Annotated in this window: 58 protein-coding genes and 1 pseudogene (1 of these 59 cut by a window edge); 6 read left to right on the top strand and 53 right to left on the bottom strand. The window is 69.3% G+C overall.

Translation table 11 applies throughout. The features are described 5' to 3' along the window. Nucleotides 1-123: 123 nt before the first annotated feature. The 30 genes from rpmJ to OG455_RS23645 all read right to left on the bottom strand — a co-directional run bounded on the left by rpmJ (nucleotide 124) and on the right by OG455_RS23645 (nucleotide 19,478). On the bottom strand, nucleotides 124-237 hold the full coding sequence (gene rpmJ, locus OG455_RS23790) for a 50S ribosomal protein L36 (RefSeq protein ID WP_003956441.1): 114 nt from the start codon (nucleotides 235-237) through the stop codon (nucleotides 124-126). 39 nt (nucleotides 238-276) lie between these two features. Continuing rightward, entirely contained in the window at nucleotides 277-498 is a 222-nt protein-coding gene (gene infA, locus OG455_RS23785; RefSeq protein WP_003956442.1) for a translation initiation factor IF-1, read from the bottom strand. Between the two features lie 157 nt (nucleotides 499-655). Next, entirely contained in the window at nucleotides 656-1,090 is a 435-nt protein-coding gene (gene mscL, locus OG455_RS23780) for a large conductance mechanosensitive channel protein MscL (protein WP_266296852.1), read from the bottom strand. A 58-nt stretch (nucleotides 1,091-1,148) separates the two neighbouring features. Next, nucleotides 1,149-1,988, bottom strand: a complete 840-nt coding sequence (gene map / locus OG455_RS23775; RefSeq protein WP_266296851.1) for a type I methionyl aminopeptidase — start codon at nucleotides 1,986-1,988, stop codon at nucleotides 1,149-1,151. A 204-nt stretch (nucleotides 1,989-2,192) separates the two neighbouring features. Continuing rightward, nucleotides 2,193-2,852 carry an adenylate kinase gene (locus OG455_RS23770; RefSeq protein ID WP_266296850.1) on the bottom strand — a complete coding sequence of 220 codons (660 nt, stop codon included), beginning with the start codon at nucleotides 2,850-2,852 and terminating at the stop codon, nucleotides 2,193-2,195. Further along, nucleotides 2,852-4,159 (bottom strand): preprotein translocase subunit SecY, encoded by a 1,308-nt coding sequence (secY, locus tag OG455_RS23765; RefSeq protein WP_266296849.1) that lies wholly within the window; start codon nucleotides 4,157-4,159, stop codon nucleotides 2,852-2,854. Before secY ends, OG455_RS23770 begins: the two co-directional genes overlap by 1 nt. Nucleotides 4,160-4,488: 329 nt before the next feature. Further along, a complete protein-coding gene (gene rplO / locus OG455_RS23760; protein WP_266296848.1) occupies nucleotides 4,489-4,941 on the bottom strand; it encodes a 50S ribosomal protein L15 in 453 nt (150 codons plus the stop codon). A 1-nt stretch (nucleotide 4,942) separates the two neighbouring features. Further along, nucleotides 4,943-5,125 (bottom strand): 50S ribosomal protein L30, encoded by a 183-nt coding sequence (gene rpmD, locus OG455_RS23755; protein ID WP_030300409.1) that lies wholly within the window; start codon nucleotides 5,123-5,125, stop codon nucleotides 4,943-4,945. Next, nucleotides 5,125-5,766: a 30S ribosomal protein S5 gene (rpsE, locus tag OG455_RS23750; protein ID WP_266296845.1), complete on the bottom strand. Its 642-nt coding sequence runs from the start codon at nucleotides 5,764-5,766 to the stop codon at nucleotides 5,125-5,127. The genes rpmD and rpsE overlap by 1 nt, the downstream gene beginning before the upstream one ends. Before the next feature lie 48 nt (nucleotides 5,767-5,814). After that, nucleotides 5,815-6,198, bottom strand: a complete 384-nt coding sequence (gene rplR, locus OG455_RS23745) for a 50S ribosomal protein L18 (protein WP_266296844.1) — start codon at nucleotides 6,196-6,198, stop codon at nucleotides 5,815-5,817. A gap of 3 nt (nucleotides 6,199-6,201) precedes the next feature. Then, nucleotides 6,202-6,741, bottom strand: a complete 540-nt coding sequence (gene rplF, locus OG455_RS23740) for a 50S ribosomal protein L6 (RefSeq protein WP_266296843.1) — start codon at nucleotides 6,739-6,741, stop codon at nucleotides 6,202-6,204. A 22-nt stretch (nucleotides 6,742-6,763) separates the two neighbouring features. Beyond that, nucleotides 6,764-7,171, bottom strand: a complete 408-nt coding sequence (gene rpsH / locus OG455_RS23735) for a 30S ribosomal protein S8 (RefSeq protein ID WP_266296842.1) — start codon at nucleotides 7,169-7,171, stop codon at nucleotides 6,764-6,766. Between the two features lie 276 nt (nucleotides 7,172-7,447). Continuing rightward, entirely contained in the window at nucleotides 7,448-7,633 is a 186-nt protein-coding gene (locus tag OG455_RS23730; protein WP_030393303.1) for a type Z 30S ribosomal protein S14, read from the bottom strand. A 4-nt stretch (nucleotides 7,634-7,637) separates the two neighbouring features. Further along, a complete protein-coding gene (gene rplE / locus OG455_RS23725; RefSeq protein WP_266296841.1) occupies nucleotides 7,638-8,207 on the bottom strand; it encodes a 50S ribosomal protein L5 in 570 nt (189 codons plus the stop codon). Next, entirely contained in the window at nucleotides 8,207-8,518 is a 312-nt protein-coding gene (gene rplX, locus OG455_RS23720; protein WP_266300927.1) for a 50S ribosomal protein L24, read from the bottom strand. Before rplX ends, rplE begins: the two co-directional genes overlap by 1 nt. Nucleotides 8,519-8,533: 15 nt before the next feature. After that, nucleotides 8,534-8,905 (bottom strand): 50S ribosomal protein L14, encoded by a 372-nt coding sequence (gene rplN / locus OG455_RS23715; protein WP_030263487.1) that lies wholly within the window; start codon nucleotides 8,903-8,905, stop codon nucleotides 8,534-8,536. A gap of 114 nt (nucleotides 8,906-9,019) precedes the next feature. Then, the gene (gene rpsQ, locus OG455_RS23710; protein ID WP_266296838.1) at nucleotides 9,020-9,301 is read right to left on the bottom strand and encodes a 30S ribosomal protein S17; all 282 of its coding nucleotides are present in this window, start codon (nucleotides 9,299-9,301) and stop codon (nucleotides 9,020-9,022) included. Further along, nucleotides 9,301-9,525 carry a 50S ribosomal protein L29 gene (gene rpmC, locus OG455_RS23705; RefSeq protein WP_110670525.1) on the bottom strand — a complete coding sequence of 75 codons (225 nt, stop codon included), beginning with the start codon at nucleotides 9,523-9,525 and terminating at the stop codon, nucleotides 9,301-9,303. The genes rpsQ and rpmC overlap by 1 nt, the downstream gene beginning before the upstream one ends. Beyond that, nucleotides 9,525-9,944 (bottom strand): 50S ribosomal protein L16, encoded by a 420-nt coding sequence (gene rplP, locus OG455_RS23700; RefSeq protein ID WP_266296834.1) that lies wholly within the window; start codon nucleotides 9,942-9,944, stop codon nucleotides 9,525-9,527. The genes rpmC and rplP overlap by 1 nt, the downstream gene beginning before the upstream one ends. Nucleotides 9,945-9,949: 5 nt before the next feature. Beyond that, complete coding sequence (rpsC, locus tag OG455_RS23695; protein WP_266296832.1) at nucleotides 9,950-10,783, bottom strand: 30S ribosomal protein S3; 834 nt, start codon at nucleotides 10,781-10,783, stop codon at nucleotides 9,950-9,952. Next, on the bottom strand, nucleotides 10,783-11,130 hold the full coding sequence (rplV, locus tag OG455_RS23690; RefSeq protein WP_266296830.1) for a 50S ribosomal protein L22: 348 nt from the start codon (nucleotides 11,128-11,130) through the stop codon (nucleotides 10,783-10,785). The genes rpsC and rplV overlap by 1 nt, the downstream gene beginning before the upstream one ends. A gap of 49 nt (nucleotides 11,131-11,179) precedes the next feature. Continuing rightward, complete coding sequence (gene rpsS, locus OG455_RS23685; protein ID WP_030232469.1) at nucleotides 11,180-11,461, bottom strand: 30S ribosomal protein S19; 282 nt, start codon at nucleotides 11,459-11,461, stop codon at nucleotides 11,180-11,182. A gap of 11 nt (nucleotides 11,462-11,472) precedes the next feature. Further along, nucleotides 11,473-12,309 carry a 50S ribosomal protein L2 gene (gene rplB / locus OG455_RS23680; protein WP_266296827.1) on the bottom strand — a complete coding sequence of 279 codons (837 nt, stop codon included), beginning with the start codon at nucleotides 12,307-12,309 and terminating at the stop codon, nucleotides 11,473-11,475. A gap of 43 nt (nucleotides 12,310-12,352) precedes the next feature. Continuing rightward, complete coding sequence (gene rplW, locus OG455_RS23675; protein ID WP_101381383.1) at nucleotides 12,353-12,670, bottom strand: 50S ribosomal protein L23; 318 nt, start codon at nucleotides 12,668-12,670, stop codon at nucleotides 12,353-12,355. Continuing rightward, nucleotides 12,670-13,347, bottom strand: coding sequence for a 50S ribosomal protein L4 (gene rplD / locus OG455_RS23670; protein WP_266296822.1), 678 nt, complete (start codon nucleotides 13,345-13,347; stop codon nucleotides 12,670-12,672). Before rplD ends, rplW begins: the two co-directional genes overlap by 1 nt. Nucleotides 13,348-13,351: 4 nt before the next feature. Continuing rightward, nucleotides 13,352-13,999: a 50S ribosomal protein L3 gene (rplC, locus tag OG455_RS23665; protein WP_266296820.1), complete on the bottom strand. Its 648-nt coding sequence runs from the start codon at nucleotides 13,997-13,999 to the stop codon at nucleotides 13,352-13,354. Between the two features lie 14 nt (nucleotides 14,000-14,013). Then, complete coding sequence (gene rpsJ, locus OG455_RS23660; protein ID WP_012785157.1) at nucleotides 14,014-14,322, bottom strand: 30S ribosomal protein S10; 309 nt, start codon at nucleotides 14,320-14,322, stop codon at nucleotides 14,014-14,016. A 486-nt stretch (nucleotides 14,323-14,808) separates the two neighbouring features. Beyond that, the gene (locus tag OG455_RS23655) at nucleotides 14,809-16,641 is read right to left on the bottom strand and encodes a hypothetical protein (protein ID WP_266296818.1); all 1,833 of its coding nucleotides are present in this window, start codon (nucleotides 16,639-16,641) and stop codon (nucleotides 14,809-14,811) included. Continuing rightward, nucleotides 16,638-17,531 (bottom strand): glycosyltransferase, encoded by an 894-nt coding sequence (locus OG455_RS23650; protein WP_266296816.1) that lies wholly within the window; start codon nucleotides 17,529-17,531, stop codon nucleotides 16,638-16,640. Before OG455_RS23650 ends, OG455_RS23655 begins: the two co-directional genes overlap by 4 nt. A 105-nt stretch (nucleotides 17,532-17,636) precedes the next feature. Then, on the bottom strand, nucleotides 17,637-19,478 hold the full coding sequence (locus OG455_RS23645; RefSeq protein WP_266296814.1) for a hypothetical protein: 1,842 nt from the start codon (nucleotides 19,476-19,478) through the stop codon (nucleotides 17,637-17,639). 282 nt (nucleotides 19,479-19,760) lie between these two features. On the opposite strand from OG455_RS23645, the gene OG455_RS23640 reads away from it, so the two are divergent. After that, nucleotides 19,761-21,422 carry a hypothetical protein gene (locus OG455_RS23640; RefSeq protein WP_266296812.1) on the top strand — a complete coding sequence of 554 codons (1,662 nt, stop codon included), beginning with the start codon at nucleotides 19,761-19,763 and terminating at the stop codon, nucleotides 21,420-21,422. A gap of 264 nt (nucleotides 21,423-21,686) precedes the next feature. On the opposite strand, the gene OG455_RS23635 is transcribed toward OG455_RS23640, so the two are convergent. From OG455_RS23635 to OG455_RS23600, 8 genes are all read right to left on the bottom strand, one after another. Beyond that, a complete protein-coding gene (locus tag OG455_RS23635) occupies nucleotides 21,687-22,085 on the bottom strand; it encodes a DUF2304 domain-containing protein (RefSeq protein WP_266296810.1) in 399 nt (132 codons plus the stop codon). Next, nucleotides 22,082-22,771 (bottom strand): glycosyltransferase family 2 protein, encoded by a 690-nt coding sequence (locus OG455_RS23630; RefSeq protein ID WP_266296808.1) that lies wholly within the window; start codon nucleotides 22,769-22,771, stop codon nucleotides 22,082-22,084. Before OG455_RS23630 ends, OG455_RS23635 begins: the two co-directional genes overlap by 4 nt. A gap of 99 nt (nucleotides 22,772-22,870) precedes the next feature. Further along, nucleotides 22,871-24,208: a hypothetical protein gene (locus OG455_RS23625; RefSeq protein WP_266296806.1), complete on the bottom strand. Its 1,338-nt coding sequence runs from the start codon at nucleotides 24,206-24,208 to the stop codon at nucleotides 22,871-22,873. Nucleotides 24,209-25,132: 924 nt separating this feature from the next. Beyond that, nucleotides 25,133-26,326: an elongation factor Tu gene (gene tuf / locus OG455_RS23620; protein WP_266296804.1), complete on the bottom strand. Its 1,194-nt coding sequence runs from the start codon at nucleotides 26,324-26,326 to the stop codon at nucleotides 25,133-25,135. Nucleotides 26,327-26,521: 195 nt separating this feature from the next. Beyond that, nucleotides 26,522-28,627, bottom strand: a complete 2,106-nt coding sequence (gene fusA, locus OG455_RS23615; RefSeq protein WP_266296802.1) for an elongation factor G — start codon at nucleotides 28,625-28,627, stop codon at nucleotides 26,522-26,524. A gap of 39 nt (nucleotides 28,628-28,666) precedes the next feature. After that, nucleotides 28,667-29,137, bottom strand: a complete 471-nt coding sequence (gene rpsG / locus OG455_RS23610) for a 30S ribosomal protein S7 (RefSeq protein WP_035848142.1) — start codon at nucleotides 29,135-29,137, stop codon at nucleotides 28,667-28,669. A gap of 2 nt (nucleotides 29,138-29,139) precedes the next feature. Next, nucleotides 29,140-29,511 (bottom strand): 30S ribosomal protein S12, encoded by a 372-nt coding sequence (gene rpsL / locus OG455_RS23605; protein ID WP_014144289.1) that lies wholly within the window; start codon nucleotides 29,509-29,511, stop codon nucleotides 29,140-29,142. Nucleotides 29,512-29,893: 382 nt separating this feature from the next. Then, complete coding sequence (locus OG455_RS23600) at nucleotides 29,894-30,487, bottom strand: DUF1707 and DUF4190 domain-containing protein (RefSeq protein WP_323185558.1); 594 nt, start codon at nucleotides 30,485-30,487, stop codon at nucleotides 29,894-29,896. Between the two features lie 164 nt (nucleotides 30,488-30,651). Here OG455_RS23600 and OG455_RS23595 point away from each other — a divergent pair, with 164 nt between their 5' ends. Continuing rightward, a complete protein-coding gene (locus OG455_RS23595; protein WP_266296798.1) occupies nucleotides 30,652-31,950 on the top strand; it encodes a DUF2786 domain-containing protein in 1,299 nt (432 codons plus the stop codon). 142 nt (nucleotides 31,951-32,092) lie between these two features. On the opposite strand, the gene galE is transcribed toward OG455_RS23595, so the two are convergent. From galE to OG455_RS23575, 4 genes and pseudogenes are all read right to left on the bottom strand, one after another. Then, nucleotides 32,093-33,112 (bottom strand): UDP-glucose 4-epimerase GalE, encoded by a 1,020-nt coding sequence (gene galE / locus OG455_RS23590; protein WP_266296796.1) that lies wholly within the window; start codon nucleotides 33,110-33,112, stop codon nucleotides 32,093-32,095. Nucleotides 33,113-33,280: 168 nt separating this feature from the next. Next, a complete protein-coding gene (locus OG455_RS23585) occupies nucleotides 33,281-34,273 on the bottom strand; it encodes an ADP-ribosylglycohydrolase family protein (RefSeq protein WP_266296795.1) in 993 nt (330 codons plus the stop codon). Beyond that, nucleotides 34,270-35,475: a cytochrome P450 gene (locus OG455_RS23580; RefSeq protein WP_266296793.1), complete on the bottom strand. Its 1,206-nt coding sequence runs from the start codon at nucleotides 35,473-35,475 to the stop codon at nucleotides 34,270-34,272. The genes OG455_RS23585 and OG455_RS23580 overlap by 4 nt, the downstream gene beginning before the upstream one ends. Next, nucleotides 35,472-36,193 (bottom strand): annotated as a pseudogene (locus OG455_RS23575) (NAD-dependent deacetylase). Before OG455_RS23575 ends, OG455_RS23580 begins: the two are co-directional and overlap by 4 nt. 125 nt (nucleotides 36,194-36,318) lie before the next feature. Between OG455_RS23575 and OG455_RS23570 the strand changes: the two are divergent. Continuing rightward, complete coding sequence (locus OG455_RS23570; protein WP_266296792.1) at nucleotides 36,319-37,383, top strand: ATP-binding protein; 1,065 nt, start codon at nucleotides 36,319-36,321, stop codon at nucleotides 37,381-37,383. Then, a complete protein-coding gene (locus tag OG455_RS23565) occupies nucleotides 37,380-39,140 on the top strand; it encodes a hypothetical protein (protein ID WP_266296790.1) in 1,761 nt (586 codons plus the stop codon). Before OG455_RS23570 ends, OG455_RS23565 begins: the two co-directional genes overlap by 4 nt. 13 nt (nucleotides 39,141-39,153) lie before the next feature. Here the strand turns inward: OG455_RS23565 and OG455_RS23560 are convergent, their stop codons facing one another. The 4 genes from OG455_RS23560 to OG455_RS23545 form a co-directional block, all read right to left on the bottom strand. Beyond that, nucleotides 39,154-39,834: a response regulator transcription factor gene (locus OG455_RS23560; protein ID WP_266296788.1), complete on the bottom strand. Its 681-nt coding sequence runs from the start codon at nucleotides 39,832-39,834 to the stop codon at nucleotides 39,154-39,156. A 28-nt stretch (nucleotides 39,835-39,862) separates the two neighbouring features. Further along, nucleotides 39,863-41,068, bottom strand: a complete 1,206-nt coding sequence (locus OG455_RS23555) for a sensor histidine kinase (RefSeq protein WP_266300925.1) — start codon at nucleotides 41,066-41,068, stop codon at nucleotides 39,863-39,865. Nucleotides 41,069-41,153: 85 nt separating this feature from the next. Then, a complete protein-coding gene (locus OG455_RS23550) occupies nucleotides 41,154-41,837 on the bottom strand; it encodes a DUF4097 family beta strand repeat-containing protein (protein ID WP_266296787.1) in 684 nt (227 codons plus the stop codon). 79 nt (nucleotides 41,838-41,916) lie between these two features. After that, nucleotides 41,917-42,429, bottom strand: coding sequence for a DUF3995 domain-containing protein (locus OG455_RS23545; RefSeq protein ID WP_266296785.1), 513 nt, complete (start codon nucleotides 42,427-42,429; stop codon nucleotides 41,917-41,919). Between the two features lie 173 nt (nucleotides 42,430-42,602). Here OG455_RS23545 and OG455_RS23540 point away from each other — a divergent pair, with 173 nt between their 5' ends. Next, nucleotides 42,603-43,175 carry an RNA polymerase sigma factor gene (locus OG455_RS23540; protein WP_266296783.1) on the top strand — a complete coding sequence of 191 codons (573 nt, stop codon included), beginning with the start codon at nucleotides 42,603-42,605 and terminating at the stop codon, nucleotides 43,173-43,175. Then, entirely contained in the window at nucleotides 43,172-43,654 is a 483-nt protein-coding gene (locus OG455_RS23535) for a hypothetical protein (protein WP_266296781.1), read from the top strand. The genes OG455_RS23540 and OG455_RS23535 overlap by 4 nt, the downstream gene beginning before the upstream one ends. Nucleotides 43,655-43,732: 78 nt before the next feature. Here OG455_RS23535 and OG455_RS23530 read toward each other — a convergent pair whose 3' ends face one another. The 7 genes from OG455_RS23530 to OG455_RS23500 form a co-directional block, all read right to left on the bottom strand. Beyond that, entirely contained in the window at nucleotides 43,733-47,638 is a 3,906-nt protein-coding gene (locus OG455_RS23530) for a DNA-directed RNA polymerase subunit beta' (protein ID WP_266296780.1), read from the bottom strand. Nucleotides 47,639-47,740: 102 nt separating this feature from the next. Further along, nucleotides 47,741-51,217, bottom strand: coding sequence for a DNA-directed RNA polymerase subunit beta (gene rpoB, locus OG455_RS23525; protein ID WP_266296779.1), 3,477 nt, complete (start codon nucleotides 51,215-51,217; stop codon nucleotides 47,741-47,743). 663 nt (nucleotides 51,218-51,880) lie between these two features. Beyond that, entirely contained in the window at nucleotides 51,881-52,261 is a 381-nt protein-coding gene (rplL, locus tag OG455_RS23520; RefSeq protein WP_266296778.1) for a 50S ribosomal protein L7/L12, read from the bottom strand. 92 nt (nucleotides 52,262-52,353) lie between these two features. Beyond that, nucleotides 52,354-52,917, bottom strand: a complete 564-nt coding sequence (gene rplJ / locus OG455_RS23515; RefSeq protein ID WP_266296777.1) for a 50S ribosomal protein L10 — start codon at nucleotides 52,915-52,917, stop codon at nucleotides 52,354-52,356. Between the two features lie 375 nt (nucleotides 52,918-53,292). Next, nucleotides 53,293-54,144 (bottom strand): hypothetical protein, encoded by an 852-nt coding sequence (locus OG455_RS23510; RefSeq protein ID WP_266296776.1) that lies wholly within the window; start codon nucleotides 54,142-54,144, stop codon nucleotides 53,293-53,295. Nucleotides 54,145-54,219: 75 nt separating this feature from the next. After that, a complete protein-coding gene (locus OG455_RS23505; protein WP_266296775.1) occupies nucleotides 54,220-55,149 on the bottom strand; it encodes a hypothetical protein in 930 nt (309 codons plus the stop codon). Nucleotides 55,150-55,169: 20 nt separating this feature from the next. Continuing rightward, nucleotides 55,170-55,258 carry the final stretch of a hypothetical protein gene (locus tag OG455_RS23500; RefSeq protein ID WP_266296773.1) on the bottom strand. 772 nt of this gene lie beyond the right edge of the window, so the window shows 89 of its 861 coding nt (coding positions 773-861); its start codon lies off the right edge, out of view — the gene reads right to left on this strand; its stop codon occupies nucleotides 55,170-55,172.

Raw genomic sequence — 55,258 nt, 5'->3', positions numbered from 1 at the left:
CAGAGAGAGCCCCGGCCTCTGACCGGGGGTGGCAGTCCGTCCCCACTGACTGGGGGCGGATCGGGCGGCCCGTGTATGACGTTGTGCGCGTCGCGCGAAGGTACTACGAGAAATGCGGAAGGATCAGCCCTGGCGCTGCTTGTGGCGCAGGTTGTCGCAGATCACCATGACCCGGCCGTGGCGGCGGATCACCTTGCACTTGTCGCAGATCTTCTTGACGCTCGGCTTGACCTTCATGATTCAGGTTCTCCGGGTCTAGATCTTGCGGGGAGCTGTTTACTTGTAGCGGTAGACGATGCGTCCGCGAGTCAGGTCGTAGGGGCTCAGCTCCACGACGACGCGGTCATCCGGCAGGATTCGGATGTAGTGCATCCGCATCTTGCCGCTGATGTGCGCGAGGACCTTGTGACCGTTCTGCAGCTCTACCTTGAACATCGCGTTCGGGAGAGACTCGATCACGGTGCCCTCGATCTCAATGGCGCCTTGCTTCTTTGCCATGAACTACGAGATCCACCTTCCGGGACCGGCTACCGTATGCGGCACGCTCGTGCGAACCTGGGTTCACCCCGCCCCTGTGAGGGAAGAGGGCGTGCTGAAGCACGCTACGAGTGAGCCGACGATCCATCCTACAGTACCTGACAGGTGACCCCGGACCTCAGCGCTGCGGGCCGATACCGGCCGCGACCAGCGGCTGGACCGGCGCGGTGCAGGCCGAGCAGCGGCTGGCCGCCTCAGGTATCTCGGTCAGGCACTCGGGGCACGGGCGCTTGGCGGCCTTCGGCTTCTTCGGCAGGTAGCGGGCGGAGGCCCTGGCCACCGGCAGCACCACGAAGAAGTAGAGCACCGCGGCGGTCAGCACGAACGTGATCAGCACGTTGAGGAACTGCCCGTAGGGGAACTCGACGTTCAGCACCTTGAAGGTGTACGAGCTGAAGTCACCGGTCGCGCCGACCACCACACCCACCAGCGGGGTGAGGAAGGCCTTCACGAAGCCGCCGACCACCGCGGTGAAGGCGGAGCCGATCACGATACCGACGCCCATGTCGACGACGTTGCCGCGCATCATGAAGTCGCGGAAGCCCTTGAGCACTGTCTTGTTCCCCTTATGTCCGGTTTCGCCTGGCGGATCGATCCCAGACGATACCGGCTCAGGCCAGCGGATCGGGAGCCGCGGTCACCCCGAGGGCCGCGAGCTGGGCCTTTCCACCGTCGAAGGCGGTGAGCACCAGGGGGCCCTGCTCGGTGATGGCCACCGAGTGCTCCCAGTGCGAGGCCCAGGTGCCGTCGTTGGTGACGACCGTCCAGTCGTCCTCCAGCACCGAGGTGTGCGGCGTGCCGAGCGAGACCATCGGCTCGATCGCCAGCACGGTGCCGGGGACCAGCTTGGGGCCCTTGCCGCGGCCGCGCTCGACGTAGTTCAGCACGTGCGGCTCCATGTGCATCGCGGTGCCGATGCCGTGGCCGCCGTAGCCCTCGGTGATGCCCCACTTGCCCTTGGGCGGCAGCGGCTGGCGGCGGATGAAGCCCTCGATCGCCTTGGAGACGTCGACCAGGCGGTTGCTCTTCTTCATCTGCGCGATGCCGGCCCACATCGAGCCCTCGGTCACCCGGCTGAGCATCTCGACCTCGGGCCTGACCTCGCCGACCGCCACGGTGATGGCGGCGTCGCCGTGCCAGCCGTCCACGATGGCGCCGCAGTCGATGGAGATCAGGTCGCCCTCGGCCAGCACCCGCTCACCGGGGATGCCGTGCACCACCTCGTTGTTCACCGAGGCGCAGATCACCCCGGGGAACCAGAGGCTGCCGTGGTGCGCGCGGAAGTTGGAGGTGGCTCCGTGGTCGGCGATCACCTTGGCCGCGATGTCGTTGAGCTCCTGGGTGCTCACCCCGGGGGCGACCGCCTCGCGGCAGGCCTTGAGCGCCTCCGCGACGACCAGCCCGGCCGCTCGCATCTTCGCGATCTGCTCGGGGGTCTTGATCTCCACCATCTTGGCCAGTGCCTTTCGTCGGTATCTCTGCGGTGCCGCGGGCCTGCGGTACTCGGTGCTGCTGCGGTACTGGGGGCTTCGGCTGCCGCGGGCCGGCCCGGGCGCTCGCCGGACGGCCGCTCCTCTCCCCCACCGTACGACGCCGGACGGCCGCGGCACCCCGGGAAGGGGGTGCCGCGGCCGCGGGATGTGCGAGGGGCTTGCTCAGCCCTGCTTGCCGGCCTCCAGCGCGTCCACCGCGCGCTGGGTGACCTCGTCCACCTTGCCGAGCGCCGAGATCGTGGTGACCAGGCCCTGCTGGCGGTAGTAGTCGATGATCGGCTCGGTCTTGGAGTGGTACTCCTCCAGGCGGACCCGCACCGACTCCTCGGTGTCGTCCGAGCGCTGGTAGAGCTCGCCACCGCACTCGTCGCAGACGCCCTCGGCGACCGGCGGGTTGTAGACCACGTGGAAGACGTGGGCTCCGTTGTTGCGGCACAGGCGGCGGCCGGCGATGCGCTTGACCACCTCGTCCTCGGGGACCTCCAGGTCGAGCACCCCGTCCAGGGCGATGCCCTGCTCGGTGAGGAACTCGTCCAGGGCCTTGGCCTGCTCCAGGTTGCGCGGGAAGCCGTCCAGCAGGAAGCCCTGGGCGGTGTCCTGGTGCTGGAGCCGGTCCTTGGCCATCCCGATGGTGACCTCGTCCGGTACCAGCCGACCCTGGTCCATGTAGCTCTTCGCCTCGACACCCAGCGGGGTGCCCTGGCTGATGTTGGCCCGGAAGAGGTCACCGGTCGAGATGTGGGGAATGGACAGGGTCTTGGCGAGCACGTGCGCCTGAGTACCCTTCCCGGCCCCGGGAGGTCCGACGAGGACGATACGCATCAGCGGAGGAACCCTTCGTAATTACGCTGCTGGAGCTGGCTCTCGATCTGCTTCACAGTTTCGAGTCCGACACCGACGATGATGAGGATGCTGGTGCCACCGAACGGGATCGTGGTGCTCGCGTTGAGGGCGACCAGGCCGATCATCGGGATCAACGCGATGAGGCCCAGGTAGAGCGAACCCGGCCAGGTGATGCGGGTCAGCACGTAGTTCAGGTATTCGGCGGTCGGCCGACCGGCCCGGATGCCGGGGATGAAGCCACCATACTTCTTCATATTGTCGGCAACTTCTTCGGGGTTGAAGGAGATCGCGACGTAGAAGAAGGCGAAGAACACGATCAGCACGAAGTACGTGACCATGTAGGCGGGGTGGTCGCCCTTGGTGAAGTTGTTCTGGATCCAGGTCGCCCAGCCGGCCTTGCTGTTCGTCAGCTGCGCGACCAGCGCCGGGATGTACAGCAGCGAGGAGGCGAAGATGACCGGGATGACACCGGCCTGGTTCACCTTGAGCGGGATGTAGGTCGAGGTCCCGCCGAAGGCCCGCCGACCGATCATGCGCTTGGCGTACTGCACCGGAATCCGGCGTTGCGCCTGCTCCACGAAGATGACCAGGACCACCACCACGATGCCGACCGCGATCACCGCGAAGAAGTCGACCCAGCCGCCGCCGATCTTGCCGAGCTTCTTGATCGTCCAGAGGTTGCCGGGGAAACCGGAGGCGATCGAGGTGAAGATCAGGATCGACATGCCGTTGCCGATGCCGCGGTCGGTGATCAGCTCGCCGAGCCACATGATCATCGTGGTGCCCGCGGTCATGCAGATGACCATGGTGGCGATGCGGAAGACCGAGGTGTCCGGTACGACCTCGTTGCCGACCGGGCAGGTGGAGAAGAGCGCGCCGTTGGAGGCGGTCGCCACGATGCCGGTGCCCTGCAGGATGGCCAGGGCGATGGTCAGGTAGCGGGTGTACTGGGTGATCTTGGCGGTGCCGGCCTGCCCCTCCTTCTTCAGCGCTTCCAGTCGCGGGATCACGACGGTGAGCAGCTGGAGGATGATGCTGGCGGTGATGTACGGCATGATGCCGAGCGCGAAGATCGTCAACTGCAGCAGCGCACCGCCGCTGAACAGGTTGACGAGGCCGAAGAGGCCGTTGCTGCTCTGCTTCACGCACTCGTTCACGGCTTTGAAGTTGACGCCGGGGACGGGGATGTGCGCACCCATCCGGAACAGCACCATGATGCCCAGCGTGAACAGCAGCTTCTTGCGCAGGTCGGGCGTCTTGAACGCCCGCGCGAACGCACTGAGCACGGTGCCTCCTGCGCCTCCCGCACGTCGTCGGCGGGAGGGTCGGTCCTGAATGGGGAGTTGGGGTCGGTCCTGCTCCACGGCAGCCCGGGGGAGGCTACAAGGGAACTCCACGGACTCTAACAGTGCGCGGCAACGAAGAAGAAGCGCGCGAAGCGCGGGGTTGCCCATGGCACGCCCAGATGCCCGGTTTTGGCCTGGGTTGAACGCCAAAGTCATGCTGATGAACACACGAATGACCAGAGCCCCGCCCCTCGAAAGAGGGACGGGGCTCTGGTTCTGACCTGACGTCAGCGCGGGATCAGCACGATCTCAGCGGTTTGTCAGCGAGCTCAGATGAGCTCGATGACGGTGCCGCCGGCGGCCTTGATCTTCTCGGCGGCGGAGCCGGAGACGGCGTCCACCGAGACCTGCAGCGCGACGGAGATCTCGCCGGTGCCGAGCACCTTGACGAGCGAGTTCTTGCGAACCGCGCCCTTCTCGACGAGACCTTCGACCGTGACCTCGCCACCCTGCGGGTAGAGCTCGGCCAGCTTGTCGAGGTTGACCACCTGGAAGGTGATCTTGAAGGGGTTCTTGAAGCCCTTCAGCTTCGGCAGGCGCATGTGGAGGGGCATCTGGCCACCCTCGAAGCGCTGCGGAACCTGGTAGCGGGCCTTGGTGCCCTTGGTACCACGACCGGCGGTCTTACCCTTGGACGCCTCACCACGACCGACACGGATCTTGTCGGTCTTGGCGCCCGGGGCGGGACGCAGGTTGTGGATCTTGATCGGCGAGTCAGCCATCTCAGTCCACCTCCTCGACCGTGACGAGGTGACGCACGGTCTGGGCCATCCCGCGGATCTCGGGACGGTCCTCCTTGACGACCACATCGTGCATGCGCTTCAGACCCAGCGAGCGCAGCGTCTCGCGGTGGTTCTGCTTGCTGCCGATGTAGGACTTGGTCTGCGTGATCTTCAGGCGAGCCATCAGACACCCGCCCCAGCGGTCGCGGCGGCGGTGCCCGCGGCGCGAGCGCGCAGCAGGGCGGCCGGGGCCACGTCCTCGAGCGGCAGACCGCGGCGGGCCGCGATCTCCTCGGGGCGCACGAGGCCCTTCAGCGCGGCAACCGTGGCGTGCACGATGTTGATCGCGTTGTCCGAGCCGAGCGACTTCGACAGGATGTCGTGGACGCCGGCGCACTCCAGGACGGCACGCACCGGGCCACCGGCGATAACGCCGGTACCGGGGGAAGCCGGCTTCAGGAGCACGACGCCAGCGGCCTTCTCGCCCTGGATCGGGTGCGGGATGGTGCCCTGGATACGGGGGACCTTGAAGAAGTTCTTCTTGGCCTCCTCAACACCCTTGGCGATGGCGGCCGGAACCTCCTTCGCCTTCCCGTAACCGACACCCACGGTGCCGTCACCGTCGCCCACCACGACCAGCGCGGTGAAGCTGAAACGACGACCACCCTTGACAACCTTGGCGACACGGTTGATCGCGACAACGCGCTCGACGTAAGCAGTCTTCTCGACGACCGGGGCGTTGCCCTGGCCATCACGCTTACGGTCGCGCCGCTCGCCACCGGTGCCGCCGCCGGCGCCGCTACCGCGGCGCTGGGGTCCAGCCATTGGAATTACCTCTCTCGATTACGTCCGTCGACTGAGCCGACGAGCGGCTTAGAAGTCGAGCCCAGCCTCACGGGCGGCGTCCGCCAGGGCGGCGATGCGCCCCGCGTAACGGTTGCCCGCGCGGTCGAAGACGACCGTCTCGATGCCGGCGGCCTTGGCGCGCTCGGCGACCAGGGCTCCGACCTTCTTGGCCAGCTCGGTCTTGTCGCCCTCGTTGCCCTTGACGGACACGTCGAGGGTGGACGCCGACGCGAGGGTGTGACCCTTGGCGTCGTCGATGACCTGGGCGAAGATGTGGCGGTTCGAGCGGGTCACGACCATGCGAGGACGAACCTCGGTGCCGGTGACGCGCTTGCGCACACGGATCGCGCGACGCTTGCGGGCAGAGGGCTTGTAGGCGTTGCCCTTGCCGATCTTGACAGAGACGCTCATCGCTTACTTACCACTCTTTCCGACCTTGCGGCGGATGACCTCGCCCGCGTACTTGACGCCCTTGGCCTTGTACGGGTCGGGCTTGCGCAGCTTGCGGATCTTGGCCGAAACCTCGCCGACCAGCTGCTTGTCGATCCCGTCCACGTGGAACTTGGTGGGCGACTCGACCACGAAGGAGATGCCCTCCGGGGCCTCGATCAGGATCGGGTGGCTGTAGCCGAGCTGGAACTCCATCGAGGAGCCCTTCGCTGCGACACGGTAACCAACACCGCTGATCTCCAGCGACTTGCGGTAGCCCGCGGTCACGCCGGTGATCATGTTCGCCACCAGCGTGCGCGTCAGGCCGTGCAGGGCCTTCGACTGACGCTCGTCGTTCGGGCGCGAGACGACCAGGGTGCCGGTCTCGTCCTTGCTGATCTCGATCGGCTCGGCGACGACGTGCGCGAGGGAACCCTTGGGGCCCTTCACGCCGACCGTCTGGCCATCGATGGTGACGTCCACGCCGGCGGGAACCGGGATGGGCAGCCGTCCAATACGCGACATTGCTGTACCTCCGTTTCCCGAATTACCAGACGTAGGCGAGAACTTCTCCGCCTACGCCCTTCTTGGCGGCCTGCTTGTCGGTGAGGAGGCCGGAGGACGTGGAGATGATCGCCACGCCCAGGCCGCCGAGCACCTTCGGCAGGTTGGTGGACTTTGCGTAGACCCGCAGGCCCGGCTTGCTGATGCGCTTGATACCAGCGATCGAGCGCTCGCGGTTGGGGCCGAACTTGAGCTCGATGGTCAGCTTCTTGCCGACCTCGCCCTCCTGCGGCTCCTCGACCTTCCAGCTGGAGATGTAACCCTCCTGCTGCAGGATCTGCGCGACGTGCGACTTGATCTTGCTAGCCGGCATCGCCACGGAGTCGTGGTACGCCGAGTTCGCGTTACGCAGACGCGTGAGCATGTCTGCGATGGGGTCGGTCATGGTCATGATGGCCTCAGGCCTCTCTCGCCGTGGTTTCTCCGCGCCAGGTCCCCCCGCCGCACTCCGCGAGGAGTTCGGCAGGGGCACAGACGCAGGGGACCTGCGGCGTTAGTAAGACTGGGTGCGAGCCCTCGGTAGAGGGCCGCGGACATCCATAGGGAATGCCACGGCAGGGGGCCCGACCCCACTACCTTACGGGATCCGGAACTGGAACCCAAAAGGAGCGGGTCGGGCACCTCTGCTTCGCTGTGCTACCTGGAGCTCGGGCGCCTTGGGTAAGGACTACCAGGAGCTCTTGGTCACGCCCGGCAGCTCGCCGCGGTGCGCCATCTCACGGAGGCACACACGGCACAGGCCGAACTTGCGGTACACCGAGTGCGGACGGCCGCAGCGCTGGCACCGGGTGTAGGCCCGAACGCCGAACTTCGGCTTACGCTCGGCCTTCGCGATGAGGGACTTCTTCGCCATTGGCTCACGCCTCCTTGAACGGGAAGCCCAGAGCGCGCAGGAGCGCCCGGCCCTCGTCGTCGGTCTGAGCGGTGGTCACGACGGTGATGTCCATACCGCGCTGACGGTCGACCTTGTCCTGGTCGATCTCGTGGAACATAACCTGCTCGGTCAGACCGAAGGTGTAGTTGCCACGGCCGTCGAACTGCTTGGGGGAGAGACCACGGAAGTCACGGATACGCGGCAGAGCCAGCGACACCAGACGGTCCAGGAACTCCCACATGCGGTCACCACGAAGGGTGACGTGGGTGCCGATCGGCTGGCCCTCGCGCAGCTTGAACTGCGCGATGGACTTACGAGCCTTGGTCACGGCCGGCTTCTGACCGGTGATCGCGGTCAGATCCTTGATCGCGCCCTCGATCAGCTTGCTGTCACGAGCAGCCTCGCCGACACCCATGTTGACCACGACCTTGACCAGGCCGGGGATCAGCATGACGTTCTCGTACGAGAACTCCTCCTGCAGCTGGCCCTTGATCTCGGAGTTGTAACGCTCCTTGAGGCGGGGGGCCACCTTCTCAACAGTCGTCTCAGACATCAGATGTCCTCACCGGTCCGCTTGGCAACGCGGATCTTGTTGCCCTCGTCGTCGAAGCGGTAGCCAACGCGGGTGACGACCTTCTTGCCGTCCTTCTCCACGACCAGCTGCACGTTGGAGACGTGCACCGGGGCCTCGACGGTGATGATGCCACCGGCGGTGCCCTGGCCGGGCTTGGTGTGCTTCTTGACCCGGTTCACACCCTCGACGAGGACCTTGTTCTCGGTGGGCAGGGCCTGGATGACCTTGCCCTGCTTGCCCTTGTCCTTGCCGGTGATGACCTGGACCAGGTCACCCTTCTTGATCTTCATGCTGTTCGCCATGGGTTAGAGCACCTCCGGCGCCAGCGAGATGATCTTCATGAACTTCTTGTCACGCAGCTCGCGGCCCACCGGGCCGAAGATGCGGGTACCACGGGGGTCACCATCGGTGTTCTTGAGAACGACAGCGGCGTTCTCGTCGAACCGGATGTAGGAACCGTCGGGGCGACGGCGCTCCTTCACGGTGCGGACGATGACGCACTTGACGACATCGCCCTTCTTCACCGAGCCACCGGGGATCGCGTCCTTGACGGTTGCGACGATGACGTCCCCGATACCGGCGTAGCGGCGACCGGAGCCACCGAGAACGCGGATGCAGAGAATCTCCTTGGCACCCGTGTTGTCGGCGACGCGCAGTCGCGACTCCTGCTGGATCACAGCTTTCTCCTGATCGTCAACGAGAGACGACGGGCCGGCCGCTGCTCACACCAGCGTCCCGCGCGGAACCGCGCGAGGACCTGGTGCACATACGGCCGTACCACATCGGCTTCGTTACTTGGCCTTCTCGAGGATCTCGACGACGCGCCAGCGCTTCGTCGCGGACAGCGGGCGGGTCTCCGCGAGGAGGACCCGGTCACCGATGCCACAGGCGTTCGCCTCGTCGTGCGCCTTCAGCTTGTTCGTACGGCGGATGACCTTGCCGTACAGAGCGTGCTTGACGCGGTCCTCGACGGCGACGACGACGGTCTTGTCCATCTTGTCGCTGACGACGAGACCCTCACGGGTCTTGCGGAAACCGCGCGTCTCAGTCTCGTTGGTGGTGTTCTCAGTCATCAGGCGCTCTCCACCGTCTCGATGCCCAGCTCGCGCTCGCGCATCAGGGTGTAGATCCGCGCGATGTCCTTACGGACCAGCCGGAGCCGTCCGTGGTTGTCGAGCTGTCCGGTCGCCGCCTGGAAGCGGAGGTTGAACAGCTCCTCCTTGGCCTCGCGGAGCTTGGCAACGAGACCCTCGTTGTCCAGCTCGCGCAGCTCAGCAGCCTTGGTGCCGGCCGACATCAGCTCTCACCTGCCTCGCGCCGGACAATCCGGCACTTCATCGGGAGCTTGTGAGCAGCGCGGGTCAGCGCCTCACGAGCAACCTTCTCGTTGGGGTAGGACAGCTCGAACATGACCCGTCCCGGGTGAACGTTGGCGATCCACCACTCCGGCGAACCCTTGCCGGAACCCATGCGGGTCTCGGCCGGCTTCTTCGTGAGGGGGCGGTCCGGGTAGATGTTGATCCAGACCTTGCCACCACGCTTGATGTGACGGGTGATGGCGATACGAGCGGACTCGATCTGCCGGTTCGTCACGTAGGCCGGGGTGACGGCCTGGATGCCGTACTCGCCGAAGGCGAGTTCGGTGCCACCCTTGGCAGCGCCACGGCGCTTCGGGTGGTGCTGCTTGCGGTGCTTGACCCGACGGGGGATCAGCATGTCGGTCAGGCCTCCGTTCCGGTGCTCTCAGCAGCCGGCGCCTCGTTCACCGCGGCCGCGGGGGCCTCGGTGCTCGCGGGACGACGGCCGCCACGGGCGCCACCGCGCTCGCCGCCACGGCCACCGCGCTCGCCGCCACGCGCGGGGCGGGCGTCGTTGCGGGCCGGACGGTTGCCCGAGCGGGCAGCGGCGTTCTCAGCGCGGACCTCGGCGATGTTCTTGACGTCGCCCTTGTAGATCCAGACCTTCACGCCGATGCGGCCGAAGGTCGTCTTGGCCTCGAAGAAGCCGTAGTCGACGTTCGCGCGCAGCGTGTGCAGCGGCACACGACCCTCGCGGTAGAACTCCGAACGGCTCATCTCGGCGCCGCCGAGACGACCGGAGCACTGGACCTTGATGCCCTTGGCGCCGGACTTCATGGTGCCCTGCATCGACTTGCGCATGGCACGGCGGAAGGAGACGCGGGAGGACAGCTGCTCCGCGACGCCCTGAGCCACGAGCTGGGCGTCCAGCTCGGGGTTCTTGACCTCGAGGATGTTCAGCTGGACCTGCTTGCCGGTCAGCTTCTCGAGGTCGCCGCGGATGCGGTCGGCCTCGGTGCCGCGCCGGCCGATGACGATGCCGGGGCGAGCGGTGTGGATGTCGACGCGGACGCGGTCGCGGGTGCGCTCGATCTCAACCTTCGAGATGCCGGCGCGCTCCATGCCCTTCGTCATCATGCGACGAATGGCGACGTCTTCCTTGACGTAGTCCTTGTACAGCTTGTCGGCGTACCAGCGGGACTTGAAGTCCGTGCTGATGCCGAGGCGGAACCCGTGCGGGTTAACCTTCTGGCCCATTACCGGGTCCCTTCCTTGCTGCTGACGACCACGGTGATGTGGCTGGTCCGCTTGCGGATCCGGTAGGCACGGCCCTGGGCACGCGGACGGAACCGCTTCAGGGTCGGGCCCTCGTCAACGTACGCCTCGCTGATGACGAGGTCGTCCACGTTGTTGTGGTTGTAGTTGTGCGCGGCGTTGGCGATGGCGCTGTTCAGCACCTTGCCGACCGGCACGGTCGCGGCCTGCGGAGCGAAACGCAGGACCGCCTGGGCCTCCGTGGCGCTCATGCCACGGATGAGGTCCACCACGCGGCGGGCCTTCATGGGCGTGACGCGGATGTACCGCGCCTGGGCCCTGGCTTCCATGGTTGTCCCCTTGCTGGTGTCAGTCATAGTCGTTGCTTTCAGCCGGCGACTAGCGACGCTTCGACTTGCGGTCGTCCTTGACGTGACCGCGGAACGTACGCGTCGGCGCGAACTCGCCGAGCTTGTGGCCGACCATCGACTCGGTGACGAACACCGGGACGTGCTTGCGGCCATCGTGGACCGCGATCGTGTGACCGAGCATGCTCGGGCTGATCACGGAGCGACGGGACCAGGTCTTGATGACGTTCTGGGTACCCGCCTCGTTCTGTACGTCCACCTTCTTGATGAGGTGGCCGTCGATGAAGGGGCCCTTCTTGAGACTGCGCGGCATCTGACCTGCTCCTAGCGCTTCTTGTTGGTCTTGCGGCGGCGCACGATGAGAGCGTCCGAAGCCTTACCGGGCTTGCGGGTGCGACCCTCCTTCTTGCCCCACGGCGAAACCGGGTGGCGACCACCGGAGGTCTTGCCCTCACCACCACCGTGCGGGTGGTCGATCGGGTTCATGGCCACACCACGCACGGTCGGGCGAACGCCCTTCCAGCGCATACGGCCGGCCTTGCCCCAGTTGATGTTCGACTGCTCGGCGTTGCCGACCTCGCCGACGGTGGCGCGGCAGCGCACGTCGACCAGGCGGATCTCACCGGAGGGCATGCGCAGGTGCGCCATGCGACCCTCACGGGCGAGCAGCTGGATGCCGGAGCCGGCGGAGCGGGCCATCTTGGCACCGCCGCCGGGACGCAGCTCCACCGCGTGGATGGTGGTACCGACCGGGATGTTGCGCAGCGGCAGGTTGTTGCCGGGCTTGATGTCGGCCGTCGGGCCGTTCTCAATCCGGTCACCCTGCGTGATGCCGCGGGGGGCGATGATGTAGCGCTTCTCGCCGTCCGCGTAGTGCAGGAGCGCGATGCGCGCGGTGCGGTTCGGGTCGTACTCGATGTGCGCGACCTTGGCCGGCACGCCGTCCTTGTCGTGACGACGGAAGTCGATCACGCGGTAGGCGCGCTTGTGTCCGCCACCCTGGTGGCGAGCGGTGATACGACCGGCGTTGTTACGGCCGCCCTTGCTGTGCAGGGGGCGAACCAGCGACTTCTCCGGCGTGGACCGCGTGATCTCTACGAAGTCGGCCACGCTGGAGCCACGACGGCCCGGCGTAGTCGGCTTGTACTTGCGGATGCCCATTTGGCTCTCTCGTCCTCGTCCTTAACGACGATCCGGACCTCCGTTAGGAGACCGGACCACCGAAGATGTCGATGCGGTTGCCCTCAGCCAGCGTCACGATGGCGCGCTTGGTGTCCTTGCGCTTGCCAAAGCCCGTCTTGGAGCGCTTGCGCTTGCCCTGACGGTTGAGCGTGTTGACGGACTCGACCTTGACCGAGAAGACCGCCTCGACGGCCTGCTTGATCTGGGTCTTGTTGGCACCGGGCGACACGACGAACGTGTACTTGTTCTCGTCGAGGAGCGCGTAGCTCTTCTCGGAGATGACCGGCTTCACCAGGACGTCACGGGGGTCCGTGAACGTCTTGCTCGTAACGTCGCTCATCAGGCGGCGCTCCCTTCGAGCTCGCCCTCAGCGGCAACGGCCTTCGCGGACGCGGCCGGACCGGCCACGAAACGCTCGAAGGCGGCCTGGGTGAAGACCACATCGTCGGAGACGAGCACGTCGTAGGTGTTCAGCTGACCCGCGTCCAGGATGTGCACGTGCGGCAGGTTGCGAGCGGACTTCAGGCCCAGCTCGTCCGCGCGCTCGACGACCAGGAGGACGTTCTTGCGCTCGGTGATCTTGCCGAACAGGCCCTTGGCGGCCTTGGTCGACGGCGCCTCGGTCGCGGTCACGCCGGTGATGACGTGGATGCGGTTGTGGCGGGCCCGGTCGGTGAGCGCACCGCGCAGGGCGGCGGCGATCATCTTCTTCGGGGTCCGCTGCGAGTAGTCGCGCGGCACGGGACCGTGCACGACGCCACCGCCGGCGAACTGCGGCGCACGGGTCGAGCCCTGGCGGGCGCGGCCGGTGCCCTTCTGGCGGTACGGCTTGCGGCCGCCGCCTCGGACCTCGCCGCGAGTCTTGACCTTGTGGGTGCCCTGACGGGCCGCAGCGAGCTGCGCCACGACGACCTGGTGCATCAGCGGAACGCTGACCTTGGCGTCGAAGATCTCGGCGGGCAGCTCGAGGCTGCCGGTCTTGTCACCCGAGGGCGACAGGATGTCAATGGTGCTCATATCCTCACAGCCCCTTCGCCGCGGTGCGGACGAGGATGAGGCCGCCGTTCGGACCGGGGATCGCTCCCTTGATCAGGAGCAGCCCCTTCTCCGCGTCAACGGCGTGGATGGTCAGGTTCTGGGTGGTCACGCGCTCGTGGCCCATCCGGCCGGCCATCTTCATGCCCTTGAACACGCGACCCGGGGTGGCGCAGCCACCGATCGAGCCGGGCGAACGGTGCTTGCGCTGCACGCCGTGCCCGGCGCCGAGGCCCTTGAAGTTGTGACGCTTCATGACACCGGCGAAGCCCTTGCCCTTGGAGGTGCCGGTCACGTCGACCTTGACACCCGCCTCGAACAGCTCGGCGGTGATCTCCTGGCCCAGCGTGTACTCGGACGCGTCCGAGGTACGCAGCTCGACCAGGTGGCGGCGCGGGGTGACACCGGCCTTGGCGAAGTGACCCGCGAGGGGCTTGTTCACCTTGCGGGGGTCGATCTCGCCGAAGCCGATCTGCACGGCGTCGTAGCCGCTCGCGCTGTCGGCGGTGTGGACCTGGGTCACGACATTGGGCCCGGCCTTGACGACGGTCACCGGAACGATCCGGTTGTTCTCGTCCCAGACCTGGGTCATGCCGAGCTTCTCGCCCAGGATGCCCTTAATCTGCTTTGCCATCTTCGTCGCGCCTCTCAGAGCTTGATCTCGATGTCGACGCCGGCCGGAAGGTCGAGGCGCATCAGCGAGTCAACGGTCTTCGGGGTCGGGTCGAGGATGTCGATCAGACGCTTGTGAGTGCGCATCTCGAAGTGCTCGCGCGAGTCCTTGTACTTGTGCGGCGAGCGGATGACGCAGTACACGTTCTTCTCAGTGGGCAGCGGCACCGGGCCCGCGACCTGCGCACCAGTGCGAATGACGGTCTCGACGATCTTCTTCGCCGAGGAGTCAATCACCTCGTGGTCGTAGGCCTTGAGCCGGATGCGGATCTTCTGTCCCGCCATGGCTACTCAGTAGTCCTTTGTGTCGTCTGCTGCTACTACGGCCGAACTCGTCCGGCGGACTCGTTCGGTGGTGATCCTGGGTGGTTGCCCTCCGGCCCCCGCGCTCGGGCGTGTCGCGCCCGCGCTTAAAAAAGAGCAGAAATCCTCTTCCCGAGGATCCGGATTGCCTTGCACCCACAGAACGCCGGGTCGAGGCCCTGCCCACGCTTCCCGGAAGATTCCCGTACGTCCGCCCCGCAGCTGCCGCGGTGTCGCTTACACACCACTGCGGCCACACGCGGCACCCTGGGGTACAACGCGGCCACATGAACGGCCATCACGGGAACGACGAGTACATGGGACTCGCTTCCGGTCCTCCCGGCGGGAGGCGCGCAGCATCGGCACTCAACCGAGCAACTTGGACATCCTGCCATAGCACGAGGTGGGAAAGCCAATCGGGGCCGGCGTGGTATGTGCCACGCCGGCCCCGACTATCGCCGACCGAGATCAGTCACGGCGCCAGACGACCCAGTTCAGATCGGGCCTGGCCACCGCGACGTGCCAGCCCGCGGGGGCGTTCGGCCAACTCGCCGTCGCGGGCTTGCCGCCACCCCAGATACCGAGTACCGCGACGTTGGCATCGGCCGGCGGGTGCGGGTCGTCCAGCAGCTGCCAGACCCAGGTCCGACCGCGCAGCTGTAGATAGGGCATCACCGTCCGTGATGTCCAATCGAAGTGACCGTCCATGACGACCCGGTCGTCAGGGGTGATCCCCGCCTGCCGGGTGAAGTCGATCGAGCTCTCGTGGGCCGCGTTCTGCGTGGGCTTGGTCACGTAGTCGGTGATGGTCGCCGTCGCGTACCCGGCCAGCGCCGCCAGCGCCAGGCCGGCCACAGCGGTGGCCACAACGGCACGACGACGCCCGCCGGCGAACCGGATCAGCATCACGGCGGCGAAGACGACCAGCGCGACCACGATGGTGATCACCACGTGGTACTCGTTCCACCGGCCGGTCCAGCGGCTCTGCAGGAAGGAGGCGTCGGGCAGCCCCCACCGGACGTAGTGGTCCTTGGGGAAGGTCTTCTCGGCGAGCTTGAGCAGCAGCTCGGTCTGTGCCAGGGCCAGAGCCACCGTGCCCAGGGTCAGCCAGAGCAGCAGGCGGCCGGACAGCCGGCAGAGCACCGCCGCGGCGACCACGAAGAAGACCGGGACCAGGGGCGACAGGTAGCGGGCGTAGGTGACGGTGTCGTAGCGGTAGTCCTCCTCCAGCGCGGCCGCGGCCGCCACCGCAACTCCCACCAGCAGCCCCACCAGGAGGAACGCGACCACCCGGTCGGCCCGCGGCAAGCGGCGGTGGAAGACACACGCCACGCACACAACGGCCGCCAGCGCGCCCAGGCCCCAGGACTGGACGACGAAATACCACAGGTGCCCGACGGTGCGCATCACCGTGCGGTGCAGCAGATGGGTGTCGGTCAGCGAGTCCAGCACCGCATTGCCCACAGCCGTGGGCTTGGCGCCGTCGATGACGGACGTCAGCCACGAGGTCATCAGTTGCTTCACCGCGAACAGGACCGCGATCACGCCCAGCGCGGACGCCGTGGCGACCCGCGGCGCCCAGCCGCGGACCAACGCCGCCAGCAGCACCAGGACGGTCAACGCGACCACCACGCCGCCGCGGTCGTGGGTCAGCTGGGAGTAGCCGGCCGCCAGTGCGGCCAGCAGGCCGTAGCCGACCCGGCGGCGGACCGTGCCCGGCGACAGCAGGCCGTGGATGCCGAGCAGCCAAGCGAACAACAGGGCCGGCAGGGCCGTGTCCGCCATCGCGTACTGCGAGTAGAACACCACCGGCGGCAGCATGACGGCCGCGGTGGCGAAGATGAGGGCCACCGGACGCGAGAGCGCCAGCCGGCGCAGTGCCAGGTAGGCCAGCGGCAGCACCAGGCAGCTCATCAGGGCGTTGATACCCATGATCAGGTGGTAGGCGGTGACAGGGTTGTGGCTGATCCGCAGGGCCGGCGAGATCAGCAGCGAGTAGCCGCTCGGCACGACCTGGTCACCGGGGATCGAGGTGGTGGGCAGGCCCGCGAGGATGCGCGCCTGGACCAGGTAGTACGTCTCGTCCGGCAGTACGGCCGGGCAGTCCCGGTTGCGGACCAACCACAGCCGGAAGCCGACCTGGAGGACGTAGCCGACGGCCAGCGCCAGGGTCGTCAGGAGGCGAGGGTCCCGCCGGGCCCCGGCCGGCCGCGCGGTCCCGCGCGCGCGCCGGCGCGGGGTCGACGCCGCGGGTGTGGCCCCGCGGCCGGCCGGGTCACCGCTGATGGTCGTGGCGCTCACTTGCCGCGCAGCGCCTTGCCGGCCATCGTCCCAGCGTGCGCGAAGTCGCCCGCACCGAGCCGGCCGACCGCCAGCATCAGGGCGTGCAGCCGGGAGGTCAGGTGCAGGTCGGCCGCCCGAGCCGCACCGTTCCAGCCACGGCCGCGCAACTCGTCGGCGATCAGCGCGTAGTAGCGGGCCTCCTCGTCGAACCGCTTGCCGTCCTTGGCGCGCTGCGAGGAGTCGCTGGCCTGGTGCCGGCGGTAGCGGAACACCTCCCGCGGGTCGACCAGCAGGGTGCCGCCGTCCATCAGCATGTCGACCACGAACGCCAGGTCGTGGCAGGCGTCGATGTCCGGGCGGTAGGGGATCTTCGACAGCGCCGACTGGCGGTAGGTCAGCGAGGGCGTGTACAGCCAGTTACCGGCCAGCAGGCCCTTGACCGCGGCCTCGCCGCTGATCCGGCCGGCCTTGCGCGCCGAGGAGCTGATGGCGTGCTTGACCTTGTCCCCCAGACCCGCCGAGGGCAGCAGGTTGCCGTCACTGTCCATGAGGCGCACGCCGGGCTGGACCATGATGGCCTGCGGATCCGCCTCCAGCCGCTCCAGCACGACATCGAGGTAGTCCGGCTCCAGCAGGTCGTCGGCGCCCATCATGCAGACGAACTCCCGCTCGGCCAGCTGGGACGCCTTGTAGGTGTTGCCGTTGGGACCCAGGCGCTCATCGTTGCGCTGGTAACGGATCCGGTCGTCGCCCAGGGTCTGGATGTACTCGAACGCTCGGTTCCCCGGGTACCCGTCGTCCACGATGGTCAGCCGCCAGTCCTGCCGGTGCTGGGCCCGGACGCTGTCGATGGTGGCGAACAGGTACTCCGGGTCCCCGTAGTAGGGGATGACGAAATCGACACTCATGGCGGGTGCTGTACCTCCTGGTCCTTGCGCGTACGCGGGGGCGCCACCCGGCTGCGGCCGAGTGGCGCCCAGTCAATCAGCTGCTTGCCGATCGGCCGAATCCGGTCAGCCGTTCCGTCGCCAGGTGACCCAGCCCGTGTCCTTGTTCGACCGGTCGACGTGCCAACCCGCCGGCGGATGCGGCCAGCTGGCGGTCAGCGGCTCGCCGTCCTGCGGGTAGGGCAGCACCGCGAGAGTCGCCGTGGCCGGCGGCTGCTCGTCGTGCAGCATGTCGATGGTCCACATGCGGCCCCAGTAGATCTCGTAGTTCTGCGTCATCCGCAGGTTCCAGTTGACGTTCCAGTCCATGGCCACCTGGTCCGTCCGCTGAACACCGGCCGACTTGGTGAAGTCGGTGGCGTAGACCTTGCGCCACTTCGCGTAGGTGTCCGCGACGCCGGTGGTGATCGTGCTGGTAGCGAAGGTCGCCAGCAGCACCAGGGTGGCCATGACGCCGGCGAGGACCTGGCGGCCGCCGGTCATGCGCATCAGGACGCAGCCGGCGACCACGACGGTGACGCCGGCCATGGTCTGCCAGATGTGCAGGGCCGTCCAGTCCGCGGCCATGAACAGCGCGTCGGGCATCGCCCAGGCGATGATCGCCTGGCGGTAGAGGTTCTTGCCCGCGTACAGGATGACGATCTCCGCGCACAGGACCATCAGGCCCAGGCCGGCGACGGTCAGGAAGAGCACGTGGCGGCGACGCACGTGGTAGAGCACGGCCGCGCCGATCAGGAAGAAGATCGGGACCAGTGGCGAGAGGTAGCGGGCGTAGACCCAGTTGTCGATCCGTGGGTCGTCGCCGAGCGACGCGGCCGAGGCGAGCGCGATGCCGCCCATCAGGAGCACCAGGCAGACCGAGACGATCCGGCCGGCACGGTCGATTCGCGAGCTGAAGGCCGCGAAGATGCACAGGGCCAGACCGATAGCGCCGATGCCCCAGGAGGAGATCATCAGGTACCAGAACTGCCCGAAGGTGCGGACGATCGTGCGGCCGAGAATCGCGCCGTTCTCCAGGCCGTCGAGTACCGCGTTGGCATTGCCGGCGCCCTTGGCCGTGAACTGACTGGTCAGGAAGGAGGACAGGGCCTCGGCCCCCGCCACGCCCACCGCGAGGACGGCGAAAGCAGTGAGCGTAGTGCGGCGCGGGGCCCAGTTGAAGACCAGCGCGAGCACCAGTAGTACTGCGGAGAACACGGCCATCACGGTGCCGCGGTCGTGCACGGCCATGGCGTAACCGGTCGCCAGGCCGAAAGCCCCCGCGAACCAGTACCGGCGCCGCAGCGGGCCCTCGGACAGCCACCCGTGCATGGTGATCACCCAACAGAGCACCACGGTCTGGAAGATGGCGTCCGCCATGGCGAACTCGGAGTAGAAGATCACCGGCGGAAGCAGCGCGGCGGCGAAGGCCGTCAGCGCGGCCAGCGGCCGCGGCAGGGCGAGCCGGCGCAGCGCCACGAAGAGCAGCGGGAACATCAGCGCGTTGACGACCGCGTTGATGTCGAGCACGAGGTGGTAGGCGGTGACCGGGTTGTCGGCCAACCGCAGCGCCGGCGATATCAGCAGTGAGTAACCGCCCGGAATCACCGTGTCATTGGGCATCTCGGTACCGGACCGGCCCGCGAGAACACGGGCCAGCACGAGATACGACGACTCATCGGCCTGGACCGACGGATAAGCACGGTGGATTACCAGAGAAATCCGGAACAGCAACTGGGCGAAATACCCACCCACCAGGATGACCGGCCAGAACCACGATCGTCCGGCAAGTTCGGCGAACCGGCTGCTCAGGACGGTTTCAGGCTCCGCGGGACCGCTCTCGGAGCCGTCGATCCCGCCCTTCACGACCTCGACGCCACTCATCGGCGGCTGTACCTCGCAATTCCTGATCGGATTTCTTATGGACAACGCGGAAAACAGCGCGACTAAGCGGCGAGGTCGTAACTGTCCGTTATGCCGTATTCGGCAACGCCTGCTGGCGGAGGGCATCGGTCGGCCCGGTTACTATAAGCATCCGCACCCGTGTACCGCCAACCAACCTCTCGTTGCCCTTGCCAAAGGATCCCGTCCGTGACGATCAGCACACCCGATGCGCCCAGCGGTGACCTATGGCCTCGGCCATCAAGACGCCGCCCAAGATCTTCGGGGTCCGGGCACGCGGCGGCGCACCGATCGGTCTCCCGGTGGTGGTTGCTCCTGGAGGCCGCGGTCAGCATCGCGGCCGCGCTGCTGACCACCTGGCTCGCACGGTTCGTCGACACCAATCCGATGTCCCGGATCGGGCAGGTCAGCGGTCTGGCCGCGCTCCAGCTCCAACTGCTGCTGCTCATGCTGATCGTGGTGTTGGCTCTCGTCCCGGCCATGCGCCGCGGCCGGGTGCTCTCGGTCCGCTTCGCCGCCGCCGCGTTCGCGGGACTGGCCACTGGCGTCACGGCCGCGGGTGTCGCGGTGGCGCTGCGGGGCACGCCGTGGCCGCTCAACGCCCAGACCGGTGACTCGGGGCAACTGCAGATCTGGGCGCAGCAGCTGATGCAGGGCAAGCCGATGGACGGCACCTACCCGCCGCTGTTCCCGCACATCGTCTCCTGGTACGCACAGGCCTTCGCGGGTGGCGATGTGGGCTTCGCGCTGAAGATGGTCGACCTCGGCTTCACCGCGCTGCTCGGTCCGGTCGCCTACCTGACCTGGCGGCTGCTGCTGCCTCCGCTGTGGTCCCTGGGCCTGGGCGTGGTCGCAGCACTGCCCCTGATGGACCCTTACAAGCCCTACACCGCCTTCGTCCTCGTCGGACTGCTTCCCGTACTGGCGAAGCTGCTGCACACCGTGCAGCGCGCGGCCGAGCTGGGACGGCGCGAGGCGATGATCCGCGGCGGGGCCATCGGCCTGGTGGTCGGGGTGATGTTCCTGCTGTACTCGGGCTGGTTCGTCTGGTCGGCCGCCGGGCTCACCCTACTGACCGTCGTCCTCCTCTACCGGTTGGGTCGCGAAGGCGGCGGGCGCGCACTGCTGACCGGCCTGGTGGTACTGGGCTCGACGGTGGTGGTGTTCCTGCTGACGGCCGGCACGTATCTGACCGGGTTCCTGGCGTCCTCGGCCGGGGCGGTCGACCGCTACTGCTACTTCGACGTCTACACCGAGCCCAGCTACTTCGCGATGTGGCAGGGCGACCTGCCGGGCAGCGCGACGATGAGCACCTGGCCGCTGCCCGGCGAGCTCGGCGGCGTCGGCCTCTTCGTGCTGCTACTGCTGGTCGGAGCCGGCCTGGCGGTGGTGCTCGCGCCGCGCAACCCAGCGGTCCTGACGGCCGCCGCCGCCGCTCTCAGCGCGTTCGTGATGCGCTACTGGTACGCCTCGCAGATGTTCAAGAACGACGCCGTGATGCTGTATCCGCGTACCAGCGCCCAACTCCTCTACTGCTTCCTGGTGTTGGTCGGCTTCGCCGTGTACCTGGGTGCCCAGCGCTTTCAGGCCTGGCGGCGGGAAGCGGCAGAGTCTTCCGACACGCGTGGCCTGAGCGCGGGTCACACCTCGATCAGGGTGGCCGTCGCGGCCCTGTGCTCGCTCGGACTGCTGTTCGGGATGGCGGGCTCAGCGACCGCCAGCAAGTACATGCCGGACAACCCCGAGCACTCCAGCGATGGCTCGCTGGCCTGGATCGCCCAGACCCAGGGCAAGCTGGACGGCGGCTGCCCGACGTTCGCCCCGGGCGGCAAGTGCCATCCGTCGCAGAAGCTGCAGCCGCCGACCACTCCCGCGCCGCCGAAGACCACGCTCAACTGCTCGCAGAGCAACCCCTACCCGGCCCGCGGCCAGGCCCCGCTGGGCCGACTGGTCGCCCTCCTGGGCAACTGACCGACTCTCCTCACACGCCTCAGGGCCTGGTCCACGTAGTGCGGACCAGGCCCTGAGGCGTGTGAGGAGAGTCGCGACCGTGCGTCGAGGGGGCCGGGCACGGCCCCTGGACACCGGCGTCGACAGCGAAAGACCTGCTTCGGCCACCGCGCCGGTCCCTGACCCCACTGAGCGCCGGAGCGGCGCAGTCGAGTCCACGACGAAAGAGGGCCGGCACCCAGTGCCGGCCCTCTTTCGTGTGTGTCCGCGACGAAGCGGTCGAACTCAGCGCTCGGCCGGCGTGGAGACCCGCTCAGTCGGTACGGAGACGTCCAGGCGATCGTTGTTCAGGCGGACGCCCTCGTTGATCGCCACGGTGCGGGCCAGGTCGGTGAGCTTCTTCTCCAGCGAGCGGAACCGCAGGTAGGTGTTGAGCGCGAGGAAGGCCATGGCGATCACCATCAGGTAGAGCACCAGGTCGGTGCCGCGGCCGACTCCTACCAGACTGGCGACCTTGGTCACGCCGGTCGGCCAGAGCACCGCGATGATGTTCGCCACCACGAAGAGCGAGAAGGCTATGCGCTTCCAGGCACGGGTGTTCGCGCGGTCCCAGCGGCGTATGAACTGGAAGGCGGCGACAACCGCGCCCAGGACGAGGATCAGCTGTATCCAGAGATGATTCATCGGCGGCTTTGCTCCCGCAGCGAGATGTCGAAGAGTATGTTGACGCCGTTGATCAAGGACTGACCCTTGGCGCGCGAGTAATCGGTGTACAGGATGTCTACCGGCAGTTCGGCAACCCGAAGGTCGGAACCGGCCAGGAACGAGACGATTTCCGAGGCGTGAGCCATGCCGTTCATCGTGATGCGGACTCGTGATGCCGCTTCACGGTTGAGCACCCGCAGGCCGTTGTGCGCATCGGTGAGCTTGAGCTTGCGGGCGGTGGGGCTGACGGTCGCGGCCGTCCGCAGCACCACGCGCTTGATCCACGGCACCTGGCCGTTCTGCTCGATGAACCGCGAGCCGAGAACGACGTCGACATTGCCCTCGCGCAGCAACGCCACCATCTTCTCGACGTCGGCCGTCTGGTGCTGGCCGTCCGCGTCGAAGGTCGCGAAGTAGTCCGCACCAGGCTGGGCCAGCGCGTAGGCGAGGCCGGTCTGGAGACTGGCGCCCTGGCCGAGGTTGACCGGGTGCCGCACGAGGTGCGCACCTGTGGTCATGACGTGCACCGCGGTGTCGTCGGTGCAGCCGTCGTCGACCACGACGATATTGGGGAAGATCTTGCGAGCCTCTTCCACCACGCCGGCGATCACTTGGCCCTCGTTGTAGGCCGGAATCACCAGCCAGACATTGTCGTACTCGGACACGGGGACTCCATGCTCTGGGTAGGGCACGCTGCGGCGTGCCTGGGTCGGTCTCTCGCTGAGGCTCAAGTCATCGGCCGATCACGGATCTTCTCCGCGCTCTCAGACGCTGCGGATCAAAGCGGTGGAGTCCTCCTCCGCCAACTGCCCGGAGGGCTCCGCGGGCGAGCGTGAGCCGGGAAGCGCCCGGTAGAGCGACCACAGCATCAACACCGCACTTACCGTCGCACCTGCCAGGTAGGCGAGTTCGGCCCGGAGACCGACATTGCCCGGCGCAAGTGCGACGCACACCAATGCTACGGAACCCGCCGCCCATCCCAGCAGCTGCCGACGGTGCTGGGAGCTCGACATCAGGGCCTGCCCGAAGACGGTGGCCAGCAGGTAGAACAGGGTGCCCAGGACCAGCCAGGCGAAGTCCAGCGGGCCGAGCAGGTGCTTGGCGTTGAACAGCAACGGGTTGAGCCAGGCGCCCAGCAGAACCACCGGCAGTCCGCAGCCGATACACATCGCGGCTACCACGGCGGTGGTCCTGGTCAGCACCTTGCGGAACTCCCCGTGATCGCCGGCGGCCGCGGCTCCGGAGAGGGCCGAGACCATGGACGCCTGCAGGGCGCTGTAGGCGAACAGCGGCACTCGAGCCATCACGATCGCCTGGCCGAGTGCGAACACCAGTGCGTCCGAGGCTTCCGAGGATCGCGGGGCCAGCAACCGCACGCAGACCACGCAGGCGTTGATGACCAGTTGGGAGAGCATCACGGAGGCGATCAAGAAGCCCATGCCACTGATCAGTTCACGCCAGCGGACGGCCGAGCCGGCGGCCTTGTCCGCGAGGATCGAACGCAGGCCGACGACCGAGGCGGTGACCGGGGCCACCAGCAGGATGAGGCCGAAGACCAGCGCGGAGTGGATGCCGACCATCGCGACCAAGATGGCCAGGCCGATCCGCAGTCCGCCGTCCAGGGCGAGCTGACTCCCGTACTGGCGGAACAGACCGAGCCCGGCGAGTGCGCCGCGGGAGACCGAGCTGAGGGCCATGCCGACGAGGCCACCGGCCAGCGCGAGGACCAGACTGCGGTCACCGCCGAAGACCAGGTCGGCGATCGGTCGGGCAGCGGCGGCCAGCACGACGAACGACAACCCGAGGACGGCCAGAGCGAAGAACAGCATCCGCCGCACGGTCGGCAGCGAACCCTCCCCGGCCACCTTGCGAGCGGCGACCAGCCGGGTCAACTCGAGCTCCACCGGCTGGAAGAGTCCCCACCCCACCGACATCACGATCGTCCAGAGCAAGGTGACCCGGGCCGCGTTCGAAGTGCCCAGGCTGTAACCCACCAGCGCCATGTAGACGTAGGCCGACGCCCCCAGCGTCACCGTACCGCCGACCACGAGGCGGGCCCCTGGAGGCAGCACACCCAGCAGCCTTGCGATCGCGTTCTTCATCACAGGACCATCGCATTCAAGGGGCCGACCGCGGCAACAGTCTCCGCACGAGGCCGGCTCCTTCGTGCGATTGAATGAATAGTAGCGGGCGCCAGTGCGCGCCCGGTAAACAGGCTCAACAGCCGGAGAAGGTCCGACCGTAGGACTGGGTCCACAGGTTCTGCGGATCGCTCACCACCTGGTAGTTGCCGGACGGCGTCAGCGCGGCGACGACGGAGCAGGCCGCTGTACTGCGCCAGCCGCGCAGACGCGGGCCGCCCGGACCGACGCGCCACACAGCAGGGCACAGGCCGCGAGGAGGTAGCGGTTCATCGTGCCGATGCCCGGGCCCGGGTCCGCCGAGGAGTGGGCCGGCGCGTCGATCCAGGCCGGCGGGAAGCGCGAGCCCTGTGGGTGGTCACCTCCGAAGGCGGGATCAGGTAGGACCTGGCCGCCTCCTGGTGCAGGAACGCGCAGCCGCCGACGTGCTGGATCGCGGAGAAGAACGAGAACCCCAGGCCGAAGGCGAGGGCACCGCCGGCGGCAACCGCGAGCACCAGGATCGGCGCCAGCACCTGCCGGTGTGCAGGACGATCAGCCCCGTCGGCAGCGGCCAGGGTGCCGCGAGGCAGCCGAGCAGGACCGGCCGGCTGCGCCGCCCAGGCCGACGCGCGCGCGACGCAGTGACGCTGTCGGCCACCAGGCCGTCCCGGATCGCCGTTTCGGGCGTGGAAGGCATCACCGACACAGCGGAGTGCCCCTTCAGGCGAGTCCTGCTCGCGCGTGCTCCGGCCGGGAGCGGTTCGCCGCCACGCCGCCGCGTACGCAGGGAGCCTGGTGCACCGTCGGATCGTATCGCGGCACAGGTGTGGAAATGCCTGAGGACCTGGTGGATCCCCGAGGGGATCCACCAGGTCCTCAGCGACCGGTGGTCAGAGCATCGAACTACTTGATGATCTTGGTGACCTGGCCGGCGCCGACGGTCCGGCCACCCTCACGGATGGCGAACTTGAGGCCCTCCTCCATGGCGATCGGCTGGATCAGCGCGACCGTCATGGCGGTGTTGTCGCCCGGCATGACCATCTCGGTGCCCTCGGGGAGGGTCACGACGCCGGTCACGTCCGTGGTACGGAAGTAGAACTGCGGGCGGTAGTTGTTGAAGAAGGGGGTGTGACGGCCACCCTCGTCCTTCGACAGGATGTAGGACTGGGCCTCGAAGTCGGTGTGCGGCGTGACCGAACCCGGCTTGATGATGACCTGGCCGCGCTCGACGTCCTCGCGCTTGATGCCACGGAGGAGCAGACCGACGTTCTCACCGGCCTGGCCCTCGTCGAGCAGCTTGCGGAACATCTCGATGCCGGTGACCGTGGTGGTGGTCTTGGTCTCCTTGATGCCGATGATGTCGACAGTCTCGTTGACCTTGAGGATGCCACGCTCGATACGACCGGTGACGACGGTGCCACGACCGGTGATCGTGAAGACGTCCTCGATCGGCATCAGGAACGGCTGGTCCACGGCACGGGCCGGGGTCGGGATCGACTCGTCGACCGCGGCCATCAGGCCGAGGAGCTTCTCGCCCCACTCCTTGTCGCCCTCCAGCGCCTTCAGCGCGGAGACGCGGACGACCGGCAGGTCGTCGCCCGGGAACTCGTACTCGGAGAGGAGCTCACGGACCTCGAGCTCGACGAGCTCCAGGATCTCCTCGTCGTCCACCATGTCGGCCTTGTTCAGGGCGACCACGATGTAGGGAACGCCGACCTGGCGGGCCAGGAGGACGTGCTCCTTGGTCTGCGGCATCGGGCCGTCGGTGGCGGCGACGACGAGGATCGCACCGTCCATCTGGGCCGCACCGGTGATCATGTTCTTGATGTAGTCCGCGTGACCGGGGCAGTCGACGTGGGCGTAGTGACGCGCCTCGGTCTGGTACTCGACGTGCGCGATCGAGATGGTGATACCGCGCTGCCGCTCCTCCGGCGCCTTGTCGATCTGGTCGAACGGCGTGAAGGGGTTGATGTCCGGGTACGCGTCGTGCAGCACCTTGGTGATGGCCGCGGTAAGGGTCGTCTTACCGTGGTCAATGTGACCGATGGTGCCGATGTTGACGTGGGGCTTCGTCCGCTCGAACTTCGCCTTCGCCACTGCAGTCCTCCTGAGGACAGTTCTGTACGCCGTACGACGTCAGTTGGTCTTTGATCGGGTTGTGGTGCGGAGTGCTGGTTGCAGCTCCGTACCGTCCCGCGGATGGGGGCCGGAGGCGCCGGCGGGGTCGGTGCGACCCCGCCGGGTTTGCCTCCAGTAAGCCTAAGGGTTGTGATTCATCCCGATTGCGGGACGTCACTCGCCCTTGGACTTCGCGATGATGTCGTCCGCCACGTTCCGCGGAACCTCGGCGTACGAGTCGAACTGCATCGAGTAGCTCGCGCGACCAGAGGTCTTGCTGCGCAGGTCACCGACGTAGCCGAACATCTCGGAGAGCGGCACCAGCGCGTTGACCACGCGGGCACCGTGACGCTCGTCCATGGACCGGATCTGGCCACGACGAGAGTTGATGTCGCCGATGACCTCGCCCATGTAGTCCTCGGGCGTGGTGACCTCGACGGCCATCATCGGCTCCAGCAGGGCCGGGGAGGCCTTGCGGGCGCCTTCCTTGAAGGCCATCGAGCCGGCGATCTTGAACGCGAGCTCGGAGGAGTCGACGTCGTGCGAGGCACCGTCGAGCAGCGTCACGCGGACACCCTGGAGCGGGTAACCGGCGAGCACGCCGAACTCCATGGCCTCCTGGCAGCCGGCGTCGACCGAGGGGATGTACTCCCTCGGCACACGGCCACCGGTGACCTTGTTGACGAACTCGTAGCCCTCGCCGGACTCGATCGGCTCGATCGCGATCTGGATCTTCGCGAACTGGCCGGAGCCACCGGTCTGCTTCTTGTGCGTGTAGTCGATCCGCTCGACGGCCTTGCGGATCGTCTCGCGGTACGCGACCTGCGGCTTGCCGACGTTGGCCTCGACCTTGAACTCACGGCGCATACGGTCGACCAGCACCTCGAGGTGCAGCTCGCCCATACCCGCGATGATGGTCTGGCCGGTCTCCTCGTCCGTGTTGACCTGGAAGGAGGGGTCCTCCTCCGCGAGACGCTGGATGGCGACACCCAGCTTCTCCTGGTCGCCCTTGGACTTGGGCTCGATGGCGACGCGGATGACCGGGGCCGGGAAGTCCATGGACTCCAGGACGACCGGGTGCTTCTCGTCGCTCAGCGTCTCACCGGTGGTGGTCTGCTTGAGACCCATCACGGCGATGATGTCGCCGGCGCCCACCGAGTCGATCTCCTCACGCTTGTTCGCGTGCATGCGGTAGATCTTGCCGATGCGCTCCTTCTTGCCCTTGACCGAGTTCAGCACCGAGGTGCCGGACTCCAGGCGGCCGGAGTACACGCGGACGAAGGTCAGCTTGCCCAGGTGCGGGTCAGACATGATCTTGAACGCGAGGGCGGCGAGGGGCTCGTCGTCAGAAGCCTGACGGACGATCTTCTCCTCGGCGTTGCCCGGCTTGGTGCCCTCGATGCCCTCGATGTCGAGGGGCGACGGCAGGTACTTCACGACCGCGTCGAGCAGGGGCTGGACGCCCTTGTTCTTGAACGCGGAGCCGCAGAAGATCGGCGTGAAGTCCGAGGCCAGGGTGCCCTTGCGAATCGCCGCGATCAGCACCTCCTCGGGGATGTCCTCGCCCTCGAGGGCGAGCTCCATCACCTCGTCGCTGGTGCTCGACACGATGTCGATCAGCTGCTCGCGGTACTCCGCGGCCTGCTCGGCCAGGTCGGCCGGGATGTCGACGGTGTCGTACATCTCGCCCTTGGTCGCCTCGGGCGACCAGACCAGGGCCTTCATCTTCACCAGGTCGACGACACCGATGAAGTCACCCTCGGCGCCGATCGGCAGCTGCATGACGAGCGCGGTCGCACCGAGGCGGTCCTTGATCGTCTGCACGCAGAAGAAGAAGTTGGCGCCCGTGCGGTCCAGCTTGTTGATGAAGCAGATGCGCGGGACGCCGTAGCGGTCAGCCTGCCGCCACACGGTCTCGGACTGGGGCTCGACACCGGCGACGCCGTCGAACACCGTCACGCCACCGTCGAGCACGCGGAGCGAACGCTCCACCTCGACGGTGAAGTCGACGTGGCCCGGGGTGTCGATGATGTTGATCGTGTGGTCGCTGTCATCGAGCGTCCAGTGACAGGTCGTCGCGGCCGACGTGATCGTGATGCCGCGCTCCTGCTCCTGCTCCATCCAGTCCATGGTGGCAGCGCCATCGTGGACCTCACCGATCTTGTACGAGACACCGGTGTAGAACAGGATCCGCTCGGTGGTGGTGGTCTTGCCCGCGTCGATGTGCGCCATGATCCCGATGTTGCGGACCTTGGCGAGGTCAAGGGAGGTTGCAGCCATGGTGGCTCGTTCTCTCTCTGTCTAGTGACGGGGTAGGGACTACCAGCGGTAGTGCGCGAAGGCCTTGTTGGACTCGGCCATCTTGTGGGTGTCCTCGCGACGCTTCACGGAGGCGCCCAGGCCGTTGGAGGCGTCGAGGATCTCGTTCATCAGACGCTCGGTCATGGTCTTCTCGCGACGGGCGCGGGAGTAGCCGACCATCCAGCGCAGCGCCAGGGTGCTGGCGCGGCCGGGGCGGACCTCGACCGGCACCTGGTAGGTGGCGCCACCGACGCGGCGGGACTTGACCTCGAGGGCCGGCTTGACGTTCTCCAGCGCGCGCTTCAGCGTCACGACGGGGTCGGAGCCGGTCTTCTCACGGACGCCCTCCAGGGCGCCGTACACGATCCGCTCGGCGGTGGAGCGCTTGCCGTGCAGCAGGATCTTGTTGACCAGCGAGGTCACCAGCGGGGAGCCGTAAACCGGGTCGATGATGACCGGGCGCTTCGGGGCGGGGCCCTTACGAGGCATTCTTACTTCTCCTTCTTGGCGCCGTAGCGGCTGCGGGCCTGCTTGCGGTTCTTGACACCCTGGGTGTCGAGCGAGCCGCGGATGATCTTGTAGCGGACACCAGGAAGGTCCTTCACACGACCGCCGCGCACGAGCACGATGGAGTGCTCCTGCAGGTTGTGGCCCTCGCCGGGGATGTAAGCGGTGACCTCGATCCCGCTGGTGAGGCGCACACGGGCGACCTTACGAAGCGCCGAGTTCGGCTTCTTCGGGGTGGTCGTGTACACACGCGTGCAGACGCCACGGCGCTGGGGGGAGCCCTTCAGCGCGGGCGTCTTGTTCTTCTCGACCTTGTCCTGCCGGCCCTTTCGGACCAGCTGCTGGATCGTAGGCACCGTTTCTCCGTTTTCTGTGTGCCAAGGCTGGGTGAAACTAACCTGTGGTGTTCCCAGCTCACGCCGACCCGCGAGGTCGGGTGTGTTGGGCCACTTCCGACTCGCTCGGCGAGTTGAGGAAGATCGCGGAATCCATGGTGCTCTGTGCAGCGGCGGCGCCGGTGCGCGAGACGCGCGGCGGCCGGTGTGCTTGCACGCACAAGGACCCGGGGACACCCCAGGCACAAGGTCAGAGCGTACCTAGCGCATCGGGCGCGGTCAAAACAAATGGGACTTGGCTGGTCGTGGCGGTATCGGCGGCCCGCGCCGGGCACGTCCGGCGGGGCGCGGGGCCCATATCACAGCCGCTCGCGGGCGGCGACCGGGGAGTCCGGCGGGCCGGTCAGCCGTTGCCCATCGCGAACACCATCGACAGGAGCAGCACCATGCTCCACCCGGCCACCGAGAGGTAGCCCATCACCAAGCCGAACGTCGCCAACCCGTCACCGGCCTCCCGGGTGCGGCGGATCTGCTGGCGGGCCAGGTGGCCGGTGACCAGCGCCGGGATCCCCAGGACGCCGAGCGAGGGCGCGCAGAGCAGGCCGAGGACCAGCGAGGCGACGGCCATGCCGTTGTTGCTGGGCGCCGGGACCGGCGCCGGCAGGAAGGTGGTCGGGATCGGCGGGCCGATCGGGGCCGCCGGGCCGGGCATCGGACCCGGCATCGGGCCGCTGGGCAGATCGCCGACCAGCTGCGCCAGCTGCCCGTAGGTCTGGGCCTGGTGGGCCAGGTCGAAGCGCGCGGAGTACTCGTCGGCGTTCAGCCGGCCCTCGGCGTACGCGGCCTTCAGCACGTCCACCGTGCGGTCGCGGTCGGTGTGGGCGGCGCGCATCGCGGCGTACCCGGTGGCCTGCGGCACCTGCGGCCACCCGGCCTGCGGCCGACCCGGGTAGTCGGGACGGCCCCCCGCAGGCGGCCACGGCTGCACGTCACCCATCCGGCTCTCCCTCCCGCGCTGGGCCTCTCCCCCACAGAGGACGAGTGGCGCCCGCCCCGGGTTCCACCATCATCCCGGGTTGTCACCGCCGACCGCCAGACGACGGGCCGGGCACCGTCCGCTCCGGGCCCGCGGCGCCCGGCACCGGGGCGCACTGCGGCATCATGGGCTCGGTGGACGAAGAGCGGAAGAGCATCGACGAGTTGCTGGAGCGGGCGCTCGGCGCGGTGCTGGGCGCGCCGGACCGGCGGGTGGACGAGGCGGTGGACGGCGCGGCCTCGCTGCTGGCCGCCTCCGACCAGTGCTGGCCCGCGGTGAGCCGCGGTGCGCTGGCCCTGGCGGACCGCTCGCTGGGCGGGCTGTGGGCGCGCGGCTGGCGGCCGGCCGACCTGGCCAGGCTGGTGCGCCGGGACCTGAGCCCGGTCCACCAGGCCCTGCTGGTGGACCTGGTGGCCGCCGAGGCGCGCCGCTACGCCCCGGCCGCGCTGGACCGGCGATGGCAGGAGCAGCTGCGCGAGCTGGCGGCCGCCGTCTGGTGGGTGGCCGACGAGGAGTTCCTGCCCGGCTTCGCGCAGACGCACCGGCTGGACCGGTTCGCGCTGGCCAGCGCGCTGCTCGAACTGCTGCGGATGCTCGGCCGGCTGCCGGCGCTCGCACCGGTCGGACCGGCGCCGGGGGCCCGCCCGGTGGAGCACCGGGCGGCCGTCCCGGTGCCGGGTGAGCCGCGGATGCTGGGCCGGATCCGGGCGCTGCTGGCCAAGGCGGAGTCCACCGAGTTCCCGCAGGAGGCCGAGGCGCTGACCGGGAAGGCCCAGCAGCTGATGGCGCAGCACAGCATCGACGAGGCGCTGCTGGCCGCCGGGCAGGCGGACGACTCCCGCCCGGGCGCGGTGCGGATCGGGGTGGAGAACCCGTACGAGGGTCCGAAGGCGATGCTGCTGGACGCGGTGGCGGCGGCCAACCGCTGCCGGGTGGTCTGGGCCAAGGAGTTCGGCTTCTGCACGGTGGTCGGCTTCGACCCCGACCTGGACGCCGTGGAACTGCTCTACACCTCGCTGCTGGTCCAGGCGACCGCCGCGATGAACCGCAGCGGCAGCAAGCAGCACGTGGACGGGGCCTCGCGCACCCGGGCGTTCCGGCAGTCGTTCCTGGTCTCCTACGCGGCGCGGATCCGCGAGCGGCTCACCGCGGCGACCGAGCGGACCACCCGGGAGGCGGCGGCCGGGCGGCACCTGCGCGAGGACGGCAGCGCGGAGCAACTGGTGCCGGACGAACGGCTGCTGCCGGCGCTGGCCGCGCGCGAGCAGGCGGTCGGCTCGGCCACCGACCGGATGTTCCCCAAGCTCACCTCGCAGCGGGTGCGGGTGAGCGACGGCGAGGGCTGGGCGGCCGGCCGGGCCGCCGCCGACCGGGCCGCGCTGCACGAGCGGGCCCGGGTGGGGCGCGGGCGCGGCAAGCGCTGAGAAGCCGCGTCTGAGAAACGGCGTGGTGACAGCGGAACGGGGCTCCTGGGGACCGCCTTGCGTCGAATCGCGTCGAGTTGCGTCGAATCGCGTCGGGCAAGGGGATCCGCGGGAGCCCCGTCGGGTCTCTGCGGCGGGAGGGTCAGGCCTCCGGGAAGCCGTCCGGGTTCTGCGACTGCCAGCGCCAGGTGTCCGCGCACATGTCGTCGATGGTGCGGGCGGCCACCCAGCCCAGCTCGGCCTGGGCCTTGGCCGGGTCGGCGAAGGAGTCGGCGATGTCACCGGGGCGGCGGGGCGCGTCGACGGTCGGGATCTCCCGGCCACTGGCCGCGGCGAACGCCGACACCATCTCCAGGACCGAGGTCGGCGTACCGGTGCCCAGGTTCCAGGTCGAGACCGGCTCCTGCGTCTCGCCGAGCCTGTTCAGGGCGGCGACGTGGCCGGCGGCCAGGTCCTCGACGTGCAGGTAGTCGCGTCGCGCGGTGCCGTCGGGAGTGGGGTAGTCCTTGCCGTAGACGCTCAGGAACTCCCGTCGCCCGACGGCGATCTGGGCGAGCAGCGGCATCAGGTTGTTGGGCACGCCCTGCGGGTCCTCGCCGATCATGCCGGACTTGTGGGCACCGACCGGGTTGAAGTAGCGCAGCAGCGCGATCCGCATCGACGGGTCGGCCACGCCGACGTCGCGCAGCATCTGCTCCTGCATCACCTTGGTCCACCCGTAGGGGTTGTTCGCCGAGGTGGGGAAGGGCTCCTGCATCGGGACCTGCGCGTGCTCGCCGTAGACCGTGGCGGAGGAGGAGAACACCAGCTTCTTGACGCCGTGCGTGCGCATCGCGGTCAGCACGGAGAGGGTCAGGCCGAGGTTGTTCGAGTAGTACTCGAGCGGCATCGCGACGGACTCACCGACCGCCTTCAGCCCGGCGAAGTGGATGACGGCCTCGAACGCCCCCTGGGCGAAGAGGCGGTCGGTCGCCTCCTGGTCGGTCAGGTCGATGACGTGGTGCTTGATCGAAGCACCGGACAGCGACTCAAGACGGCCCAGGACCGAAAGCTTGCTCCTGCTGAAGTTGTCCGCGATCACGACCTCGTGGCCCGCAGCGATCAACTGGAGCGTGGTGTGGGATCCGATGTAGCCGCTGCCACCTGTGACCAAGATTCGCATGGCGGCACCCTACCAGCCGACTTTCGCCTGGACGGAGCGCCGCGGTCGGGGTGGCCGGGTCCTCGGACGGCTCCCCCGTGCCCGCCCCACCGGCCCTGATCCGGGGCGTGCCGCGCCTGCCGGAGGCGCTGATCCGGCGCCCGCTCGCGGCGGGCGCCGGCACCCGGGTCAGTCCCAGAACGCGCCGAGGGCGAGCAGCTCGTCGCGGTGCTCGATCCGCTCCACCCACTCGGCGGGCCAGGCGGCCGCGCCGGCGTGCGCGCCCGCGAAGGCGCCGGCCAGGCAGGCGATCGAGTCGGAGTCGCCGGAGGAGTAGGCGCCGCGGCGCACGGCGGCGACCGGGTCGTCGGGGAAGAGCAGGAAGCAGAGCAGGCCGGTGGCGAAGGCCTCCTCGGCGACCCAGCCCGCGCCGGTGGCCAGGCAGGGGTCGACCTCGCGGGCGGGGGCGGCGAGGGCGGCGTCCAGCCGGTCGAGGGCGGCCAGGCACTCGTCCCAGCCGAGCGCGATGTAGTCCTCGGCGGAACGCTCGCGGCTGTGCGCGGCGAGGTCGCCGAGCCAGTGCGCGTCGTAGTGGGTGCGGTAGGCGAGCGCGTAGCGGCGCAGCTCGGCGGGGAGGTTCACGGGCGCCCAGCCCTCGACCAGCAGGCGGATCGCGTAGGCGGTCAGCTGGCTGGCGGCCAGGCCGGTCGGGTGGCCGTGGGTCAGGCCGGCCTGCAACTGGGCGGCGCCCGCGAGTTGGCCGTACGTCAGCGAGCGGATCAGGCCGATCGGGGCGACCCGCATGTTGGCGCCGCAGCCCTTGGAGCCCATCTGGCTGGACTGCTGCCAGGGGCGGCCGGGGTGGCGCTCCAGCTCGCGGCAGGCACGCATACAGGTCATGCCGGGCGCGCGGTTGTTGTCAGGGGCGTTGCACCAGGAGACGAACTCGTCCGCCAGCCGCTCGGCGAAGGGCTGCGGGGTCAGCTCGCCGGTCAACCGGATCGCGCGGGCCACGGCCAGCGTCATCTGGGTGTCGTCGGTGATCAGCGCCGGTACGGGCAGCGGGAGTTGCCGCCAGTCGGGGTGGCGCCGGGCGATCTGCTCGACGCTGTCGAACTCGGTGCGGTAGCCCAGCGCGTCGCCGATCGCCAGGCCGAGCAGTGCTCCGGTGGCTCGCCTCATGTGTTCACCAACAGTTCGTTCAGGCCGCGGATCACGAATCCGGGCTGCCAGGTGGGCTCGGTGACCAGCGCCAGGCCCGGTGCGCGGCGCAGCAGGGCGCCGTAGGACTCGGTGAGCTCCAGGCGGGCCAGGGGGGCGCCGAGGCAGAAGTGGATGCCGGCGCCGAAGGTGAGGTGCGGGTTGTCGGCGCGGGTCACGTCCAGCCGCTCGGGCTCGGTGAAGCGCTCGGGGTCGTGGTTGGCGGAGCCGAGGAGCAGGGCCAGTTCGGCCCCGCGCGGGATGGTGGTGCCGTGCAGCTCGACGTCCTCCAGCACCCACCGCTCGAACATCTGCAGCGGGGTGTCGTAGCGCATCAACTCCTCGACCGTGGTCGGGAGATGGGCGTCGACGTCGGAGCGCAGCAGGGCCAGCTGGTCGGGGTTGCGGAAGAGCGCCCACCAGCCGTTGCCGGTGGTGTTGACGGTCGCCTCGTGGCCGGCGTTGAGCAGCAGCACGCAGGTGGAGACCATCTCCTGCTCGCTGAGCCGGTCGCCGTCCTCCTGGGCCGCGATCAGCGCGGAGATCAGGTCCTGGCCCGGGTCGGCGCGGCGCTCGCGGATCAGCGCGCGCAGGTAGTCGGAGAACTCGGTGCTGGCGGCCACCGCCCGCCGCGCGACCTCGGGGCCCGGGTCGAGTTCGAACATCCCGGTGATGGCGGCCGACCAGGGCCGCAGCAGGCCGCGGTCGGCCGCCGGCACGCCGAGCATCTCGGCGATCACCGCGACCGGCAGCGGCTCGGCGACGGCGGCGATCAGGTCGCCGCCGCCGTCCGCGAGCAGCCCGGTGACCAGCTCGTCGGCCAGCGCGGCCACCGTCGGCCGCAGCGCCTGGACCATCCGCGGGGTGAACGCCTTCGCCACCAGGCGCCGGATCCGGGTGTGGTCCGGCGCCTCCAGGTCGAGCAGCCCGTTGTCGTTGAGGGTGTGGAAGGGCTCGTGCGCCGGGTCGGGCGGCCGCTGCCCGAACTCCTCGTGGCTGTAGCGGTGGGTGTAGGTGCGACCGAGCCGGCGGTCGCGGAGCAGCGCGCTGACGTCCCGGTGGCGGGAGACGAGCCACTGCCCGGTCGGCTCGTGGAAGAGCACCGGGGTCCGCTCGCGCAGCTCCGCGTACGCGTCGTACGGGTGCGCGATGAACTCCGCTGACCAGGGGTCGAAGTGCGTCACCCGGACAGCCTATCGACCAGCGCCGGCAGGGCGGTGGAGATCGGCTCCCGGATCACCTCCGCCGCGAGCTCGTCGTAGGGGGTGGGCTCGCCGTTGACCACGATCAGCCGGGCGCCGTGCTCCAACGCGATCCGCGGCACACCGCCGCCGGGTGGACCTGCAGCGAGCTGCCGACCGCGAGGAAGACGTCGCAGGCCTTGGCGATCGCGTCGGCCCGCGTCAGCACCTCCGGGTCCAGCGTCTCGCCGAACATCACGGTGGCCGGCTTGAGCACCCCGCCGCAGTGCGGGCAGGCCGGGTCCGGCTCGCCCGCCTCCACCCGGGCCAGCGCCTGGGCCATCTCGCCACCGCGACCGCAGGCCGTGCACCGGGTGCGCAGGGCGGTGCCGTGCAGTTCGAGCACCTTGCGCTCGGCCAGCCCGGCCCGCTGGTGCAGGCCGTCCACGTTCTGGGTCAGCACCCGCACGGGCAGCTTCGCGGCCAGGTCGACCAGCGCGCGGTGCCCGGCGTTCGGCTCGGCCCCCAGCGCCCCGGTCTCCAGCCGCATCCGCCAGGAGCGGCGGCGGACCTCGGGGTCGGCGAGGTAGGGGCCGATGGTCACCAGCTGCTGGGCCTGCGGATCGCGCTGCCACAGGCCGTTGGGGCCGCGGTAGTCGGGGATGCCGGAGTCGGTGGAGATGCCGGCTCCGGTGAGGACGGCGACGAGCGTGCGGGTCATGGGAGTGACGGTAAGGGCCGGACCGGGTGGGACGCACCCTGGTTTCGGCATCCGAAAACCGGGTGCGCGGGCGGCCGGTGGCCCGGACACTGGTCGGGTTCTCCCCCCGAAGCAGAGGATTCCCCGTGCAGGGTGCCGTCACCGTCTCACCTTCCCAGGTACCCGAGTTGCTGCTCGGGCTGGCCACCGTGCGGCCGGTCTTCCTGTGGGGCGCGCCGGGGATCGGCAAGTCCTCGCTGGTGCGGGAGTTCGCCGACTCGCTCGGGCTGGAGTGCGTGAGCCTGATCGGCACCCAGCTGGCGCCGGAGGACCTGATCGGGGTCCCGCAGATCACCCCGCAGGGCCGCTCGCGGTTCTGCCCGCCGGAGTCGATCGCCCGCGACGAGCCGTACTGCCTCTTCCTGGACGAGCTGAACGCGGCCACCCCCGATGTGCAGAAGGCCTTCTACTCGCTGATCCTGGACCGCCGGATCGGCTCCTACGAACTGCCGCCGGGCAGCATCGTGATCGGCGCGGGCAACCGGGCCACCGACGGCGCGCTGGCCCGGCCGATGGCCTCGGCGCTGGTCAACCGGCTGGTCCACGTCCATCTGCGGGCCAGCGCCGGCGACTGGCTGAAGTGGGCGCACGGCAGCGGGATCCACCCCTGGGTGGTCGACCACCTGACGGACCGTCCGGACCACCTCTGGTCGGCGCCGCCGAAGTCCGAGGAACCGTTCTCCACCCCGCGCGCCTGGCACATGCTCTCCGACGCGCTGCACTCCTTCGGCACCGCGCTCTCCGAGGAGACGCTGAAGGTGGTGGCCAACGGGCTGCTGACGCCGCAGCACGCGGTGGCGTTCTGCGGCTACGCCAAGATCGTGCGGCACTCCTTCGGCCTGGACGCGATCCTCAAGGGCGACGCCCGCTGGCCGCACCGGCCGGAGGACCGCGACCTGCTCTACTACCTGGCCGACGCCTTCCGCGGCCGGCTGGTCAAGGAGTTGCCGGCCCGCAAGGAGTACGCCTCCGACGCGCTGCGGCAGACCGCCTACCGGGCCAAGTCGCTGCTGGTGCAACTGGCCGAGATCTCGGTGGAGGTGGCCCAGACGGTGATCGCGGACGGCTCGGACGGCAACCCGGTGCTGCCGGGCTGGTTCCTGATCGAGGCGGCCCGCGACATGCCCCGGCTGGTCGAGGCGCGGCGGTGAGACGCCCGCCGCCGCCCGCGGCCAAGGATCCGGCCGCCCTGGCGCTGGCCGAGGGGCTGGCGCTGCTGCGCCGCAACACCGCCTTCGCCGCGCTGGACGTGAGCCTGTGCCGCAACGCCGACTGCCTGCCGCCCGACGCCTGGGCGGTGGTCGACTCCAACGGCGTGCTGCACGTGGACGGCACGCGGCGCGCCGAGCCGGCCGAGTGGGCCTGGGTGCTCGCGCACTGCCTGCTGCACCTGGGCTTCGGGCACCTGGACGGCCCGCGCGAGGAGCCCGACGCCTGCCTGCGCGCGGCCCGCTGCCACGTGGTCAACCGGTTCCTGGCCACCTTCGGCACCGGCCGCAGCCCCTTCGAGCTGCCCACCGCGTACGCCGGCGGCGACGAGCAGGAGCTGGCCGCCCGCTGGCGCCGGGACGGGCTGCCCGAGGTGCTGGGGACCGCCGGGACGGCATCGGACCTGCGGCGGTCCGGCAAGTACCAGAAGACCCCCGAGGACTGGACGGTGGCCTTCGCCGCCGCGCTGACCCGCACCGTGTCGGCCGCGATGGACCTGGCCGGCGGCCGGCGCGAGGAGCTGACCGGGGCGCGGCTGCCGGAGCGGCCGTGGACCCGCGCGCTCAACTGGTTCATCTCCTCCTACCCGCTGCTCGGCGGGATCGCGGCCGGCCTCACCCTGGTCGCCGACGCCGAGCTGGCCCGGGCCCAGGGCATCGCGATCGCCGCCGTCAACGCCGAGGCCGGCGAGATCTACCTGAACCCGCTGCGCCACTACAGCGACGAGGAGTGGCGCTTCATCCTGGGCCACGAGATGCTGCACGCCGCGCTGCGGCACGGCGAGCGGCGCGGAGCCCGCGACCCGTACCTGTTCAATGTCGCGGCCGACTACGTGATCAACGGCTGGCTGCTTGAGATGGGCGTCGGCGAGATGCCCGAAGGGCTGCTGCACGACCCGGAGTTGAAGGGACTGTCGGCCGAGGAGGTGTACGACCGGATCGCCCGCGACCAGCGCCGGATCCGGCGGCTGGCCACCCTGGCCGGCAAGGGGCGCCCGGACCTGCTGGGCGAGCCGCTCGGCCCGCCGCGCGACTACGTCGACCTGGACGACTTCTACCGCCGCGGCCTGCAGCAGGGCTTCGAACTGCACCGGCGCGAGCGCGGCCTGCTGCCGGCCGGGCTGGAGGAGGAGATCCGGGCGCTGGCCCACCCGCCGCTGCCCTGGGACGCCCGCCTGGCCCGCTGGTTCGACGAGTTCGTCCCCTCTCCGCAGCCGGTGCGCAGCTACGCGCGCCCCTCCCGGCGGCAGGCCTCCTCCCCCGGCATCCCGCGCGCCGGGCGGTACTTCCCGCCCGAGGAGGTGGCCCGCTGCACCTTCGGCGTGGTGCTGGACACCTCGGGCTCGATGGACCGCCGCCTGCTCGGCAAGGCACTGGGCGCGATCGCCTCCTACGCGGCCGCCCGGGACGTACCGGCGGCGCGCGTGGTGTACTGCGACGCGGCGGCCTACGACGCCGGCTACCTGCCGCCGGAGCTGATCGCCGGGCGGACGCGGGTGCGCGGCCGGGGCGGCACGGTGCTGCAGCCCGGGGTGGACCTGCTGGAGCGCGCCGAGGACTTCCCGCCCGGCGCGCCGGTCCTGCTGATCACCGACGGCGAGTGCGACGTGCTGCGGGTGCGCCGCGAGCACGCGTACCTGCTCCCGCCGGGCGGCTCGCTGCCGTTCACCGCGCGCGGGCCGGTGTTCCAGGTGAGCTGACCCGCGTGGCGCCTCAGACCTCCCCCGCCACCACCGCGCCCGCCTCGTAGGCGAAGACCACCGCGTGCACCCGGTCGCGCAGTTGGAGCTTGCTCAGCACGTTGCTGACGTGGGTCTTGACGGTGTGTTCGCTGACCACCAGCTCGGCGGCGATCTCGGCGTTGGAGCAGCCGCGGGCGATCAGCCGCAGCGTCTCCTGCTCGCGCACCGTCAGCTGCTCCAGCAGTTTGGACGGCGCGCGCAACGCGGCTCCCGGGCCGGTCGGCCGGCGCGCGGAGAACTCGCTGATCAGGCGCTTGGTGACGGAGGGCGCGAGCAGCGCCTCGCCGGAGGCCACCAGCCGCACGCCGTGCGCGAGGTCGTCGCGGCGCACGTCCTTGAGCAGGAAGCCGCTGGCGCCCGCGTAGAGCGCGTCGTAGACGTAGTCGTCGATGTCGAAGGTGGTCAGCATGATCACCTTGGTGTCGGGGTGCTCGGCGCAGACCCGGCGGGCCGCTTCGAGGCCGTCCATCACCGGCATCCGGACGTCCAGCAGCAGGACGTCAGGCCGGTGCTCGGCCACCGCGGCGAGGGCCTCGGCGCCGTCGCAGGCCTCGGCCACCACCTCGATGTCCGGTTGGGCGTCCAGGATCATGCCGAACCCGGCCCGCACCAGCTCCTGGTCATCGGCCACCACCACGCGTATCGCGGACATCCCGCTCCCCTCGCTCACCAACCGTTGTTCACAGCGACCCGGCACCGATCGGCAGCCGGGCCGTCACCACGAAGCCGCGACCGTCCGGGCCGGGCCCGGCCGAGGCCTTGCCGCCGCAGGCAGCGGCCCGCTCGCGGATGCCCACCAGGCCCCGCCCGCCGGAGCGGCCCGAGACCCGCTCGCCCGGCTCGGCCAGGCCGCGCCCGTTGTCGCTGACCGCCAGCTCCAGCACCTGGCCCAGCTCGGCCACCCGCACCTCGCTCACCCGCACCTGGGCCGCGTCCGCGCCGGAGTGCTTGACGATGTTGGTCAGCGCCTCCTGGACGATCCGGTAGGCCGCGGTCTCCACGTCGGCCGGCAGCACCGCGGCCGGCTCGGGCAGCCTCAGCTCGACCGCGACGCCCGCCTCGCGCACCCGGGCGGCCACCGCCGACAGCTCCAGCAGCTTGGGCTGCGGGGCCAGCACCGGCGTGGCACCGTCCTCCTTCAGCACGCCCAGCACCCGGCGCAGCTGCACCATGGCGTCGCGCCCGGAGTCGGCGATGGCGTCGAAGGCCTTGATCGCCCGGTCCGGGTCGCTGCGCACCACCACCGGGCCCGCCTCGGCCTGGATCACCATGAGCGAGACGGCGTGCGCCAGGATGTCGTGCATCTCGCGGGCGATCCGGCCGCGCTCCTCGGCCACCGCGCGGGCCGCGTCGCTGGCCGCGCGCAGCCCGGTCTCCCTGGCCCGCTCGGCCTCCACGTGGGCCAGCCGCCGCAGCTCGCGCACCGCGGTGCCCAGCGCGAAGGAGCCGATCGTGGTGATCTCGCTGAAGATCATCCCGTTCAGTGAGCGGGTGCCCAGGAAGGCGGAGGCCACCAGGACCACCAGCATCAGCCAGCGCTGCCAGTTCCGGCCCAGGTCGGCCACGGTGTAGACGGCCACGATCCCGTAGACCGCGATCTGCGGCTGCGCGGAGTGGGCGAACAGGCCGAGCCAGGCCGAGAAGACGGCCGAGACCACCAGGGCCGTGAACGGCGCCCTGCGGCGCCAGGGGATCGGGGCGCAGCAGGCGGCGGCCACCAGGTAGGTCCAGAGCGGCCAGCTCCGGTCGTCGTTGTAGACCGCCCAGAGCGAGACCGCGGCCGCGCCCAGGGCGATCAGCGTGTCCGTCACGTACGGGTTGATCCCGGCGAGCCGCCCGCGCGCCCACCGCCCCCGTTCGGCCAGCCACGCCTGAGCGCGCGTCATCGTCTCCACGTCCGCCCCTCCCCCGTTCGCGGGGAGCCTATCGCCCGAGGCCAGCAGGTCATAGGCGGGCCGAGGGCGGTTGAGCTCAGGCATGCGTGACGGTGACGTCGCCGGTGCTCGACCGCGCGTCGATCGCGTGCCCCGAGGCGGCGTCCTGCGGGACCGTCACCTTGACGCTGCCGGTGTCGGCCTCGGCCGTCACCGCGTAACCGCCGTTCGGCAGCACCACCTTGACATTGCCGGTGGCGGTCGTCGCCGTCAGCGAGCCGGGCGCGGTGGTGAAGGTCGCCGAGACGTCACCGGTGTCCGAGGTCAGCGTGGCGGTGCCGGAGGTCAGCCCGAGCGCCTCGACCTGGCCGGTGCCGGTGGCGGCCCGCACCTCGGCGCTCAGCCCGGACAGGTGCACGTCTCCGGTGCCGGCGCTGATCCGCACCGCGGTGCCGGCCGGCACGTCGACCTGGTAGTCGATGCCGCAGTCGTCGGGGCAGGAGTAGGTCAGGGTCAGGGTTCCGTCGGCCACCGTGTGGGTGCTGACGGGCTGCTGGTGCTGGTAGTCCTGGTGCTCCGACACCCGCACCGCGCTGCCCGCCCCGACCACCCGGATGTTCCCCGTCCGGCCCTGGATCACCAGGGTGCGGACCGGCTGGTCGATCGCGTAGCCGACGTCCTTGTGCTGCTGCGCGCCGCTCCAGAAGCAGCCGGCCATCCCGACGGCGACGAAGCCGGTGATCGCGGTGTAGCCGAGCACCCGGGCCAGGCGGTTGCGCATCTGGGGTCCCCCTCGTTCGCTGGCCCGGACCGTCCCGAACCGACACCCCAAGACTGCCCGGCCGCCCCCTGGTCGCGGATCACTCCGGCGAGCGGTTCACCCGCCTCCCCCGCAGGAGGGAGCCGAGCCCGGCCAGGCCCCCCGGCACGGCCGCCACCCGCCAGGCACCGGCCGCCAGCACCCAGCAGAGCGGGGTGTAGAGCAGCAGGTTCAGCCAGTAGAAGGTGTCGCCCGGGTCGGCACCCAGCCCCGTGACCCAGACGAGCCCGGCCGCTCCGCGCAGCAGCAGCCCACCGGTCACCGCCAGGCTGCCCCAGTACGGCAGCCGGGCCGGCAGCAGCCTGGCCGGCCCCGGCAGCAGCCCGCCGCGGACCAGCACCAGCACGGCGGCCCCGCCGAGCATCCCGACCAGCGGGAGCAGCACCGGCGGGGTGAAGGGCAGCTGGGTGTTCAGCACCAGCTGGGAGAGCCGGGCCCGGTCGCGCACCGGCCAGGTCCGCCCGGTCGCCCAGTAGAGGTGGACGGCGCCGTCCACCAGCAGGACGGCGGCCACCGCCTCGGCCCAGCGGCGGGTGTCTCTTCCTTGCGGCATCCGGTCACCTCACGGGTAGTCAGGACTGTTGGCTGCCCTGAGGAGTGCGCCGACGGCCGCGGCGTTCCTGTGACCAGGGCCACAGCGCCGCGGCCCGAACCGCTGGGAACCTTTGCCCGTCTTGCTCCCTCTCCCTGAAGCCCCCGAGTCGTCGACACGACGGAGACAGCGCCATGCAGGAGCCACCGCGCGGCCCGGACCCCGCCGGCCCGGGTCTCGCCGGTCCCGACCCCGCCGGTCCCGACCCCGCCGGTCCCGACCTCGCCGCCCTGGTCCGGGCCGCCCAGGGCGGCGACCAGCTGGCGGTCGCCCGGCTGCTCGACCTGATCACCCCGTACGTGCGCCGGCTCTGCGGCCCGATCGCGCTGGCCGACGGCGCCGACGCGACCCAGGAGGCGCTCCTCGCGGTCTTCCGCAAGCTGCGCCAACTCGACGAGCCGGCCGCGCTCTTCGGCTGGGTCCGGGTGATCGCGGTGCGCGAGGCGGTGCGGCACGCCGCCCGCGCCGCCCGGGCGCGGCCCGCGGAGCTGACCGAGCTGCCGGCCCCGGGCGATCCGCAGCTCGGCGCGGACATCCGCGACGTGCTCTCCCGGCTCTCCCCCGAGCACCGCGCCGTACTGCTCCTGCGCGACCTGGAGGGCCTGGACGAACGGCAGACCGCGGCGCTGCTCGCGGTGGCCCCCGGCACGGTGAAGTCCCGGCTCTCCCGGGCCCGACTCAGCTTCCGAAAGGCGTGGCAGCAATGACCGAGCAGCCCCACCCCGGCTCCTGGCCGGTGGCCGACTTCGACCCGGTCCGCCGCCTGCGGGTGATCGCCGCGACCGCGCCGGGCGCCCGGGTCCGCGAGACCGTGATCGCCGCGCCGTTCGAGCGGGTCTGGGCCGCGGCCCAGGACCTGGAGCGCACCATGCCGCTCTGGATCCCGGACGTGCGCACCGTGCGGCTGGCCGCCGCCCGCACCCCCGAGGGCTACCGCACGGCCCGGGTCCACGGCCACACCCGGCTGCGCGCCACCTTCACCATCGACCTCGCCCCCGGCTGGTGCCTGATGCGCAGCCGCCTGCTGCTCGGCGGCATGGCCGCCCGCCCCGAGCCGGACGGCACCACCCGCTTCGCCTTCCTCGGCGGCTTCCGCTTCCCCGGCGCCCGCTACCTGACCCCGCTGCTGCGCCCGGTCACCGGCGACCCGCTGACCCGCTTCACCGCGCTGCTGGACTCCGACTAGTTCCGCGCACTGGAAACGCCGCTGGGCGGCCAACCCGAGAGGGTCGGCCGCCCAGCGGCGTTCGGAGCGTTCGACCACTCAGCCGGTGTACGGCCCGTAGTCGTAGTCGTCCAGCGGGACCGCCTGGCCGGAGCCGGCGCCGAAGGGCGACAGGTCGTAGTCGTCGTAGCCGACGGCCGAGTACATCGCGGCCTTGGCCTCCTCGGTCGGCTCGACCCGGATGTTGCGGTAGCGGGGCAGACCCGTACCGGCCGGGATGAGCTTACCGAGGATGACGTTCTCCTTGAGGCCCAGCAGCGGGTCCGACTTGGCGTGGATCGCCGCGTCGGTGAGCACCCGGGTCGTCTCCTGGAAGGAGGCGGCCGACAGCCAGGACTCGGTGGCCAGCGAGGCCTTGGTGATACCCATCAGCTGCGGACGGCCGGAGGCGGGGTGGCCGCCCTCGGAGACCACGCGACGGTTCTCGGTCTCGAACCGGCCGCGCTCGACCAGCTCGCCCGGCAGCAGCTCGGCGTCGCCCGACTCGATGATCGTCACGCGGCGGAGCATCTGCCGGATGATGATCTCGATGTGCTTGTCGTGGATCGACACACCCTGCGAGTTGTAGACCTTCTGGACCTCGGCGACCAGGTGGATCTGGACGGCACGCTGGCCCATGATCCGCAGCACGTCGTGCGGGTTGGTGGCACCCATGGTCAGCTTCTGGCCGACCTCGACCGCCTCGCCCTCGCTCACCAGGAGCTTGACACGCTTGGAGACCGGGTAGGCGATCTCGTCGGTGCCGTCGTCCGGGGTCACCACGACCTTGCGGGTCTTCTCGGTGTCCTCGATGCGGACCCGGCCCTGCGCCTCCGAGATCGGGGCCACACCCTTGGGGGTACGGGCCTCGAAGAGCTCGACGACACGGGGCAGACCCTGCGTGATGTCGTCACCGGCCACACCACCGGTGTGGAAGGTACGCATGGTCAGCTGGGTACCGGGCTCACCGATGGACTGGGCGGCGATGATGCCGACCGCCTCACCGATGTCGACCAGCTTGCCGGTGGCCAGCGAACGGCCGTAGCAGAAGGCACAGGTGCCAACGGCCGACTCACAGGTCAGGATCGAGCGGGTCTTGACCTCACCGATGCCGTGCCGGATCAGCTCGTCGATCAGCACGTCACCGAGGTCGGTGTTGGCGGTCGCGACGAGCTTGCCGTCGACGGTGATGTCCTCGGCCAGCATCCGGGCGTAGACGCTGGTCTCGACGTCGTCCGTCTTGCGCAGCACGCCGTCCTCGCCGACGGTGCCGATCGCCAGCTTGAGGCCGCGCTCGGTGCCGCAGTCCTCCTCGCGGATGATCACGTCCTGCGAGACGTCCACCAGACGACGGGTCAGGTAACCCGAGTCGGCGGTGCGCAGCGCGGTGTCGGCCAGACCCTTACGGGCACCGTGGGTGGAGATGAAGTACTCCAGCACGGACAGGCCCTCACGGAACGAGGCCTTGATCGGACGCGGGATGGTCTCGTTCTTCGCGTTCGACACCAGACCACGCATACCGGCGATCTGACGCATCTGCATCATGTTTCCGCGAGCACCCGAGTCGACCATCATGAAGATGGGGTTGGTCTTCGGGAAGTTCGCGTTCATGGCCTCGGCAACCTCGTTGGTCGCCTTGGTCCAGATGTTGACCATTTCCTGCTTGCGCTCGTCGTTGGTCATCAGACCGCGCTCGTAGTTCTTCTGGACCTTCTCGGCCTGCGCCTCGTAGCCCTCGAGAATCTGCGGCTTGCTCGGCGGCACGACGACGTCCGAGATCGAGACGGTGACGCCCGAGCGGGTCGACCAGTGGAAGCCGGCCGCCTTCAGGTTGTCCAGCGTCGCCGCGACGATGACCTTGGGGTAGCGCTCCGCCAGGTCGTTGACGATCGCGGAGAGCTGCTTCTTGCCCACCTCGTAGTCGACGAACGGGTAGTCCTCGGGCAGCAGCTCGTTGAAGAGCGCGCGGCCCAGGGTGGTGGTCAGGCGGAACGGCTCGCCCTCGGTCCAGGACGGCTGGCTGTCGGCCCACTCCGGGTCCACCGCCGGCGGGGTCCAGCCGCGGGGCGGCACGGTCCCGATCGGCAGGCGCAGCTCGATCGGGGCCTGGACGTCCAGCTCGCGGGCGTCGAAGGCCATGATCGCCTCGGCGGTCGAGGAGAAGGAGCGGCCACCGCCCTTCACCTCCTCGCGGTCCGAGGTGAGGAAGAAGAGGCCGAGCACCATGTCCTGGGTCGGCATGGTGACGGGGCGACCGTCGGCCGGCTTCAGGATGTTGTTCGAGGACAGCATCAGGATGCGGGCCTCGGCCTGCGCCTCCGCGGAGAGCGGCAGGTGGACGGCCATCTGGTCACCGTCGAAGTCCGCGTTGAACGCGGTGCAGACGAGCGGGTGGATCTGGATGGCCTTGCCCTCGACCAGCTGGGGCTCGAAGGCCTGGATGCCGAGGCGGTGCAGGGTGGGCGCACGGTTCAGCAGCACCGGGTGCTCGGCGATGACCTCTTCGAGGACGTCCCACACCACCGGGCGCGCGCGCTCGACCATGCGCTTGGCCGACTTGATGTTCTGCGCGTGGTTCAGGTCCACCAGGCGCTTCATCACGAACGGCTTGAAGAGCTCCAGCGCCATGGCCTTGGGCAGACCGCACTGGTGCAGCTTGAGCTGCGGGCCGACGACGATGACCGAACGGGCCGAGTAGTCGACGCGCTTGCCGAGCAGGTTCTGACGGAAACGACCCTGCTTGCCCTTGAGCATGTCGGACAGCGACTTCAGCGGACGGTTGCCGGGGCCCGTGACCGGGCGGCCGCGACGGCCGTTGTCGAAGAGGGCGTCGACCGCCTCCTGGAGCATCCGCTTCTCGTTGTTCACGATGATCTCGGGAGCCCCGAGGTCGAGCAGGCGCTTCAGGCGGTTGTTGCGGTTGATCACGCGGCGGTACAGGTCGTTCAGGTCGGAGGTCGCGAAGCGGCCACCGTCCAGCTGCACCATCGGACGCAGGTCCGGCGGGATCACCGGGACGCAGTCCAGCACCATGCCGTTGGGCTTGTTGGTGGTCTGCAGGAAGGCGGAGACGACCTTGAGGCGCTTGAGCGCCCGGGTCTTCTTCTGGCCCTTGCCGGTGCGGATGATCTCGCGCAGGCGCTCGGACTCCTCCGCCAGGTCGAAGGTCTCCAGGCGGTCCTTGAGGGCCGCCGCGCCCATCGAGCCGGAGAAGTAGGTGCCGAAGCGGTCGCGCAGCTCGCGGTAGAGCAGCTCGTCGCCCTCGAGGTCCTGGACCTTGAGGTTCTTGAAGCGGGCCCACACCTCGTCGAGGCGGTCGATCTCGCGCTGCGCGCGGTCGCGCAGCTGCTTCATCTCGCGCTCGGCACCCTCGCGCACCTTGCGGCGCACGTCGGCCTTGGCGCCCTCGGCCTCCAGCTCGGCCAGGTCGGTCTCGGCCTTCTTGGCCCGCGCCTCGAGGTCCGCGTCGCGGCGGTTCTCGATCTGCTGGCGCTCGACGGAGACGTGCGCCTCCAGGGACGGCAGGTCGCGCTGGCGACGCTCGTCGTCCACCCAGGTGATCATGTAGGCGGCGAAGTAGATGACCTTCTCAAGGTCCTTCGGCGCCAGGTCGAGCAGGTAACCGAGGCGGGACGGCACACCCTTGAAGTACCAGATGTGGGTGACCGGGGCAGCCAGCTCGATGTGGCCCATCCGCTCGCGGCGCACCTTGGCACGGGTGACCTCGACGCCGCAGCGCTCGCAGATGATGCCCTTGAAGCGGACACGCTTGTACTTACCGCAGTAGCACTCCCAGTCCCGGGTGGGACCGAAGATCTTCTCGCAGAAAAGGCCGTCCTTTTCCGGCTTCAGCGTGCGGTAGTTGATGGTCTCCGGCTTCTTGACCTCGCCGTGCGACCACTGGCGGATGTCGTCGGCGGTCGCGAGGCCGATGCGGAGCTCGTCGAAGAAGTTGACGTCAAGCACTGGTCGTCAAGCCCTCTTTCGTAAGTCGAAAGTCGTTCATCTGGTCTGAGGGGGGCCTGGGGGCGGGCCGGCCGCTGAACTCAGCGGCCGGCCCGGCCTCCGTCAGACCTCTTCGACGCTGCTCGGCTCGCGCCGGGACAGGTCAATACCGAGCTCCTCGGCTGCGCGGAAGACATCCTCGTCGGAGTCCCGCAGCTCGATGTTGGAGCCGTCCGAGGACAGCACCTCCACGTTGAGGCAGAGCGACTGCATTTCCTTGATGAGAACCTTGAAGGACTCGGGAATGCCGGGCTCGGGGATGTTCTCGCCCTTGACGATCGCCTCGTAGACCTTCACGCGGCCCAGGACGTCGTCGGACTTGATGGTGAGGAGCTCCTGGAGGGCGTACGCCGCTCCATAAGCTTCAAGGGCCCACACCTCCATCTCACCGAATCGCTGGCCACCGAACTGCGCCTTACCACCGAGCGGCTGCTGGGTGATCATCGAGTACGGGCCGGTCGAACGCGCGTGCAGCTTGTCGTCGACCAGGTGGTGCAGCTTGAGGATGTACATGTAGCCGACCGAGACCGGCTGCGGGAACGGCTCGCCGGAGCGGCCGTCGAAGAGCCGCGCCTTACCGGTGGAGTTCACCAGGCGCTCACCGTCACGGGTGAGGGTGGTGTGGTCCAGCAGACCGGTGATCTCGTCCTCGCGGGCGCCGTCGAAGACCGGGGTGGCCAGGTTGGTGCCGCCCTCGACCTTGTCCGCGCCGATCGCCTGCAGGCGGCGGGCCCACTCCTCGCTCAGACCGGAGACGTCCCAACCCTGCTTGGCGAGCCAGCCGAGGTGGATCTCCAGGACCTGCCCCGGGTTCATTCGGGACGGGACACCCAGCGGGTTGAGGATGATGTCGACCGGGGTGCCGTCCTCCAGGAACGGCATGTCCTCGACCGGCAGGATCTTGGAGATGACACCCTTGTTGCCGTGACGGCCGGCCAGCTTGTCACCGTTGGTGATCTTGCGCTTCTGGGCCACGTAGACGCGGACCAGCTGGTTGACGCCCGGGGGCAGCTCGTCGCCCTCTTCGCGGTCGAAGACGCGCACGCCGATGACCTTGCCGGACTCACCGTGCGGCACCTTCAGCGAGGTGTCGCGGACCTCGCGGGCCTTCTCACCGAAGATCGCGCGGAGCAGGCGCTCCTCCGGGGTCAGCTCGGTCTCACCCTTGGGCGTGACCTTGCCGACCAGGATGTCGCCGGTGACGACGTCCGCGCCGATCCGGATGATGCCGCGCTCGTCGAGGTCGGCGAGGACCTCCTCGGAGACGTTCGGGATGTCCCGGGTGATCTCCTCGGGGCCCAGCTTGGTGTCACGGGCGTCGACCTCGTGCTCCTCGATGTGGATCGAGGAGAGGACGTCGTCCTGCACGAGGCGCTGCGACAGGATGATCGCGTCCTCGTAGTTGTGACCCTCCCAGGACATGAAGGCGACGAGCAGGTTCTTGCCCAGCGCCATCTCGCCCTCGTCGGTGCAGGGGCCGTCGGCCAGCACCTGGCCGGCCTCGACCCGGGCACCCTCCTCCGCGAGCACCTTCTGGTTGAAGGCGGTGCCCTGGTTGGAGCGGGTGAACTTGGCGGCACGGTACGTGTTGTACGTGCCGTCGTCGTTGGCCACGGTGACGTAGTCGGCCGAGACCTCCTGGACGACACCGGCCTTCTCGGCGGTGATGACGTCGGCGGCGTCGACGGCGCAGCGGTACTCCATGCCGGTACCGACCACCGGCGCCTCGCTGCGCAGCAGCGGGACGGCCTGGCGCATCATGTTCGAGCCCATGAGTGCGCGGTTGGCGTCGTCGTGCTCGAGGAAGGGGATCATGGCGGTCGCGACCGACACCATCTGGCGCGGCGAGACGTCCATGTAGTCGATCTCGGTGCCGGGGATGTAGTCGATCTCCCCGCCACGGCGACGGACCAGGACGCGCGGCTCGGCGAAGTGGAGGTCCTCGGTCAGCGGGGCGTTGGCCTGCGCGATGACGAAGCGGTCCTCCTCGTCAGCGGTCAGGTAGTCCACCTGCTCGGTGACGATGCCCTCGACGACCTTGCGGTACGGGGTCTCGATGAAGCCGAAGGCGTTCACCCGGCCGTACGAGGCCAGCGACCCGATCAGACCGATGTTCGGGCCTTCGGGGGTCTCGATCGGACACATGCGCCCGTAGTGCGAGGGGTGCACGTCACGGACCTCGAAGCCGGCCCGCTCGCGGGACAGACCACCGGGGCCCAGCGCGGACAGACGGCGCTTGTGGGTCAGGCCCGACAGCGGGTTCGTCTGGTCCATGAACTGCGACAGCTGGCTGGTGCCGAAGAACTCCTTGATGGAGGCGACGACCGGCCGGATGTTGATCAGGGTCTGCGGCGTGATCGCCTCGACGTCCTGGGTGGTCATGCGCTCGCGCACGACGCGCTCCATCCGGGCCAGGCCGGTACGGACCTGGTTCTGGATGAGCTCGCCGACGTTGCGCAGGCGGCGGTTGCCGAAGTGGTCGATGTCGTCGACCTCGACCACGATGTCGCGGCCGGCGTCGTCACGCCACTCGGTCTCGCCCGCGTGCAGCTTCACCAGGTACTTGATCGCACCGATGATGTCGGGCTCGGTGAGCACGCCGGAGTCCAGCGACTCGGCGTTGCCCAGCTTGCGGTTGACCTTGTAGCGGCCGACCTTCGCGAGGTCGTAGCGCTTGGGGTTGAAGTAGAGGTTCTCGAGCAGGGTCTGCGCGGCCTCACGGGTCGGCGGCTCGCCGGGACGCAGCTTGCGGTAGATGTCCAGCAGCGCGTCGTCCTGGCCCTGGGTGTGGTCCTTCTCCAGGGTGGCGCGCATCGACTCGTACTCGCCGAACTCCTCGAGAATCATCTCGTTGGTCCAGCCGAGGGCCTTGAGCAGCACGGTGACCGACTGCTTGCGCTTGCGGTCGATGCGGACACCGACCATGTCGCGCTTGTCGATCTCCATCTCCAGCCAGGCACCACGCGAGGGGATGACCTTGCAGGAGTAGATGTCCTTGTCGGACACCTTGTCCAGGGTGGAGTCGAAGTAGACACCCGGGGAGCGGACCAGCTGCGAGACCACGACACGCTCGGTGCCGTTGATCACGAACGTGCCCTTGTGGGTCATGAGCGGGAAGTCGCCCATGAAGACCGTCTGAGACTTGATCTCACCAGTCTCGTTGTTGGTGAACTCGGCGGTGACGAAGAGCGGGGCCGCGAAGGTGAAGTCGCGGTCCTTGCACTCGTCAATGGAGTTCTTCGGCGGCTCGAAACGGTGGTCGCGGAAGGTCAGCGACATCGACCCGCTGAAGTCCTCGATCGGGGAGATCTCTTCGAAGATCTCCTCCAGACCGGACTTCGTGGGGACGTCCTGACCACTCTCCAGGGCCGCCTCGACCCGGGACTTCCAGGCCGCGTTTCCGAGCAGCCAGTCAAAGCTCTCGGTCTGCAGGGCCAGGAGGTTCGGGACCTCGAGGGGCTCCTTGATCTTCGCGAACGAGACGCGGAGCGGGGCGGTGGATGCGGCGGAATTGTTCGAGGCGTTGCGCGGCGCGGCCAAGAGGGGGGTCCTTCCGAGGGCTCGGAGCTCACTACGCGCGTACCGGCCGGGCCTTGCCGAGGGGGGAAACCCCAGGTCAGGGCAGCGCAGACTCCGGGCGACGAGTCACGGAGCAGCTAACAGGCAGCGCAAAGGGACAGTGTAGCCAATGGCGACACTGCTGTCCAGCCCTGATTCGGAGACCGAATCGGACACTCCCTACTGCTCGTCCTGCCACTGCCCGCTACTGCCTACTACTACTGCCCACTGCTGCTACCACTGTGCTGTCGCGAGACAGCTGCCGCGCACCGCAGCGGTGCCCAACCTCGCCTGAGGCCGGCACCGCGACTCACGTGGAGTCATTTCCCGCAGCGCCCCCTGGTTATGCATCCAGAGGCCACTCTTCTAACGGCCGACCGCTCTCGCGGTGTCGGCGCGCGCCTTGAGAATCGCGCGCCGCGTGCCGTTCGTCAAGGCCCGGCCGAACCGTGGACCTCGCACTCTCCATCGCTCCACGGGCCTGCCGCGTTACAGCCGGCCGGCGGCGAACCTGGCCGGTCACCCGGCCGCGGCGAGCGGGCGGAACGTGATCACTTTACTCGGCGGCGCTGACAGAAAAGGCCGAGCCGGCCACCCGCGAGGGGTGGCCGGCTCGGCCGGAAGAGCTCGCTCAGAGGCGAGAAGTCACTTGACGGTGACCTTGGCGCCAGCGGCCTCGAGGGCAGCCTTGGCCTTCTCGGCAACGTCCTTGGCAACCTTCTCCAGGACCTTGGCACCAGCGGTGTCAACGAGGTCCTTGGCCTCCTTCAGGCCGAGGGAGGTCAGGGTGCGCACCTCCTTGATGACCTGGATCTTCTTGTCGCCCGGGCCATCGAGGATGACGTCGAACTCGTCCTGCTCCTCGACGGCCTCAACGGCGGCGGCCGGGCCGGCCGGGCCGGCGGCGACGGCGACGGCCGCGGTGACGTCGAACTTCTCCTCGAACGCCTTCACGAACTCGGAGAGCTCGATGAGGGTCATCTCCTCGAACTGCGCGAGCAGGTCGTCCTGGGACAGCTTCGCCATGATGGCGTCCTTCCACTAAATCGGCAGGTGGTGCCGGAATGTACGGGATTGGCGGGCGCGGGCCCGCTGCGAGGGCGTCAGCCCGTCGCCGATTACTCGGCGGCGGCGTCCTCGGCGGGAGCCGGCGTACCGGCACCGCCCTGCTCGGCCTTCTTCTCGCGCAGCGCGTCCACGGTGCGGACGAGCTTGGAGGGCAGGGCCTGGAAGACCGCGGCAGCCTGGGAGGGCTTGGCCTTCAGGGCACCCGCCAGCTTGGCGAGCAGCACCTCGCGGGACTCGAGGTCCGCGAGCTTCTTGATGTCATCGGCAGACAGCGCCTTACCGTCAAGGACACCGCCCTTGATGATCAGCGCCGGGTTCTCCTTGGCGAAGTCACGCAGAGCCTTCGCCGACTCCACCGGGTCACCGGTGACGAAGGCGACAGCCGTCGGACCGGTGAACTGGTCGTCGAGCTCCGTGATCCCGGCCTCGTTGGCCGCAATCTTGGTCAGCGTGTTCTTCACCACGGCGTACTGGGCGTTGGCACCCAGCGAGCGACGCAGGTTCTTGACCTGCTTCACCGTCAGACCGCGGTACTCGGTCAGCACGGCCGCGTTGGAGGAACGGAACTTGTCCGCGATCTCCGCGACGGCAGCAGCCTTGTCGGGCCTTGCCATAGGCTTACGCCTCCTTCCGTGATGTCGAGGTCGGCCGACCTGGACAAGTCGACCTACTGTGCCGTCGGACCATGGAGGGGAAGGAAGCCCGGCAAGGGACTCTCAGCGGAGAACGAGAAGAGCCCCGGCGCACAGGGCGCTCGGGGCTCGCGAACGGACCTCGACGGTTGAACGGGAGACCCGTACGACCGGAAATCCAAGCTCCAGACACTCCTGCGCGGGCTGCCTGCGACGAAGCGCAGATCCTTCGGCCGAGCGTCTCCTCGCGGACACGGCACGACAACCAGCGGTCTTTGGCAAGGTTCAGCGTACGGGCCCGACCGCGCGCATGGCAAATTGCCGCGGCGGCCGGCTGCCGGACGGCTCAGGAGCCGCTCAGGAGCCGCTCAGATCCTGGGTGTCGTCCTCGGCCGGGGCGGTGACGGCCAGCTGCCCGCCGAACTCGCTGTACTGGATCACCTGCTCCAGATCGCCCTTGCTGCCGGTGCCGGAGCGCTGCAGCTGGACCAGCTGGTCCTTGTCGTTGAGCCAGAGGTCCAGGGTGAGGGTGCCGACCCCGCCCTGGCCGAGCGCGGCGGCCAGCCGGCTCCGCCGGTCGGCGGAGAGCAGGTTCTGCTGGGCGGCCACGTAGTCGGCCACCGGGACGGTGGCCGTGTAGTGCTCGGCGGTGCCGTCCCCCACCGTCTCCTCGCCGACCTTCTGCAGGTCGGCGGCGGCGGCCGCGGCGGTGACCGCCTGCAGCGGGTTGAGCTGGTCGACCAGCGGGGCGAACGGCGTCTCCGGCTTGCCGTCGGGCCCCGTCACCTCGCCGGTCTTCTCCCAGTGCTTGCCGCCGAGCCGGGCCGCGGTGGCCGCGTCGCCGCCCTGGTAGCTGACGGTGTCCATGACGATCAGCTGGTCGGTGGCGCCCGGGTTGGTCCTGGCGAGCTGCATGATCGTCCGCGGTGCCCAGTAGAGCACCCCGTCCGCGCTGTCGCTGGTGCCGTCGGGATTGTCGAAGCGGTAGCTGAGCTTGGCCCGGCGGGCGGTCTGCAGCACCTGCTCGGCCGAGAGCAGCACCCCCTGCGGGGAGCGGTCGGCCGGCTTGGACGCCGACGGGGAGGGCGAGGCGGCGGACGGGGAGGGCGTGGCGCCGACGGCGGGCCGCAGGCCGCCGCCCCCGCCGCAGGCCGCCAGGGCGGCGGCCAGCACGACGGCGGCCACCGCCGCGCCCGCTGTCCTGCGCACTCCCGCCACGCTCGCCTCCCGGTCCGGTCCCGTCACCTCAGGGTGCCATGCGTTCCCCGGCCGGTCGCCGGGGGGTCAGCTGCCCGCCTGCCCCTGGCCCATCAGCTGGGCGGCGTCCAGGGTGTCGGCGGCCGGCGGCGGGGTCGCGGTGACCTGGACGCCGTAGTCCGCGTAGGAGCTGGTGATGTCGATCGAGCCGTTCGCGGTGTCCGACTTCGCCTCCTGCTTGAGCAGCAGGCCCTGGTCGTCGACCCAGACGTCGTAGTGCGCCTTGGTGACGCCCTGGGACTTGAGCTGCTGGCGGAGCGCCGAGACCTGGTCCTGGGTGAGCGCGCTGCCCGCGCCGGACATCTGGTCGAGGTCCAGGTCGGCGGCGTAGTGGGTGGCCGGGGTGCCGTTGACCGGGTCCTTGCCGACCTCGGTCACCTGGCCGGAGGCGATCATGGTCTGCACCGCCGTCACCGGGTCGGCGTTCTTCAGGCTGTTGCTGAGGCTGCCACCGGCCGGCCCCATCAGCTTGGCGAGGTCGGCGTAGGAGTACTTGAACCAGTGCTTGCCGCCCATCTGGTCCAGGGTGGCCTGCGGCACGTGCAGGTTCACGTACATCGCGTCGCTCTGGTAGATCACCTCGGCCGCACCGTCGGTGCCGAGCTTGCCGGTCACCGCGGACGGCAGCTGCATGGTGAGGTCCCCGGTCAGGCCGCCGCCCCAGGAGATCGGCCCCTGCGCGGAGAACTCGCCGGTCGCGGCCCTGATGTCCTCGGTGACCTTCGCGGACTTCTGCCCGCCGGTCTTCTGGGCGACCTGCTGCAGGAAGCCCGCCGGGGTGACGCTGATCGGCGACCGGGCCGGCGCGGGGGCGGCGGGCGAGCTCGCCGCGCCGCCCTGGGCCTGCGGGTGGCCGGCCGCGGACTTGTCGCCGCCGCAGGCCGCCGTGCCGGTGGCCAGGGCGATCACCACGGCCGTGGCCGCGAGGGTGCGGGTACGGGTACGGGTTCCGGTCATGCGATTCCCCTCCCTGGGATTCAGTTGAGGCTGCTGAGCAGCTTGGCGGCGTCCGCCGGAGCGGCCAGGTCGCTCGCGGCCGGGGCGGTGACGGTGATCTTCACCCCGA

This window comes from Kitasatospora sp. NBC_01287, from assembly GCF_026340565.1.
GTDB lineage: Bacteria > Actinomycetota > Actinomycetes > Streptomycetales > Streptomycetaceae > Kitasatospora.
This window is presented reverse-complemented; position numbering and strand designations above follow the sequence as displayed.

Excerpts from the sequence above, each read along its gene's own strand:
- rpmJ (WP_003956441.1), bottom strand. The coding sequence starts at position 237 with ATGAAGGTCAAGCCGAGCGTCAAGAAGATCTGCGACAAGTGCAAGGTG.
- infA (WP_003956442.1), bottom strand. The coding sequence starts at position 498 with ATGGCAAAGAAGCAAGGCGCCATTGAGATCGAGGGCACCGTGATCGAG.
- map (WP_266296851.1), bottom strand. The coding sequence starts at position 1,988 with ATGGTGGAGATCAAGACCCCCGAGCAGATCGCGAAGATGCGAGCGGCC.
- OG455_RS23770 (WP_266296850.1), bottom strand. The coding sequence starts at position 2,852 with ATGCGTATCGTCCTCGTCGGACCTCCCGGGGCCGGGAAGGGTACTCAG.
- rplO (WP_266296848.1), bottom strand. The coding sequence starts at position 4,941 with ATGGCTGACTCGCCGATCAAGATCCACAACCTGCGTCCCGCCCCGGGC.
- rpmD (WP_030300409.1), bottom strand. The coding sequence starts at position 5,125 with ATGGCTCGCCTGAAGATCACGCAGACCAAGTCCTACATCGGCAGCAAG.
- rpsE (WP_266296845.1), bottom strand. The coding sequence starts at position 5,766 with ATGGCTGGACCCCAGCGCCGCGGTAGCGGCGCCGGCGGCGGCACCGGT.
- rplR (WP_266296844.1), bottom strand. The coding sequence starts at position 6,198 with ATGAGCGTCTCTGTCAAGATCGGCAAGGGCAACGCCTACAAGCCCTCT.
- rplF (WP_266296843.1), bottom strand. The coding sequence starts at position 6,741 with ATGTCGCGTATTGGACGGCTGCCCATCCCGGTTCCCGCCGGCGTGGAC.
- rpsH (WP_266296842.1), bottom strand. The coding sequence starts at position 7,171 with ATGACCATGACCGACCCCATCGCAGACATGCTCACGCGTCTGCGTAAC.
- OG455_RS23730 (WP_030393303.1), bottom strand. The coding sequence starts at position 7,633 with ATGGCGAAGAAGTCCCTCATCGCGAAGGCCGAGCGTAAGCCGAAGTTC.
- rplE (WP_266296841.1), bottom strand. The coding sequence starts at position 8,207 with ATGTCTGAGACGACTGTTGAGAAGGTGGCCCCCCGCCTCAAGGAGCGT.
- rplX (WP_266300927.1), bottom strand. The coding sequence starts at position 8,518 with ATGAAGATCAAGAAGGGTGACCTGGTCCAGGTCATCACCGGCAAGGAC.
- rpsQ (WP_266296838.1), bottom strand. The coding sequence starts at position 9,301 with ATGACTGAGAACACCACCAACGAGACTGAGACGCGCGGTTTCCGCAAG.
- rpmC (WP_110670525.1), bottom strand. The coding sequence starts at position 9,525 with ATGTCGGCCGGCACCAAGGCTGCTGAGCTGCGCGAGCTGGACAACGAG.
- rplP (WP_266296834.1), bottom strand. The coding sequence starts at position 9,944 with ATGCTGATCCCCCGTCGGGTCAAGCACCGCAAGCAGCACCACCCGAAG.
- rpsC (WP_266296832.1), bottom strand. The coding sequence starts at position 10,783 with ATGGGCCAGAAGGTTAACCCGCACGGGTTCCGCCTCGGCATCAGCACG.
- rplV (WP_266296830.1), bottom strand. The coding sequence starts at position 11,130 with ATGGAAGCCAGGGCCCAGGCGCGGTACATCCGCGTCACGCCCATGAAG.
- rpsS (WP_030232469.1), bottom strand. The coding sequence starts at position 11,461 with ATGCCGCGCAGTCTCAAGAAGGGCCCCTTCATCGACGGCCACCTCATC.
- rplB (WP_266296827.1), bottom strand. The coding sequence starts at position 12,309 with ATGGGCATCCGCAAGTACAAGCCGACTACGCCGGGCCGTCGTGGCTCC.
- rplW (WP_101381383.1), bottom strand. The coding sequence starts at position 12,670 with ATGAGCGACGTTACGAGCAAGACGTTCACGGACCCCCGTGACGTCCTG.
- rplD (WP_266296822.1), bottom strand. The coding sequence starts at position 13,347 with ATGAGCACCATTGACATCCTGTCGCCCTCGGGTGACAAGACCGGCAGC.
- rplC (WP_266296820.1), bottom strand. The coding sequence starts at position 13,999 with ATGGCAAAGCAGATTAAGGGCATCCTGGGCGAGAAGCTCGGCATGACC.
- rpsJ (WP_012785157.1), bottom strand. The coding sequence starts at position 14,322 with ATGGCGGGACAGAAGATCCGCATCCGGCTCAAGGCCTACGACCACGAG.
- OG455_RS23650 (WP_266296816.1), bottom strand. The coding sequence starts at position 17,531 with ATGAGTGTCGATTTCGTCATCCCCTACTACGGGGACCCGGAGTACCTG.
- OG455_RS23635 (WP_266296810.1), bottom strand. The coding sequence starts at position 22,085 with ATGAATCATCTCTGGATACAGCTGATCCTCGTCCTGGGCGCGGTTGTC.
- OG455_RS23625 (WP_266296806.1), bottom strand. The coding sequence starts at position 24,208 with ATGAAGAACGCGATCGCAAGGCTGCTGGGTGTGCTGCCTCCAGGGGCC.
- fusA (WP_266296802.1), bottom strand. The coding sequence starts at position 28,627 with ATGGCTGCAACCTCCCTTGACCTCGCCAAGGTCCGCAACATCGGGATC.
- rpsG (WP_035848142.1), bottom strand. The coding sequence starts at position 29,137 with ATGCCTCGTAAGGGCCCCGCCCCGAAGCGCCCGGTCATCATCGACCCG.
- OG455_RS23600 (WP_323185558.1), bottom strand. The coding sequence starts at position 30,487 with ATGGGTGACGTGCAGCCGTGGCCGCCTGCGGGGGGCCGTCCCGACTAC.
- OG455_RS23595 (WP_266296798.1), top strand. The coding sequence starts at position 30,652 with ATGGGCTCGGTGGACGAAGAGCGGAAGAGCATCGACGAGTTGCTGGAG.
- galE (WP_266296796.1), bottom strand. The coding sequence starts at position 33,112 with ATGCGAATCTTGGTCACAGGTGGCAGCGGCTACATCGGATCCCACACC.
- OG455_RS23585 (WP_266296795.1), bottom strand. The coding sequence starts at position 34,273 with ATGAGGCGAGCCACCGGAGCACTGCTCGGCCTGGCGATCGGCGACGCG.
- OG455_RS23560 (WP_266296788.1), bottom strand. The coding sequence starts at position 39,834 with ATGTCCGCGATACGCGTGGTGGTGGCCGATGACCAGGAGCTGGTGCGG.
- OG455_RS23555 (WP_266300925.1), bottom strand. The coding sequence starts at position 41,068 with ATGACGCGCGCTCAGGCGTGGCTGGCCGAACGGGGGCGGTGGGCGCGC.
- OG455_RS23550 (WP_266296787.1), bottom strand. The coding sequence starts at position 41,837 with ATGCGCAACCGCCTGGCCCGGGTGCTCGGCTACACCGCGATCACCGGC.
- OG455_RS23545 (WP_266296785.1), bottom strand. The coding sequence starts at position 42,429 with ATGCCGCAAGGAAGAGACACCCGCCGCTGGGCCGAGGCGGTGGCCGCC.
- OG455_RS23540 (WP_266296783.1), top strand. The coding sequence starts at position 42,603 with ATGCAGGAGCCACCGCGCGGCCCGGACCCCGCCGGCCCGGGTCTCGCC.
- OG455_RS23535 (WP_266296781.1), top strand. The coding sequence starts at position 43,172 with ATGACCGAGCAGCCCCACCCCGGCTCCTGGCCGGTGGCCGACTTCGAC.
- rplL (WP_266296778.1), bottom strand. The coding sequence starts at position 52,261 with ATGGCGAAGCTGTCCCAGGACGACCTGCTCGCGCAGTTCGAGGAGATG.
- rplJ (WP_266296777.1), bottom strand. The coding sequence starts at position 52,917 with ATGGCAAGGCCCGACAAGGCTGCTGCCGTCGCGGAGATCGCGGACAAG.
- OG455_RS23505 (WP_266296775.1), bottom strand. The coding sequence starts at position 55,149 with ATGACCGGAACCCGTACCCGTACCCGCACCCTCGCGGCCACGGCCGTG.